We start from the raw sequence: 57,671 nt of genomic DNA on the forward strand, positions 1-57,671 counted from the left end.
AGACCTACGCGGTGGTGAGCCGGCAATGGAAGCCGCGCCACCTCGAAGGCGCGCGCCAGCAATTGCGCCAGCGCCGCGAGCAGCTGGCGCAATGGGTCGACCAGACGCTCGAGCGCACGCGCGAGGCCATCGAGGCGGACCTCGGCGAGATGAGCTGGAACCTGATCGCGCAGATCGAGGCGGGCGACCAGGTGTTCGACGCCCTGGACCGGCGCATGGCGAAGGAGGCGCCAAGGATCGCGCAGGCCCATCCACCGAGCCGCTTCGACCTGGGCGCCGGGCGCCTGGGCATGCGTTCGGCACCCGGCCAGCCCGTCGTGCCGGCACCCGGCATTGGCAGCACCACCCACATCGTGGTCGATCTGCGTGGCAAGCAAGTGTCGACCAACGCGACCGAGACGGACAAGCCTTACTCGCTGTTCACGCGGCTGACGGGCCTGCCGCTGGTGGAGGTTCAGCTGCCGGGATCGATTTCGACGTTCATGCTCGCGCGCACGCTCACCTACCAGGACGAGCCCTGGCGCTTCGACATGTTCGGCGGCAGCCGCGCCACGCGCGGCAACATGAGCCGCCCCGCCGATCTGCTGTCCGGCGCCTCTGCATCGCCATCGCTGCTGCCGGCGATCCGCTATGCCGACACCGTCCCGGGCAGCAGCCTGATGAAGCTCATCGCCAAGCTCGCCCCGCAGCGCGAGGACTGGTCGCGCATGCAGCGCTCGCTGCTGGAGATGGTACCGAGCGACCACGTCGTGGAGGGCACGCTGCGCCTGGGCTTTTTCGACGACGTCAGCGGCCCTGCGCACCCGTTCAAGCTCACAGCCCCCGACGGGCGCCCCCTGGCGCTGTGCCCCAACGACGGCTGCGGCTTTCTGAAGCTGGAGGTGGCCCTGCGCATCCCGGCCTTCCGTGAGCGCTTCTGTGCCTGGGAAGCGGTGCAGGCCGGCCGGGCCAGCCAAGCCCAGCGCGACCTTCTGGCCAAGGACAAGGGACCCACGCGACTGGCACCGCAGGCGCTGCAGCACTTCCCGCGCGACCAGGCGGCGCTGCAGGAGGCGCACGAGGCGATGCGGCGCCGGCTGCAGGCGCTGCCGCCCGAGCTGAGCCAACTGGCGCTGTACGAGCTGGCCACCAGCGGCGGCTACGCGGGCCAGAGAATCCGGGCGGTGCCCTCCGCCGACAACAAGGTGCACCTGCCGCGCGAGCGCAGCGGCGCCTTCGACGCCGCCGGCGGCGCCTTGCTGGTCGGCAAGCCGCCTTACGACAAGGAGAACCTGCTGCCGGTGCCGCAGGCGCATGTCGCTACCGCAGCGCAGGGCGATGCCACGGCCGAGTTCCTTGCGCAGTCCTTCGGCATCCAGTACAGCTACACCGGCTTCGACGACAGCTCGGGCGACGCTGTCGGCAGCGACCCGGCGATGCTGCACAGCAAGGGCATGCTCATCGTGGTGCCGGCGCGGAACTGGCCGGCGCAGTTCGCCGACGTGGACCTGGCCTGCTCCAAGGAGGACCTCAAGACCCTGTCGCGCTGGACGGCCGGACGCGACCGCGGTGCCGTGCCGCAGGACATGCTCAGCACCGGCAGCCTGCGGCTCAAGGACATCGTAGAACCCGGGCGCATGGGCGCCCTGCCGATCCCGGAGCTGCGCAAGCGCAACATGGACACCGACGGTGACGATGCGTTCGTGTACGCGGGCTACCCCAGGCTGGCGGAGCTGATCGCGCGCGAGATGGCCGATCGTGAGGTGCGGCGCGGCCAGCCACGCTCCTTCAAACCGCCGAAGACGGCCACGCCGGCCATCGACCCAGACACCGGCCACTACCAGCCCGGGCGGCTGTCCGAGATCATGTCGCTGCAGCGTGGCGGCCAGGTCATGGGCGCGGCCAGCACCCTGGCGGCGCGCTTCATGGCGCAGCCCGACCAGCTGCGCGAGGCAATGGCGCGCAAGATGATGTTCGGTACTTACGACGGCATCGAGCGCGACCTGCGCGACGGCTTGCGCCAGGTGCTCGACGGCGAGACCACAGATCCCCAGGTGTTGGGGCAACTGCGCGCCCAGGCGCACGAAGCGATCGGACGCGCCCACCTGCCCGAGGCGCGTGAAGCGGCCGAACTGCTGCACGCGCAGCTGCTTGAGCTCGAACCGGCGACGGCTCGCTCAGCCGAGGCGCCGCACCTGCCCGACGCGCTGGCTGAAGCGTTCCCAACGCTCGCCCGTGCCTACATGGCCGCGCCCGATGCCGACGCACGTCTGCGCGCCATCCTCGACAACTACCCGGTGTGCCGGTTATCGCACGCGCAGTTCCCGGAGGGGCAACCGGGGTTCATCCCCAACGAGCCGGAACTGAGCATGCGCAACCTGTTCACCATCGCCATCAAGGTGGGAACCGATGCGCTGAAATCCGACACCGGCACAGCGCTGTTCGCCAAGATCGTGGAGTCTTGCGAACGATCCGAGCGAGCGTTCGCCGAGCGGGTGCGCAGCGTGCCGTACGGCAAGGCGACTGCCCGGGCCATGCACGAGGGCCGCTTCGACGCCGAGCAGACCAAGGTGCTCCTGCAGAACATGCCGACGATGGCTGCAGGCGTCATGCAAGACGCGCTGCACGCGCTGCAGCAGGCAGGCCTGATCGACCCACCGCCACCGCCGGCCGAGCGCCTGCGCGCCGTGCAGCCCGAGGACATCGTGCGTGCGGCCCAGGCTCTGCGGACACGCGCCAGGGAGATGGAGCCCGTGGTCACCGACATGCTGATGCGCGCCGTCGAGCTCCACGGTGGGCGACTGGAGGGAATGCGCCATCAATTCAAATCGCCCGGCTCGCTGGTGGAAAAATTCGAGCGGCAAATGGCTTTGAAACAAAAGACCCTGGAAGAAGCGGCCGCTGGCATAAACGACGCCCTGCGCTATAGCGTGGTACTGGAGCCGCGGCACTTCACCGCCGGCCTGCGCGGCGTGCTGGCTTCGCTGGACGATCAAGGCCATGTGCGCGTCAAACTGGTCAACCTGTTCACGCGGCACCGGCAGGCATTCAAGGCAGTCAACGTCACGCTGCGCAGCCCCGAAGGCGCGCTCTGGGAGATCCAGTTCCACACGCCGGACACCTTCAAGCTCAAGGAGCAATTCCACGACCTGTACAAGCACAGCTTTGCGCTGCAGCTTAAGAGCGCCTCACAGGTCGATCAGCGCCAACTGCAGGCGCCGGCGCAGGCCGCCTTCAGCAGCGTGGAGGCGCCGCCAGGCTGCGAGGAGATCGACGATTGGGAATAAGCCCTGCCTTTGCGCGGCGCACGCCGCAGTAGGAGCGGTATGAGGCGCAGTTGAACAGAAAAACGAATAAGCCCGGGACCAACCAGGGTTGCTGACGTATTGCCGCATGCCGACGCTGGCACCCGGCGTGAGGTTCTGGGCACGCAGGTTATGAATGCACCGAACTGGGCAGTGCAGCACTGCACTGCGCTGCGCCTCGCAGGCGGCCATGGCATGTCACCCAGACGGCCCTGCATCTGCCGCGCGTGTCCACGAATACATTTCCGTGGCACACACTACAAGGCGTTTTCACTCAAGCGCTCAGGCGTCTTTCGCTATCATCGCGCAATGACTTCTGCCCCTTGTCTTGTCAGTATTTTCGTCGGCTTGCTGTGCCTTGGCAGCACTGCGCTGCATGCCCAAAGCCTCGACCCGCCGTTGATGGCCATGCGCGATGCCATCGCTGCCGTAGAGCGCGGCCAGTCCGATGCCGGTCAGCTCAGCGCGTTGAGCCGACATCCGCTGTATGGCTGGCTGGAACTGGCCACGCTCAAGCGCACTATCGACAACGTCTCAACCGCACAGGCGCAGGCATTTTTGCAGCGCTACGCAGGCCAGCCGGTGGCCGAGAGCTTTCGCAGTATCTGGCTGCCGGCGGTGGCGCGTCGTCAGGACTGGACCACGCTGCTGGCGAACTGGAAGCCCACCGACAACGCGGGCCTGCGCTGCGCACAGCTGACCGCGCGCCAAGCCACTGGCAAGGCCGATGCGCGGTGGAGCCGCGATGCGCTGACGCTGTGGCGCAACGGCAAGGCGCTGCCCGATGCGTGCGACCCGGTGGTCGCCGGGCTGGATGCACGCGGCGATCTGACGCCCGCATTGCGTTGGGAGCGCGTGGAAGCGGCTGCCGATGCGCAACTGCCTGCGGTGATGCGCACTGCCGCGCGCGGATTGCCGGCCACCGAATTGGCGCTTGCCAACGATTACGCCGCCTTTCTCGACAAGGTGCATCCGCGTGCCTTGATCTGGCCGAAGACCGAGCGCAGCCGCCGCATCGCCGTCGATGGCCTGGCCACATTGGCCAAGACCGACCCGGACGCCGCCGAGCAGCAGCTTCCCCAATTCGCCACAGCGCTCGGCTTCAGCGAGGCGCAACGTGGGCAGGTGCTGTACCAGATCGCGTTGTGGACGGTGGCCTCGTACTTGCAGGGTTCGGCACGCCGCCTCAACGCAGTGCCCGATGCGTCGTACGACGAACGCCTGCACGAATGGCGCGCGCGCGAGGCGATGTCGCGCGGCGATTGGCCTGCCGCGTTGGCCGCGATCCGCAAGATGCCCGCGACCCAGCGCAGCGATTCGCGCTGGCAGTATTTCGAAGCACGCCTTACAGAGAAAACCGGCACTGCTGCTGCCGCACAGCCGCTGTATCGCGCGGCCGCGCAGTCGCCGACCTTCCACGGCTTCCTGGCCGCCGACCGCCTGCAGCAGCCGTACCGCCTGTGTCCGTGGGAGCCCAATGACAGCCCGCAGGCCAAGGCCACTGTTGCGCGTGATCCGGCCTTGATCCGCGCGATCGCTTTGTTCCAGATCGACCGCCCCGGCTGGGCGGTGGCCGAGTGGAACGATGCTGCGACCCGCTTCGACGACACGCAGCGTCGCCTGGCCGTGGAAGTGGCCAGCGACAACGGATGGTTCGACCGTGCGGTGTTCGCGCTTGGCAAGCGGTCGGACGAACAGCGTCTATATTCGCTGCGTTTTCCGCTGTATCACGACAACAGCATTCGTCGCGAAGCAGCCAAGAACGCGATCGACCCGGCCTGGGTGGCGGCGGAGATTCGTGCCGAAAGCATCTTCAATCCACGCGCGCGCTCGCCTGCCAATGCGATGGGCCTGATGCAGGTGTTGCCTGGCACCGGCGCGACCGTGGCCCAGGGCATCGCCCTGCCCGGCTACATGGGCGCGACCAGCCTGTACGAGCCGGACACCAACATCGCCATCGGCACTGCCTATCTACGCCAGCTGCTCAACACCTATGGCCTGCCCTATCTCACCATCGCCGCCTACAATGCCGGCCCCGGTCCCACCGGCCGCTGGCAGTCGCAACGGCCGGGCTTGGAGCCGGATTTCTGGATCGAGACCATCAGCTACAAGGAAACCCGCGAGTACGTTGCGCGCGTGCTGGCCTTCAGCGTGATTTACGACTGGCGCCTCAATGGCGACATGTTGCCGCTGAGCGATCGCCTGATGGGCAAGCTGGCGGACAAGCGCTTGAAGCCGGTGTGCACGCCGGGTCAGGCGGACAATAACGTGGCCCAGAACTGAGAGCGACCGACAAACTACTGCGCTCACCGTCAGGCGGGCGCGGCCGGTGCCTGGAATCGGCATGTACCGCTCGTCCACCGTGGTTCTGAGCGCGCCGTCCGCACTCCACTAACGACTGCTCGCTACGTGTTGCTAGCCACTCCAGGAGCGCGCACGCCGCATCGGGCATCATGTGCGCATGAAAACCTATCTCGTTGGCGGCGCGGTCCGCGATGCTCTGCTTGGTCAGCCAGCCGGGGACCGCGACTGGGTCGTGGTCGGTGCCGATCAGGCACAGATGGACGCGCTGGGTTTCAGGCCGGTCGGCAAGGATTTCCCGGTATTTCTGCATCCGCGCAGCGGCGAGGAGTACGCGCTGGCACGCACCGAGCGTAAATCCGGGCGTGGCTATCGCGGCTTCGTGGTGGATGCCGATCCGTCGGTGACGCTGGAAGAGGATCTGCTGCGTCGCGACTTCACCATCAATGCGATCGCACGCGACGAAGACACTGGCGAGTTGTTCGATCCTTACAATGGCGCACGCGATTTGCAGGCGCGCGTGCTTCGCCATGTTGGGCCAGCGTTTGCCGAAGATCCCCTGCGCGTGTTGCGCGCGGCGCGCTTCATGGCGCGGCTGGCACCGCTTGGTTTCACTATCGCGCCGGAAACGGCTGCATTGATGCGCGAAATGTCAGCCAGCGGCGAATTGGACAGCCTGGTGCCGGAACGTGTGTGGCAGGAGCTGCGTCGCGTATTGGCCAGTGCACAGCCATCGGCATTCCTGCGGACCTTGCACGATACCGATGCACTGCGCAGCATCCTGCCCGAAATCGATGCATTGTATGGTGTGCCGCAGCGCGCCGATTTTCACCCGGAAGTGGACACCGGGATTCACCAGGAAATGGTCAGCGACATGGCCGCGCGATTGGCACCCGGCGATGCGCTGGTGGGCTTTGCTGCGCTCACCCACGATGTGGGCAAGGCACTCACGCCACCTCACGAATGGCCACGCCACGTGATGCACGAACAACGCGGCATCGCGCCATTGCAGGCACTGTGCGAACGCCTCAAGGTGCCGCAGGATTACCGGCAACTCGCCGTCACTGCCTGCCGCGAACACTTGAACGTGCATCGCCTGGCAGAACTCCGCGACCGCACCGTGCACGAGCTGCTGGTGCGCTGCGATGCCTTCCGCCGGCCGGAGCGCATCGCACAACTCGCACTGGTCTGCGAAGCGGACAAGCGTGGCCGACTAGGCAGCGAAGAGGCCGCCTACCCGCAGGGCGAAGAACTCAAACGTTTGCATGCCGTCGCGCTGGCGATCAATGCGCGCGACCTGGCAGCCGCGGGGTTGCAAGGCCCGCAGATCGGCGAGGCATTGGCCAAGGCACGGATCGCTGCGATTTCCGATGCGCGCACAAGGTAGATGTCGGCGGATGTCACAGCTGGATTCGTCGCGCATTTCAGCCACGGTGCACGCCGCAACCGGCAGCTCCTGAACTTGCCGTCTCAGAGGGTCATGCCGGGCTGTGATTGTGATTGCAGGCGGTCTTGGGCGATGCGCTGGGCGATCTGTGCATGCTGCAGATCGCCTTCCTGCGCCACCTGCATCGAGGCCTGGATCGACGGCGCCGGCGCGTGCATCGGCACGCATGCGCAACCGAGCGGGTGGTCGTTATTGGACGCATACACCGTATTGCGCGCCACATAGAATTCGCCCTTCCAGCCGGGCTTGAAGTAGGACTCGTTCAGCGCCGCGGTGATCTGGGTCAGGCGCTCCTCCGAAAACCGATGGCCTTGCGCCTGCATCCGCTCCTGTACGTCCGCATACAGCGCATGCCGGGGATGGGCGGGGTCGCTGTAGGGCAGCAACCCAGGCAACGGCTGCGTGCGTTCGCCCTGGGCCGCAGCAGCGGTGGCCGGCTGTTCCTTGTCGCGTTGCGCATCGCGGGTTTTTTCGTCTTCGGCGCGTCGCTCGTGCTCGCGCTGCTGCTCCTGTTTTTGCTGCTGTTGGTGTTGCTGCTGGTGTTGCTGCAATTGCAGCTGCTGGTCCTGCTGCAATTGCCACTGGCGTTGCTGTTCTAGCGCTTGCGCGTGCATGTCCTGCTGCTGCCCGGACTGCGCGCTGGCGCGCGGGCTCGGCGCTGCTTGCATCGCTGCGGTCTGGTGAGGTTGTGGAGGTTGCTGCGGTTGCACGGTCATCGTAGGCAGCGTTGTCGCAGCCTGCGCCTGATGGCGTGCCTGCACCTCGCTCATTGCCTGGCGGATGTCTTCGCTGCTGGTGGTTGCTGCGACGCGTACCACGGCATCGGCATCGCGACGCAGATGCTGGATCGGGCTATCTACCGAATAATGCCCCAAGGCATCGCGTTGCAAGGCCAGCGAGGTGGTTGCCGCATCGATCCCGTGCGCATCGCGGGTGCGTTGCACGGCAAGCTGGATCGCTGCTACGGTCGTAGCGTTGGGCGCAACGCCATAAGCGATATAAGTTGCCTGGGTGTTGGCTTGGTCCTGCTGTTGCAGCGTTGGCCTCTGCCGCGCGGGCATCTGCGCCATCGCCTGTGCATGCTGCTCCAACGCAGGTTGCAGCCGCGCGCGCGTGGTTTCCAGTTCCAATGCCACATTGCCTTGGGCAACCTCCCCTTGGTGGTGCCACCGGCCTTGCGCATCACGTTGATAGTGTGCGCCGTTCGATGCTTGCAGCGAGTCCGGGTTCAATGCGGTTTGCACAGCGGCAGGCATGGGCCCAATATCGTCCCAGCCGTTGCGCTGGTGTGCCGCTTGATAGGTCGCTGCAATCACCGCTGGCCCACGGGCGATGTTGGCTTCCACCACTTGAGCCGCTTGTCGGTCCAATGCGGCATTGCGCTCGGGGCTTGCAGGATCAACCGTCCATATCGGCCGATCGTTCTGGTCTACTTCGTCGGCCACCATCCGCGACCACTGGCCATTCGCAGGATCATGTCGCCAATCCCTTTGATAAAGGTGGGAGGTATCCGTCTCGCTGGATCGCTGCACATACGGATTGCTGGGCTGCACCTTGCCCAGCGCCTGTTCCGTCGCTGTGCGACTGGCGTGATAATTCAGCTCGCGTGCTTTTTCTGGCAGCGCGAACATGGCCTGCTTTTGCGATGTATCCACGCCATCATTTTGCAGATCGGTTTTTTGTTGCCGCAGCCACTGAGTGCCGTTGAATTCCCAGCTCACGCCCTCGTTGTCGGTCTGCGTATAGATCCGACGGTTATCCCAACGTGTCGCGGCCTTGTCGGCAGCTGCACTGAACAGATACCCATCGGCCAGCACCAGCGCGACTGGGCCGGCACCTGTTGTGCCCACCACGGCAGCGGCGGCGGTTCCGCCTGCCCAACCACCCGCGCCGCGGGCGCCGAAGTGCAATGCTTCCGAACGTGCAGCGGTGAGGTTGTCCTGCGACAGCAGCGTGCTCACGCGCTCGCCGGTTTGCACCGCATCGTAGGCGCTTGCCGCGACTCCCAAACCCGCCAGGCCTGCGGTCATTCCTGCGCGGTGCAGGCCGGGGATTTCAGGCTCGGGCACGGGAATACGCGCGGGCGGAGCGCCCGGGCGCACGAGTTCGTCGATGGTGGCGATGCCTTCCAGCCGACTGGCAACCCCGTCGCTGACGTTGAGCTCCGCGTGCTCGGCGAGCAATTTCGCGCTGATGGCAGGATCGGAATTGGGAATGTCTTGCGCATGTGCTGGCAGATCGCGATGCCAATCGGCTTGTTGCTGCCATTTCTCGCGCAGCTGCTGTGTGACGGCAGGATCCTTGAACCACGCATTGCGCGCTTGCTCCAATGCCTGTGCGGGGGCACGCGCGTCGGTGCGGCTGTCGTAGAGCTCTGCGCCCTGGCGATTGAAAATGCGGATTGGCGCGCTGGTCTGCGCGTGTACGGTGTCCAGGCTGATCGGCAGTTTGGTGTAGATGGCTTCGCGTGCGCCTGCGGGGACGTAGCGGCCGTGGCCTTCTCGATCCAGTTGCTGAGCAAATCTGGCGTCAACACCATGCTCGCTTTCCAGCTTGTGCGCGGCCATTACGCGCACTTCGACATCGTAACCGCGTGCTTGCAAATCCTTGATCAGATCCGAACTCCACTGGCCATTGCTGAGCGTGGTGTCGAAGATCAGGTTCTTCCTGCCGTCGATGGTGGCCTGCAATAGTTCGTCGGCCCAGCGGCTGGCATCGGGGTGGGTGTAGCCTGACCATGTGTAGGGGTGGGCGTTGCGGAGGGCTTCTACTTGAGGATGGAACTCTCGCAATTCGTCTGGATCGATCTTTACTACATCTTGGTTGAGTTCAAGTTCGGCTACTTCGGCAAGCCTTCCCTTACCCGCGCCCGGCTGGCCTGCAAGGATAATGGCTTTGGGGTTTTCCAATGATGACTTTTTCAATAAACCAGCTGCTTCAATAATCTCTTCACTGAATATTTTATTATTATAAAATTTGCTGAGCCTATAATCAGTCATGGTTTGTCATTCCTTCAAGGTAGGCGAGCAGGTCGGACATTGCACCCATGTTCAAACTAGCGTATCCAACTGCAGAGTACTTTTTATTGGCCTTCTCAATCGCCTCCGGATCACCACTGGATTTGGCAGCGTTGAGTTCCTTGCGGGCTTCGGAGAAGAAGGACCCTAGCCTCCCTTCAAGGGCCCAAATGGCACCCTCAAATGGCATCAATTCATACGGCTTTTGGACATAAGCATCGAGGACGTCCTGAAGACGTTGGATCAGCTCCGGATAGTCCTTCAGAATTTCCCGTAATTTCTGCGGCACGGGCGGCGGTGGAATCGGTTTTTCATTGAATGGATGATTGAGCTTGAACATGTCGGAGTCGCCGATATCGGACAGGGGAGCTTGCGGCACCATAGGCGCATCGGTATCGAGTGTAGGCGTCTCCAGCACCGGCTGCTCCCACGGCGCGCGCTTCGGCTTGCGCTTGACCTGCACCGGCAGCCCGCCATGTGGCAATGGACCAAGCTCACGCACCGTGCGCTCGTTGATGATTTGCAGGTCGCGCAGCAGCTGCGCTGCATGCGCCTCCACAACCCGGCGCGCCAATGCAGCGTAACGTGACTCCGGTTTATCGCTCATCTGCTTATCGCCCTCTTTCGCAATGGCCCTGATCGAATGCAGCGAAGCGCATTCTTCCATCTGCGCTGCGTTTTATGAATACGGTCGAGCTTAAGTGTGATCGGACGAGTACGCAACCGGGCGTTGTTGTGATTGGCCGCAGCAGCGGTGGCCGACTGTTCCTTGTCGCGTTGCGCATCGCGGGGTTTTTCGTCTTCCAATGCCACATTGCCTTGGGCAACCTCCCCTTGGTGCCGCCACTGGCGTTGCGCATCACGCTGATAGTGTCCGCCGTTCGATGCTTGCAGCGAGTCCGGGTTCAATGCGGTTTGCACAGCGGCAGGCATGGGCCCAATGTCGTCCCAGCCGTTGCGCTGGTGTGCCGCTTGATAGGTCGCTGCAATCACCGCTGGCCCACGGGCGATGTTGGCTTCCACCACTTGCGCCGCTTGTTGGTCCAATGCGGCATTGCGCTCGGGGCTTGCAGGATCAACCGTCCATATCGGCCGATCGTTCTGGTCTACTTCGTCGGCCACCATCCGCGACCACTGGCCACTCGCAGGATCATGTCGCCAATCCCTTTGATAAAGATGCGAGGTATCCGTCTGGCTGGATCGCTGCACATACGGATTGCTGGGCTGCACCTTGCCCAGCGCCTGTTCCGTCGCTTCGCGACTGGCGTGATAATTCAGCTCGCGTGCTTTTTCTGGCAGCGCGAACATGGCCTGCTTTTGCAATGTATCCACGCCATCATTTTGCAGATCGGCTTTTTGTTGCCGCAGCCACTGAGTGCCGTTGAATTCCCAGCTCACGCCCTCGTTGTCGGTCTGCGTATAGATCCGACGGTTATCCCAACGTGTCGCGGCCTTGTCGGCAGCTGCACTGAACAGGTACCCATCGGCCAGCACCAGCGCGACTGGGCCGGCACCTGTTGTGCCCACCACGGCAGCGGCGGCGGTTCCGCCTGCCCAACCACCCGCGCCGCGGGCGCCGAAGTGCAATGCTTCCGAACGTGCAGCGGTGAGGTTGTCCTGCGACAGCAGCGTGCTCACGCGCTCGCCGGTTTGCACCGCATCGTAGGCGCTTGCCGCGACTCCCAAACCCGCCAGGCCTGCGGTCATTCCTGCGCGGTGCAGGCCGGGGATTGCAGGCTCGGGCACGGGAATACGCGCGGGCGGAGCGCCCGGGCGCACGAGTTCGTCGATGGTGGCGATGCCTTCCAGCCGACTGGCAACCCCGTCGCCGACGTTGAGCTCCGCGTGCTCGGCGAGCAATTTCGCGCTGATGGCAGGATCGGAATTGGGAATGTCTTGCGCATGTGCTGGCAGATCGCGATGCCAATCGGCTTGTTGCTGCCATTTCTCGCGCAGCTGCTGTGTGACGGCAGGATCCTTGAACCACGCATTGCGCGCTTGCTCCAATGCCTGCCCGGGGGAACGCGCGTCGGTACGGCTGTCGTAGAGCTCTGCGCCCTGGCGATTGAAAATACGGATTGGCGCGCTGGTCTGCGCGTGTACGGTGTCCAGGCTGATCGGCAGTTTGGTGTAGATGGCTTCGCGTGCGCCTGCGGGGACGTAGCGGCCGTAGCCGCGTCGATCCAGCGATGCTGAAAAGCGCTCATCGACGCCATGTTCGCTTTCCAGCTTGTGCGCGGCCATTGCACGCACCTCGACATCATAACCTCGTGCTTGCAGATTCTTGATCAGATCCGAACTCCACTGGCCATTGCTGAGCGTAGTGTCGAAGATCAGGTTCTTCTTGCCTTCGATGGTGGCCTGCAATAGCTCGTCGGCCCAGCGGCTGGCATCGGGGTGGGTGTAGCCTGACCATGTGTAGGGGTGGGCGTTGCGGAGGGCTTCTACTTGGGGGTGTGCTTCACGCAATTCGTCGGGATCGATTAGAACGACATCCCCGCGCAGTTCATTATCTGCGACTCTTGCAAGGCTTCCTTTTCCTGAGCCGGGCTGACCCGCGAGGATGATTGCTCTTGGTTTTTCAAAAGATGACTTTGTCTCTAATGAGGCATCATCAAGAATTTTTTGCTCAAACACTTTGCGATGCTCGGCATCACTAAGGCGAGAATCCTGTTCAGTCATGTCAGAGACTCCTTATGCGCTTCGATGTAATCCCAAAGTTCGTTTAGGTCTGACATGCCACGATTTCTTGATCTGGCATGACGCGTGGCACGCTCTTTTTCTTCAGCTTTGATTATTGCACTGGGTGCACCGTCCGTCTGCGCTATGCGAAGCTCCTCACGGGCTTCGGAGACGAAGGAGCTAAGCTCATCCTCCAACATCCATATCGCCCACTCAAATATAGGGGGCACCTTTGAAGGGCGTTGCATGACATTATTTAATTCCTGCTGAAGCCGTTCAATAAGCTCTGGATAGTCCTTCAGAATTTCCCGCAATTTGTGCGGCACGGGCGGCGGTGGAATCTGTTTTTCCTTGAATGGATGATTGAGCTTGAACATGTCGGAGTCGCCGATATCGGAGAGGGGAGCTTGCGGCGGAGCAGGCGCATCGGCATCGAGTGTAGGCGTCTCCAGCACCGGCTGCTCCCACGGCGCGCGCTTCGGCTTGCGCTTGACCTGCACCGGCAGCCCGCCGTGTGGGAGTGGACCAAGCTCGCGCACCGTGCGCTCGTTGATGATTTGCAGGTCGCGCAGCAGCTGCGCTGCATGCGCCTCCACAACGCGGCGCGCCAATGCAGCGTAACGTGACTCCGGTTTATCGCTCATCTGCTTATCGCCCTCTTTCGCAATGGCCCTGATCGAATGCAGCGACGCGCATTCTTCCATCTGCGCTGCGTCTTATGAATACGGTCGAGCTTAGGTGTGATCGGACGAGTACGCAAACAGGCGTTGTTGTCATTGGCCGCAGCAGCGGTGGCCGACTGTTCCTTGTCGCGTTGCGCATCGCGGGTTTTTTCGTCTTCGGCGCGTCGCTGGTGCTCGCGCTGCTGCTCCTGTTCCGCTTTTTTTTGCGGCGTGGCAGTTTCCGTATGGGGACGCATGAGGTGATCGAGCATGCCATCTGCCACTTCCCGTTGCCATTGGCCGCTGCGTGCATTGCGCTCCCAGGGGCTGTCGCGCAGGCTTTGGGTATCGCTGGCGTCGGCAGGGATGCGGTAGGGGTCCGCTGGCACGTCTGGCGTGGCAAGGCGCAGTTGCACCGCGCGGCTGGCCGCTTTGTAGGTCAGTTGGTCGGCGACCTGCGGCGGTGCAGTTTCGCAGTGGCTGATCGACAGAGTGTGATCGCCGCCGGCATCCACAACCTGACGGGTCCAGCCGTTGTCCGGCGCATTGGGGTCCAAGTGCCAGGCGACGCCGCTGCGATCGGTCTGGTTGTAGATCTTGCGCTGCTCCAGCCACTGGATGGCCTCGCTGCCGGCGATCGCGCCGAGTGCCCCGCCAGCCAGACCGGTCAGCACAAGTCCTGGCCCGGTCTCCACACCTGCCGCTGCACCGATCTGCACGCCCACCACACCGCCGGCCCAACCACCGACATGACGCGCGCCAAACTGCAGCAGCTGCGCCTGCGCACCCACCGCATTGCCTTGTGCGCGCAGCTGATCGACTTGGTGTCCGGTATCGGATACGTCGTAAACGGTGGCTGCGGCACCGGCCACTCCCAGCCCGCGGATCGCCACTGGCTTGACCCGCACGTTGAAGTCCACGGTGTGGATGTTGGCGATGCGGTCTTGCGCGCCCTCGACCACGTGAAGGTCGGCGCGGTCGTGCAGCAATTGCCCGGCGACCTGCGGCGCCAGGTTCTGATTGTGAGGCAGGGTGTAAGGGAGCGCCTCATGCCACCTGCGCTGCGCCTGCCAACGGGCATTGAGGCTGCGGGTGACCGAGGGATCTTGCAAGCGCGCTGCGCGCAGTTCCTGCAATACCTGCCCGGCCGGGCGCGGGTGGGTACGGCTGTCGTAGAGCTCTGCGCCCTGGCGATTGAAAATACGGATTGGCGCAGTAGTTTGTTTGTGTACGGTGTCCAGGCTGGTCGGCAGTTTGGTGTAGATGGCTTCGCGTGCGCCTGCGGGGACGTAGCGACCGTGGCCTTCTTGATCCAGCGATGTTGAAAAGCGCTCATCGACGCCAAGCTCGCTTTCCAGCTTGTGCGCGGCCATTGCGCGTACCTCGACATCGTAACCGCGTGCTTGCAAATCCTTGATCAGATTTGCGCTCCATTCGCCATTGCTGAGCGTGGTGTCGAAGATCAGGTTCTTCTTGCCTTCGATGGTGGCCTGCAATAGCTCGTCGGCCCATTGGCTGGCATCCGGGTGGGTGTAGCCTGACCATGTGTAGGGGTGGGCGTTGCGGAAAGTTGCTAATTGGGGGTGGAATTCGCGCAGTGCATCCGGATCAATAAGTACAACGTCTTTTTTTAATTCGCTTCGTGCAGCGCGAGCAAGGCTGCCTTTTCCCGAGCCAGGCTGTCCTCCCAGAATAATCGCCTTGGGATGTTCCAATGATGACTTGACATCCAATGCTGCATCTACAATTATTTTTTTCTCGAAAACCTTCCGGTGAGTAGCTTCATCGAGTGATGAATGGTGAATATTCATTACAGAAGCCCCTTATTTTCTTCGATATATTCCCATAGCGCATCAAGGTCGGACATCCCCCCATTTTTTGAGTATGCATGAAGCATTAGAAATTCTTTTTTTTCGGCCTTCATAATAGCTATCGATTCACCGCTTGCCTCTGCGATCTGTAGCTCCTCACGGGCTTCAGAGACAAATGACCCTAACCTTCCTTCAAGGGCCCAAATAGCACCCTCAAATGGCATCAATTTATACGGCTTTTGGACATAAGCATCGAGGACGTCCTGAAGACGTTGGATCAGCTCCGGGTAGTCCTTGAGTATTTCCCGCAATTTCTGCGGCACGGGCGGCGGTGGAATCGGTTTTTCCTTGAATGGATGATTGAACTTGAACATGTCGGAGTCGCCGATATCGGAGAGGGGAGCTTGCGGCGGCGGAGCAGGCGCATCGGTATCGAGTGTAGACGTCTCCAGCACCGGCTGCTCCCACGGCGCGCGCTTCGGCTTGCGCTTGACCTGCACCGGCAGCCCGCCGTGTGGGAGTGGACCAAGCTCGCGCACCGTGCGCTCGTTGATGATTTGCAGGTCGCGCAGCAGCTGCGCTGCATGCGCCTCCACAACGCGGCGCGCCAATGCAGCGTAACGTGACTCCGGTTTATCGCTCATCTGCTTATCGCCCTCCTTCGCAATGGCCCTGATCGAATGCAGCGCAGCGCATTCTTCCATCTGCGCTGCGTCTGATGAATAGCGTTGAGGTTAAGAGCGGCTAACAAAACTACTGCGCCGCCGCCAGGCGGGTGCGGCCGGTGCTCGGATTCCTCCGCGCCGTCCGCACCCACCTGACGACTGCTCGCTACGTTTTGTTAGCCGCTCTTAGCGCCTCGAGTAAAAAACAAAGCGCAAGTGAAGCGATTGCAACAGATATAAAAACGGATATAGATAAGATGCCGAGCATGTTGTCACCATGGCCAATGATGATGTTCATGAGGGCTGACAGGCTTTAGCAATCGTCGGCGCGGAACGCGTCGCGGATCCAGTTCAAGATCGATGGCTCGCCGCTGCCGTCGACCACGTCGAATCGACACGGCAGCGCTGCCAGTTCGGGGTGGGAGGCAAGAAACAATTGCGCGGCCAGCACCAGCTTGCGGCGCTTGCGCCGGTCCACCGATGCCGCGCCGCCGCCGAAGCGGTCGTCGCGGCGATAACGTACTTCCACGAACACCAGCGATTGCCCGTCGCGCATCACCAGATCGAGTTCGCCGCCGCGGTAGTTGGCATTGCCGACCACCAGCCGCAAGCCGGCCTGTTCCAGCAGCGCGCGTGCGGCCGCTTCGACTGCCGCACCGCGCTGTCGACGGGCCGCCGACATGGCGTCAACGGCCGTCGGCGATCGGCACCGGGCGGCCACCGTTGAAGGTGGACCAGGCCGGAGTACGCAGTACGTTGCCGAAGCCATCCAGATGCAAGGTGCCGGTGGCGCCGCGCAGGCCGCCATCGCTGCCAGTGACGAGTTTTTCCAGATACGCGCTGATCTTCCAGGCGTCGTAGCCGAACGCAAACAAGCGTGCGCCTGGGCCACGTGCGCTGGGCAGGGTGGTGGCGACCTGGCTGGCCGCCGGCAGCCCGGACACGCCGAGTGCGGTCCAGGTTTCGCTTGGGTAGATAATGCCGTCCAGCGCCAGATCGTCTTCGACCTTGCCGGTGCCAGCCACCAACTGCGAGGTGCCCACGCGCGATTTGCCGGCGAATCCGACCGACGCCAGCTGCGGTGCCAGCGCACGTGCCGTGTTACCGCGCACCGCCAGGAACACCGCATCGGCGGTGCCGTAATTGCGCAGCTGCGCGCTGATATCGCCCGGCGCATCGGCCACGCTGATGCTGCCGACAACGGTGCCGCCGCGCTCGCTGAAACGGTCGCCGAACGCCTTGATGGTGCGTTTGCCGTTGTCGTCGCTGGTGCCGACGATCAGCACGTTGCGGCGCGCGCGCGCGAGCAGATATTCGGCGGCCATGATGCCGTCGTCTTCCGGCGCCAGCGAGAACCCGGCGCTGCCGCTGGGCGGGGCCTTGTTGTCGGTGGGGCGGTTGAGCGCCAGCACCGGCACCGCCAACTGCCCGCGTGCGAACAGCGCACTGACCTCGTCGCGTCCGAGCGGGCCGACCACGTAGTCGACCCCGGCGCTCACTGCTTTGTCATAGGCGGCATTGGCACCGACCGCAGTTGCGGCGGTGTCGAAAAACTGCACTTCCGGGCGGCGGCGGGTTTCGGCGTAATAGCCTGCGAGCAGACCGTCGCGGACCGGCGCGGCGACAGTAGCCAGATTGCCGGTGAGCGGCAGCAGCACCCCCAGCTTGATGGGCGGGCGATAACCGTCGCGCTCGGCGGGCGGACGCTTGCTGGTGTCAAAGCCCCATTGCGCATCGCTTTCGAACGCGCGCGGCAATGCCAGTCCGCGGCTGATCAAGGCGCGCCCGGCGAAGTTGTAGAGCGGATCGCCGGTCGGCAGCGCGGCGGTGCGACCCTTGAGCGTGGCGTCGTCGAGCGCCGCGAGCAGGCGTACGATCGCGCGCTGGTTCTCGCTGCGTAGCGTGCCGGTCAGGCTGGCATCGGCGCGCGCACGGTCGGCAGCGGCGCCGAACAGATCGCCGGTGGCTTCTAGTGCGGCGGCGTGTGCCGCCAGCCAGCGCGTCTGCAGCGGCTGGCTCAGGCTCTGCGGGCCGTCGCCCAGAGCCTGCAGCGCCTGCGCGGCCTGTTTGTCGATCACCGCCAACTCGCCGGTCAGCAGCCCGAAACGGGCGCCCTCTTCGCCGCTCAGATGGCGCGGATTGACCTGCGCCATCAGCGAGCGTGCACGTGCCTCATCGCCGGCGTCGTGCCAGCCGAACGCGGCCGTGGCCAGTAAACGGCTGCGCTGCGCACCACTGACACCGGCGGCCTCGGCTTCTAATTGCTGTGCGGCTTCGCGCGGCTTGCCCTGGTCCAGCAACGCCAGCGCGGCGCTCTGCGTGGGCGAGGCGGTCTGGGTGACGCTGCTGGTGGCGCAACCGGCGGCCAGCATCACCATCAGCGAGAGGGCGGAGATCCTTGTAATGTGCTTGTTCATTTCAGATCCATTGGACGGGGCCCGCCGGGGCGGACCGTTAAAAACGCTACGATTCTACCCTTTGCCCTACGGAATACCGTTGATGACGTCCCCCGGAACCCTGCACGTGGTCGCTACGCCGATCGGCAACCTGGCCGACCTGTCGCCGCGTGCGCAGGAGGTGCTGCGTGGCGTGGCCGCGATCTGTGCCGAAGACACCCGCCACACCCGTCAGCTGCTCGGCCATTTCGGCATCGACCGCCCGCTGCTGGCCCTGCACGACCATAACGAAGACGCGATGTCCGAGCGCATCGTGGCGCGTCTGCGCGAAGGCGAATCGCTGGCCATCGTCAGCGACGCCGGGACCCCGCTGGTCAGCGACCCCGGCTTCAAGCTGGTGCGCGCCGCGCGCGCGGCCGGGATCCGGGTCAGCCCGGTGCCGGGGGCCTGCGCCGCCATCGCTGCGCTCAGCGTGGCCGGCCTGCCGAGCGACCGCTTCGGTTTCGAGGGTTTCCTGCCGGCCAAGAGCGCTGCTCGCCGCGAGCGTCTTGCGCACCTGGCCGGCGAGACCCGCACCCTGGTGTTCTACGAATCGTCGCACCGCATCGTCGACTCGCTGGCGGATCTGCGCGGCGCCTTCGGCGACGACCGCCCCGCGGTGATCGCACGTGAGCTGACCAAACTGTTCGAAACCGTGCTCGATGGCACCTTGGCCGAGTTGCAGGCCAAGGTCGATGCCGACGACAACCAGCGCAAGGGCGAGTTCGTTGTGATGGTGCGGGGCGCCGCCGACGCTGCCGAAGGCCAACTGGCCGAAGGTCGCCGCGTCTACGCCAAACTCGCCGAACATCTGTCCCCATCCACCGCAGCCAAGCTGGCTGCCGAACTGACCGGTGCGCCTCGTAGGGCGTTGTATGGCGGCAATGGCTGAGGCGGGGACTGCTGAAATCGAGAAGAAGGCGCTGGAGCGACGTCAGTTCCAGCGTGTCTTGATGACTTGGCCGGACGCATTTCCGCCCCCAATCGGCGATATCGAACAACCCAAGGAGCCTGCGGCAGACATCCGCTTTCGTCTTGCTGATGGGTCGCGGTACGCCGTCGAGATGACCCAACTCTTACGTTCTAATGGCAAAGCGCTTGCTCGGGCGCGTGAGAAACTGCTGGACGCACTGAAACCTAAGATTGGCGCGGCTTTTGCCAGGCGTACAGATCAATCTGGGTTTTGCGGATCAACCGCTTCCGAAGCTTCCCGAAGCGATTGAACGGGTGGAGCATCTGCTGCGCAAACGGTTGGGATTGATCGAAGACAGCACCGTCATCAGAAACCAACTTCCTGAGTTCCTAAGTCATGTGCAACTTACGCCGGCTGCTCAAGAAAACGTATTGGGAGGCGGCGTGTTTCATGTGCCCGCGCTCACTCAACTGCAGGTGTCGACCTGCATCCAGCAAAAGCAAACCAGGATTGCTGGATATCGCGCGCATGCCGAAGCGGTCGCGCTGCTGATTTATTGCCCGATGGTACCCTCGCACGCGCAGTTGGCTATTCCCGCGGATATCGCGGAGTGGTCGTTTGAACATGATTTCGAGCGCGTCGTGCTGTACGCCGAAGACAGCGACGGGCGTGGCACGGTCTGGCGATAGCGTATAGTGCGTCCCGGCGGAGTCGGCCAGACAGTCGCGTCACTCGCAAGAGTGCCGAGGAAAGTCCGGGCTCCATAGGGCAAGGTGCCAGGTAACGCCTGGGCGGCGCAAGCCGACGGAAAGTGCAACAGAAAGATACCGCCTACGTTCCTTTCGAGGGGCCGGTAAGGGTGAAATGGTGCGGTAAGAGCGCACCGCGAGTCCGGTAACGGACCGGCACGGCAAACCCCACCTGGAGCAAGACCAAATAGGGATCCATTGGCGTGGCCCGCGCTGGATCCGGGTAGGTTGCTTGAGCGCCGCGGTGACGTGGCGCCTAGACGAATGACTGTCCACGACAGAACCCGGCTTATCGGCCGGCTCCGCCGCCTTTTTGGGCGTAGGCCCAAAAAGGCGCCCACGCTTCGTACCGCCTGTGGCGGTACAAAACGCGGGTCCCGCTCCGGGCATGCCAGAACCCCCGCGGGGGTTGCCGCGCCCCCTTAACTCAAGGGGGCTTGCACTTGGGTGCTTTGCTGGGGCGCTTTGTCTTGGCTGCGATCAATGCGGTCTGGTTGCTGCGATCATTTTTACGTGGCTTGGGCTTTGCCCTCGCGGCGGGTTCGCTTGTGCGTTGCTGCGGCGTGTTGGCGCTTAGCCGAAAGAGCGGGTGAATAGCTCCTCTAGGGCGTCGATGATGCGTTGGCCTTGGTCTTTCAGGGTGCCGGCGGGTTTGCTGAGTACTGCCAGTGGAACTGAGGTCATTTCCAGGGGTTGCAGGATGCCGCTGCTGCCGGCCACGGTAAGTTCGGGAGTGAAGCGGGACGGGGTTGGAGACCGGTCATCGCCCGGGCCTGGGCGGCCAAGTCCGAGTTGATGGTCAGATTGAGCGGCTTCTTTTGCGCGGAGCTATCGTAATGGCGGGTCATCGCGAACTACCGGATTCGTGCGCATGAATCAGGGTTGTCAATGTGCGCCTGAGATCTCCAGTCGGGTTTCGCCCTGGAACACCCCATTCGGGCCGAAGCGGCGCTCGTGGATGAGACCGTGACCTTGATGGTCCACCGCGATGAGGGTGCTGGCGCGGGTGCCGTAGCTGGTGCCGTTGATGAAAGCGGCGGAAAGCAGGCGTTCGGAGGACAGGTCTACGCCGGTGTGTGGCAGCTGTACATCGGGTGCGGTGGCGGGGTTGCCCAGGGCAGTCCACAGCGGTTGCAGGTCGCCGCTGTCCGCAGCGCACCAGTCGCGTAGAACCATGGTCAGTGCAGCGGTCTTGGGCCATTGCGCATCCAGCGGACCGTTGGACATGCCGTGGATGCCCGGCGCCAGCATGCGTGCCAATGGCGGGTGGTTACTGAGGTGTTCGCAACGTTGGTCGTCGCATAGCAGCAGATTGAAGGGTGGGAACTCATCTGCTGCGGTCGCCAGGTCATGTGCGTAAGCCCTCGCATCCAGACTGCCAGCCAGGTAGTCGGCAATCAGATGTCCGCGCGAGCGGCCGGAGGCGGTGGCGAGCGGGTCGCGCACGTTGGTCACCACCGCGGCGCGGCCGTCGCTGCCCAGGCCCACCCAGCTCCCGCCCGAGCGCAGGTCGCGGCCGGCCAGAACGCTGTCGGCCGGTGCTGCCCAGCGCGCAAGCGGCGCGGTCGGGCGCTCGTGAAGTTCGTCGCGGTTGCCCGCCAGCAGCAAACGCCAGCGCGGGTGGGCTTTCCAGGCAAGAGCGACTAGGCACATGACATCGATTGTCGCCGGTTTGCGCAATTGGATGCATGCAACTGGCGCAATAGACAAGTGAGACAACGGTCGAGCTTACATGGCCTTCACACACCTGAATTTCTGTTCAATCTCAAAATCTGAGACGAAACAGCAACTTGTGGATAACCTTTGAACAAATCTCTAAAGAGTGCTGCAACTCATTGATACAGCTGGCGATTTGCGATCTTGAAAACTGTTGACAACCTTTGATGCACTGCTAGGGTGGGCAGTAGAGGGGAAATCAGGTGTTTTGTGGTTTTTCGTGGTTCAATGGTTCTCCCAGGCGAGTATTCGAGGTCGCATTCGGTGTTTCAGGGCGAGACTGCCATCACAGTGGACGACAAGGGGCGGATGGCGGTGCCAACTGCGTACCGCGACCTCGTCACGCGTGTCAGCGGCAATCGTCTGGTCCTCACTTACAACCCGTTCGAAGCCGGATGCCTGTGGCTGTATGCGGAAAAAGAGTGGCAACGGGTGCGCGACGATGTGATGTCCAAGCCCAACACCCAGCGCGTGGTCCGCGCGCTGCAGCAAAAATTGGTAGGTTCTTCGACCGTACTCGAGCTGGACGCCAATGGCCGTCTTAGCATCCCGGCCAGCCACCGCAATGCGGTCGGCATCGAGAAAAAAGCCGTGCTGCTTGGCATGGGCGACAAATTCGAACTGTGGAGCGAGCAGGCACATCGCGCACTGATCCAGCAGACATTGTCTGACGGTGATCTGGGCGATGAATTGCTCGATCTCAGGTTGTGAGCCGGGGTGCCCGGATGCGCGGTGAAGCGCAGCCCGGTCACCCGGTGTCGCAGCCGCCGGCGGCCCATGTGCCGGTGCTGTACACGCAGGTTCTGGATGGCCTGCAAGTGACCGAAAATGGAACCTATCTCGATGGCACGTTCGGGCGTGGCGGACACGCTCGTGGCGTGCTGCAACACCTTGGCCCGGGAGGTCGACTGCTGGTGATGGACAAGGACCCTGAAGCGATCGCGGTGGCCGAACAGTTGTTCGGTGGCGATGCGCGCGTGTCTATCCATCGCGGCAGTTTTGCCGGCCTCGGCCAGGTGGTCGCCGCCGCAACCGTCGATGGCGTCCTGCTGGATCTGGGCGTGTCCTCGCCGCAGTTGGATGTGGCCGGTCGCGGTTTCAGTTTCGGCAAGGACGGCCCACTGGATATGCGCATGGACCCGGATGCCGGGCAGAACGCGGCCGAGTGGTTGGCGCATGCCACCGACCGCGAGATCGCCGATGTGCTGTGGACCTATGGCGAAGAACGCCAGAGCCGCCGCATTGCGCGCGCCATCGTGGCGCGGCGCGCCGAACAGCCGCTGCTGCGCACCGCGCAGCTGGCCGACCTGATTGCCTCGGTGATGCCGCGCGGCGACAGCAAGACCCACCCGGCCACGCGCAGCTTCCAGGCGATCCGCATCTACATCAACCGCGAGCTGGCCGATCTGCAAGCCGGTCTGGACGCCGCCCTGGGCGCGCTCAAGCCGGGCGGTCGTCTGGCGGTGATCAGCTTCCACTCGTTGGAAGACCGCATCGTCAAACGATTCATGGCCCGCTACGCCAAGGCGCCGCCCAGCAACCGCCGCCTGCCCGAAGCGCGCCCTTTCGTGCCGACGCTGCAACTGATCAGCGGCGCCATCAAGGCCGACTTCGACGAACTGAGCCTCAACCCACGCGCCCGCAGCGCGGTGCTGAGGGTGGCCGAGAAGCTGGGATTCGGGACTTGGGATTCGGTATTGGAAGAGCGCTCTAAGCCAATCCCCAATCCCAACTCTGTAATTCCGGTGTCTCAAGGAGACGCACGATGAGCCGCATGCTGCTCATCGTGCTACTCGCCTGCAGCATCGCCTCGGCGATCGGTGTCGTGTACATGCGTCACATGCATCGCAAGCTGTTCGTGCAGTTGTCCAAACTCGAGCACACGCGTGACGAGTTGAATATCGAATTCGGCCGGCTGCAGCTGGAGCAGGCCACCTGGGCGGAAAGCAATCGGGTCGATCAGGTCGCACGTGTGCGCATCGGGATGAAGTTCCCCGAGACCAACGATATTGTGGTGGTGCGCCCATGACAAAACGGCACGACAGCCGTTTTGCACGGCGAAGCCGCCCGCAGGGTGGCGCACACGGAGGTGCGCCCATGACAAAACGGCACGACAGCCGTTTTGCACGGCGAAGCCGCCCGCAGGGTGGCGCACACGGAAGTGCGCCCATGACAAAACGGCACGACAGCCGTTTTGCACGGCGAAGCCGCCCGCAGGGTGGCGCACACGGAAGTGCGCCATGAAAGCCGGCCGCAACCGCCCCCGCAGCAACTTCAACCTGCGCGGTCGCCTGACCCTGGTCGGCATCGCGCTGGGCCTGTGCTCGGTGACGTTGATCGGCCGCGCGGCGTTCGTGCAGCTGGTCAATCGCGATTTCTATCAGCGCCAGGGCGAAGCGCGCTACCTGCGCGAGCTGCCGATCGCCACCTCGCGCGGCATGATCACCGACCGCAACGGCGAGCCGCTGGCAGTGTCCACGCCGGTGGAATCGATCTGGGTCAATCCGCAGGAACTGCTACGCAACCCGGACCGGATTGCCGAGCTGGCCAAGGCGCTCGGCCAACCGCTGGACGAGTTGAACGCCAAGCTGGCGCAGAAGGCCGGCAAGGAATTCATGTACCTGCAGCGCCGGATCAACCCGGACAAGGCGCATGTAATTGTCGATTTAAAGATTCCTGGCGTGTTCTCGCAACGCGAGTTCCGTCGTTTCTATCCGCAAGGCGAGGCGATGGCCCATGTGCTGGGCTTCACCAACATCGACGACCGCGGCCAGGAAGGCCTGGAGCTGGCCTTCGACGAATGGCTGCGTGGCAAGCCGGGTTCCAAGAAGGTGGTGCGCGATGCGCGCGGCGCGATCGTGGAGAGCGTGGATCTGGTGCGTCCGGCGCAACCGGGCAAGGACCTGACGCTGAGCATCGACCGCCGCATCCAGTTCCTGGCCTATAAGGAACTGCGTAACGCGCTGGTCGAGAACAACGCCGCTGGCGGTTCGATGGTGGTGATGGATGTGGCCACCGGCGAAGTGCTGGCGATGGTCAATCTGCCGACCTACAACTCCAACGCGGTTACCGGTATCAACCCGTCGGCGCGCCGCAATCGCGCGGTCACCGATCTGGTCGAGCCGGGTTCGACGATGAAGCCGCTCACGGTGGCCACCGCATTGACTGCGGGCGTTGTGACCAAAGACACCATCATCGACACCAACCCCGGCTACATGGCCGTGGGGCGTTTCACCATTCGCGATGTGCCGCGCAACAACGGCGTGCTCAACGTCACCGGCGTGATTACTCGCAGCTCGAACATCGGCGCGGCCAAGATCGCGGCCAAGGTGCCGGATCAGACCTTTTATCAGTCGATCCGCAATTTCGGTTACGGCACCGCACCGCACAGCGGGTTTCCTGGCGAATCGAGCGGTGTGGTGCTGCAGCCGGCACGTTGGAGCGGCCCGTCCAAGACCACGATGTCGTACGGCTATGGCCTGTCGGTGACGCCACTGCAGATTGCGCAGGCGTACGCCACGCTGGGCAACGGCGGCAAGCTGACCCCGCCGACCTTCGTGCGCGGCCAGCACAACGAAACCCGCCAGGTTGTCACGCCGGAAGTGGCACGCCAAGTCATCGACATGATGGAAACCGTGGTCACCCAGGGCGGCGCCAAGGGCGCGGCGATTTTGGGCTATCACGTGGCCGGCAAGACCGGTACCGCGCGCAAGAATGGCGCCAACGGCTATGAGCGCGGGCATTACAACGCGCTGTTCGCCGGCCTGGTGCCGGCAACGCGTCCGCGTTTTGCCACCGTCATCGTGATCAACGATCCGCAGGGCAAGGTGTATTACGGCGGCTTGGTGTCGGCGCCGGTGTTCCATCGGGTGATGGAAGGCGCCTTGCGGCTGATGGACGTACCGCCGGACGACATCCAGTCGTGGCTGGCCGCGCAGGCCGCCGGCAAGACCGGGCAGCCGGTCGTCAAGCCGCAGCCGGTCGATCTGGACCCGGCGCTGGTACCGGACCCGGTGGACGAAGTGTCTGCCGGTATTCCGACCGCCGCCGCACCGCCTGCCACGTCGGCGCCGGTTGAGCCGGCACCGCCGCGGGAGAACCGCCAGTGAGTCGCTCCATGCCACTGTCGCAGCTGCTGCCCGAGGTGACGCTTGCGCATGACGTGCAGGTGTCCGGCCTGGTGATGGACAGCCGTGCGGTACGTCCTGGCGATGCCTTCGTGGCGATCGCCGGCTTCGGTGCGCACGGTTTGGACTTCGTCGAGCAGGCGCGCGTCAACGGTGCAGCTGTGGTGTTGTTCGAACCGTCAGCGCCCGATGATCTGCCGGCATCGGCCGATGCGATCGCAGTGCCTGGCTTGCGCGCCCGTCTTGGCGTGATGGCCAATCAGTTCCACGGTCAGCCTTCGCAAGCAATGCGCATGGTTGGCGTGACCGGTACCAACGGCAAGACCTCCATCGTGCAGTTACTGGCGCAGGCGTTGACGCTGCTTGGCATTCCCACCGGCACTCTTGGCACCTTGGGCGTCGGTCTGTATGGCACCGCCGTGCCGACCGGTTTCACCACGCCGCTGGTGCTGCAGACGCATGCGCTATTGGCGCAGTTGCGCGATGAAGGCGCGCAGGCCGTGGCGATGGAAGTGAGCTCGCACGCGCTCGACCAGGGCCGCGTCGATGCGGTGCAGTTCGATGTGGCGGTATTCACCAATCTCACCCGCGATCACCTCGATTACCACGGCGACATGGCGCAGTACGGCGCGGCCAAGGCCAAGCTGTTCACGCGCGCTGGATTGAAGGCCGCGGTGGTGAATGTGGACGATGCGTTCGGTCGCAGCCTGTTCGCTTCGCTCGATCCCGCGCTGCGTGCGATCGGTGTGAGTTCACGCGCGCACGCCGATGCTGCGGTGCGCGCGCAGGCGCTGCAACTGGACCACAACGGCATCAATTTCGCGCTGCACATCGACGGTCACGTGCACCCGGTGCACTCGCCGTTGCTGGGTCGCTTCAACGTGGACAACGTGCTGGCCGTAGCCGGAGTGTTGTATACGCTGGACGTTGCGCCGCCGCAGATTGCCGAGGTGCTGGGCCAACTACAGCCGATCCACGGCCGCATGAATCGGCTCGGTGGCGCGCATGGCGCACCGCTGGTAGTGGTCGATTACGCACACACGCCCGACGCGCTGGAGCAAGCGCTGACCAGCTTGCGTTCGCATGCACAGGGCAAGGTGATCTGCGTGTTCGGTTGCGGCGGCGAACGCGATACCGGCAAGCGTCCGCAGATGGCGGTGATCGCCGAGATCTATGCCGATGCGGTGATCGTCACCGACGACAACCCACGTTGCGAAGATGGCGAGGTGATCGTGGCCGACATCCTGCGTGGCTTTGCTCGCCCGGATGCAGCTATCGTGCAGCGCGATCGCGCTGCCGCGATCCATCAGGCCATCGGCATGGCCGGCGCGTCCGACACCGTGTTGATTGCCGGTAAAGGCCATGAGCCGTATCAGGAAGTCGCCGGTGTGCGGCATGCCTTCGACGACGCCTTGGTGGCAGCGCAGGCGTTGTTGCCACGCAGCGTGCTGGGGGTGCGCGCATGAAGCTCACTCCGCTGTCGTTGATTGCCCACTGGGCAGGTGGCGAACTGCACGGCGACGACGCCATGATCGACGCGGTCGGCAACGACACGCGTACGCTCGCCAACGGCAGCCTGTACGTTGCGCTGCGCGGCGAGCGCTTCGATGGGCACGATTTCACCGCAGACGCGGTTGCGCACGGTGCCAGCGGTTTGCTGGTGGAGCGCCTGCTGCCGGCGTTGAGCGTGCCGCAGGTGCTGGTGGAAAATTCCGAGCTTGCCCTGGCGCGCATCGCCGCCGGCATGCAGCGCGATCGCGCCACGCGGGTGATCGCGCTGACCGGCTCCAACGGCAAGACCAGCGTCAAGGCATTGCTGTTGTCGATCCTGCAGGAAGCCGGGCGTATCGACGGCACCACCGTGTACGCCACGCCGGGCAACCGCAATAACGAGATCGGTCTGCCGCTGGCGGTGATCGCTGCGCCGGACGATGCGGATCTTGCGATCTATGAAATGGGTGCCGGCAAGCCGGGCGATATCGTCTATCTCACCGAGATCGCGCAGCCGCACGTCGCGCTGGTCAACAATATCGCCCCCGCACACCTGGAGCGCCTGGGCAGCCTGCTCGGCGTTGCCCGCACCAAGGGCGCCATTTACACCGCTCTGCCGGCCGATGGCGTGGCGGTGATCAACGCCGACGATGCCTTCGGTGCCTGGTTCGAACAGCAATTGCATGCGCAGTCGGTGCAGGGCCGCCGCGTGTTGCGCTACGGCTTGCAGGCCAGTGCCGACATCACCGCACGTCAGCTGCGGCTGCATGCAGGCGGTGCACAGTTCACGCTGGTGACCCCGCAAGGTGACGCTTATATCGCGCTGCCGTTGCCGGGTCGCCACAACGTGCTCAATGCGTTGGCTGCGGCCGGGTTGGCGTTGGGCGCGGGCATCGCATTGCAGGCGATTGCTGCCGGCCTGGCGCAGGCGCGCCCGGTGGCCGGTCGGCAGATCGCTCGCACCTTACCGAGCGGAGCGGTGTTGATCGACGACAGCTATAACGCCAATCCCGGTTCGCTGGATGCCGCCATCGACACCCTGGCTGCTGCGCCGGGCGAAGGTTGGCTTGTGCTCGGCGACATGCGCGAACTCGGCCCGGAGGGCACGGCGTTGCATGCCGCCGCCGGGCGTCGCGCACGCGCGGCCAAGCTGCAGCGCCTGTACGCGTTGGGCGAGCTCAGTGCCGCCGCCGCGCAGGCGTTCGGCGATGGCGGCCGCGTGTTCGCCACCCATGCCGCGCTGGTCGCCGCGTTGCAGGCGGATCTGGCTGATGTCGGAACCGGAGACCAGGGACCAGGGACCAGGGAAGAGCAAACACGAATATTGGAAAACACACAGGAACACGCATTGATTCACGATCAGCAGCAATCCTCGGAAGCCATCACCGGTCCAGGCTCCCCGACGATTCTCGTGAAAGGCTCTCGTGGCAGTGCCATGGACCGCATCGTCGCCGCGTTGCTCGCACCGGCAGAGGACGCATCCCATGCTGCTTGAGTTGGCACGTTGGCTACAGCAACTGGAAAGCCTGTTCAGGCTGTTCAACTATCTGACCTTCCGCGGCATCCTCGCAGCGCTGACGTCGCTGTTTCTGTCGTTGTGGATGGGCCCAGCGATGATCCGCAAGCTTGGTCAGTTCAAGGGCGGCCAGCCGATCCGCCAAGACGGCCCGCAGACGCATTTTTCCAAGGCCGGCACGCCGACCATGGGCGGCTCGCTGATCCTGCTGACGGTGACCTTGTCGGTGCTGCTTTGGGGCGACCTGCGTAACCGTTATGTGTGGTTGGTGCTGGCGGTGATGATCTGCTTCGGTGCGATCGGCTGGTACGACGACTGGATCAAGATTGTGCGGCGCGATCCAAGCGGGCTGAAGTCGCGCTGGAAATATCTGCTGCAGTCGATCTTCGGTCTGGCCGCCGGTCTGTTTCTTTATTACACCGCTGACGTGCCGGCGGCGATCACCTTCTACATTCCGATGTTCAAGTCGATCGCGTTGCCGTTGGCCGGCGTGAGCTTTGTGGTGATCGCCTATTTCTGGATTGTCGGCTTTTCCAACGCGGTGAACCTGACCGATGGCCTGGATGGTCTGGCGATCATGCCGACCGTGCTGGTGGCCTGCGCGCTGGGCGTGTTCGCTTACGCATCGGGCAACGTGGTGTTTGCCGACTACTTGAAAATTCCGCTGATTCCAGGGGCCGGCGAGCTGATCATCATCTGCTCTGCAATCGCCGGGGCAGGGCTGGGTTTTCTGTGGTTCAACACCTATCCGGCAATGGTGTTCATGGGCGACATCGGCGCGCTGTCGTTGGGTGCGGTGCTTGGCACCATTGCAGTGATCGTGCGCCAGGAAATGGTGCTGGTGATCATGGGTGGCGTGTTCGTGATCGAAACGCTGTCGGTGATGATCCAGGTCGCCAGCTTCAAGCTGACCGGCAAGCGCGTGTTCCGGATGGCGCCGATCCATCACCACTTCGAACTCAAGGGTTGGCCGGAGCCGCGCGTGATCGTGCGCTTCTGGATCATTTCAGTGGTGCTGGTGCTGATCGGCCTCGCCACGTTGAAGGTGCGCTGATGAACGACATGTCCTGCCAAGCTACGCGACTGGACGCCATCGGCGGCCGCTACGACCCGTGGCTGCTCGGGGCAGCGGCCACGCTCGCCTCGCTGGGCGTGGTGATGGTGGCGTCCAGCTCGATCGAGCTGTCCGAGAACCCATTCTATTACCTGACCCGTCATTTGCTGTTCCTGGGCATCGGCATTGGCCTGGCGTTCTGGGCAATGCGCACCGAGCTCAAGACCATCGAGCAATACAACCAGGTGTTGTTGCTGGCGTGCTTCGGCTTGCTGATGGTGGTGTTCGTGCCAGGCCTGGGCAGCAGCGTCAACGGCGCCAAGCGCTGGATTAATCTGGGGGTGTCGAAATTCCAGACGGTGGAAGCGGTCAAGGTGCTCTACATCGTGTGGCTGTCCAGCTATCTGGTGCGCTTTCGCGATGAGGTCAACGCAACCTGGCCGGCGATGCTCAAGCCGCTGGGTGTGGCGATCGCGCTGGTCGGTTTGTTGCTGATGCAGCCGGACTTCGGCTCGTCGACGCTGTTGCTGGCGATCACCGCAGGCATGTTGGTGCTGGGTGGGGTGAACCTGCCGCGTATGTCGATGCCGATCGTGTTCGGCCTGCCGGTGTTCGCCTTCATCGCAATCCTGGAGCCGTACCGCCTGCGCCGCATCACCTCGTTCCTGGATCCGTGGGCCGATCAGCTGGGTTCCGGTTATCAGTTGTCGAATGCCTTGATGGCGGTGGGGCGTGGCCAGTGGACCGGCGCGGGCTTGGGCGCGTCGGTGCAGAAGCTCAACTACCTGCCCGAAGCGCATACCGACTTCATCTTTTCGGTGATTGCCGAAGAGCTGGGGTTTGTCGGCGTGTGCGGGGTGGTTTCGCTGTATGCCTTGCTGGTCGGCCGCGCGTTCTGGCTGGGCATGCGCTGCGTGGAAATGAAGCGTCACTTCTCCGGCTACATCGCTTTTGGTATCGGTCTGTGGATCAGCCTGCAGAGCTTCGTTTCAGTGGGCGTGAATCTGGGCATCTTGCCGACCAAGGGCCTGACTCTGCCGCTGATTTCCTCCGGCGGTTCGTCGGTGCTGATGACGTGCGTAGCGATGGGCCTGTTGCTGCGTGTGTCCTACGAAATGGATCGTGCCGAGCGCTTGCGCAGCAAGTTGTCGCCGCAAGGTGCAGGCGCACCGTCGGCTGAGCTGGCCAAGCCGATGGTCGATTCTGTGCCGCCGACCTCTGCGCCAGCGCACAAGCCGCAGCGCGACACCGTTGCCGCCGCCGCACCGGTCGCACCGATGTCGGTTGCGCCGGCATCGGCCATCTTGCGTGGTAGCAGTCGGATGCAGCCGCGCGTGGAACCGACGTTCGGGAGGATTGCATGAGCGTTGGTGGGTATGCGAATGCCTCACAAGCGTGCGCGCAGTCTGCCGTGGTTCGGCCAGTGATGATTCTTGCTGGCGGAACCGGTGGGCATATCTTCCCGGGTCTTGCGGTGGCCAAGGTGCTGCGTGCGCGTGGCGTGCCGGTGACCTGGTTGGGTGCCGACGGTGCAATGGAAACCCGTCTGGTGCCGCAGCACGACGTTCAACTCGACACGCTGGCCATCAACGGCTTGCGTGGCAAGGGCATCGTGAAGTTGCTCGGCGCGCCGGTGGGGGTGATGCGCGCAGTGCGCGCCGCCGGCTTCGTGTTGCGCAAGCGTCAGCCGCGTGCGGTGATCAGCTTCGGTGGCTTTGCGGCCGGCCCGGGTGGGCTGGCTGCACGTCTGCTCGGCGTCCCGTTGCTGGTGCACGAACAAAATCGCGCACCCGGCATGACCAATAAGGTGTTGTCGCGTTTCGCACGCCGCGTGTTGACCGGTTTTCCTGGCAGCTTTGCTGGCGAAGAGGCGGTGGGCAATCCTGTGCGTGCAGAAATCGCCGCGCTTCCCGCACCGGCCGCGCGTCTGGTCGGTCGCAGTGGCCCGGTGCGTATGCTGGTGCTCGGTGGCAGCCAGGGCGCACGCGCATTGAATCAAGCCGTGCCGGCGGCGTTGGCCGCACTCGGCCGCCCTGACGTTGAAGTGCGTCACCAGTGCGGCGAAAAGCTGCGTGCCGAAGCCGAAGCTTCGTATGCGCAGGCTGGAGTCAATGCCAGCGTCGAACCCTTCATCGCCGACATGGCGGCCGCCTACGCATGGGCCGATCTGGTCGTTTGCCGCGCTGGCGCATCCACCCTGGCCGAGCTGTGCGCCGCCGGTATCGGCAGCGTGCTGGTGCCCTTCGCCGCCGCTGTCGACGACCACCAGACCCGCAATGCCGAGTACTTGGTCGGTGCCGATGCCGCCGTCCTGCTCAAACAGGACGACACCCTGGCCGAGCGTCTGCAGCAGGTTCTGCAAATCCTGCTTAGCGGCCCCGCCCGCCGCCTGTCGATGGCAAACGCCGCACGCACCCTGGCCAAACCGGATGCCGCCGAACACATCGCCGATATCATTCTTGAAGAGGCCGGAAGTGGAGATTCGGGATTGGGGATTGGTAAATCGCAACAGCACAAGCAGGGCAGCATGCAGAAATCCGTAAATGGCGAATTTTCGGTGCGATCAATCGCCGCCGTTGCCAACAATCCTCAATCCCAAATTTCCAATCTTGGCGCCTTCACCGGAGATGGCCTGTGATGCGCCGTCTGCAAGACAGTGGCGATCTGGTACGTGCGTTTCCGCGCGTGCATTTCGTTGGCATCGGCGGCACCGGCATGAGTGGCATCGCCGAGGTGATGCTGACGCTGGGCTATGAAGTCTCCGGTTCCGACAACGCCGACAACGTGGCGACACGGCGCTTGGCCAAGCTGGGTGCACGGGTGATGCGCGGGCATTCGGCGGCCAATGTGCTTGGTACCGATTGCGTGGTGGTGTCCAGTGCGATCCGTGAAGACAACCCCGAGCTGATGGAGGCGCGCAGCCAGCGCATTCCGATCATGCCGCGCGCGGCGATGCTGGCTGAGTTGATGCGCTTCCGTCGCGGTATCGCAGTGGCCGGCACGCATGGCAAGACCACTACCACCAGTCTGGCTGCGGCCGTACTTAGCGAAGGCGGTCTGGATCCGACCTTCGTCATCGGTGGGCAGTTGCTGGCAGCCGGTGCCAACGCCAAGCTCGGTGGTGGCCAGTGGTTGGTTGCCGAAGCCGACGAGAGCGATGGCAGCTTTCTGCGCCTCAATCCGCTGATGGCGGTGATCACCAACATCGATTCGGATCACCTGGAAAACTACGGTAACGACTTTGCCCGTGTGCAGGCCGCATTCGCCGAATTCCTGCAGCGTCTGCCGTTCTACGGCCTTGCGCTGCTGTGCATCGATGATCCGGAAGTGGCCGCATTGGCCGTCAAGACGCCGCGTCATGTGATGAGCTACGGCATGAGCGAAAACGCCGATGTGCGCGCCGAAGATGTGGTGCAGGACGGCCCGCGGATGCGTTTCACCCTACGTTTGCCCGAAGGCACCACCACACCGGTGACGTTGGCACTGCCGGGCCGTCACAACGTGCTCAACGCACTGGCTGCTGCCGCGATCGGCTGGCAGCTGGGCGTAGCACCGGAAACCATTGCGCGTGCGTTGGAGAACTTCGCCGGCATCGGCCGCCGCTTCAACGATCTGGGCGAAGTCACCACCAGCACCGGTGCACGTGTGCGTGTAGTCGACGATTACGGCCACCATCCGCGCGAGCTCGAAGCCGTGTTCGCTGCCGCTCGCGGTGGCTGGCCCGACAAACGTCTGGTAGTGGCGTTCCAGCCGCATCGCTATAGCCGTACCCGCGATCAGTTCGATGCCTTCGCCGCAGTGCTGAGCACCGTCGATGCGTTGGTGCTGAGCGAGGTATATCCGGCCGGCGAAGCGCCGATTCCCGGCGCCGATTCGCGCGCACTGGCGCGCGCCATCCGTGCGCGCGGTCGCAGCGAACCGGTGGTCGTGAGCCAAATTGCAGGTCTAGCCGAAGTGTTGCCCGACGTCCTGCAAGACGGCGATCTGTTGCTGATGATGGGTGCAGGCGATATCGGTTACGTGGCTCAGCACATCATCAATAATGGCTTTACCGGAGAGTCGGCATGAGCGTGAGCTCTGGCGGGACCGGGGACCGGGGACCGGGGACCAACAAGGCGCCAGCCGAGTCGGCACCGCGGTCGGCTGTTCCCGATCCCGCGTCTTTTCTGGCATCCATACCGGCCGCATTCGGTCGCGTGGCCGTGCTGCTCGGTGGCACTTCGTCCGAGCGCGAGGTGTCGCTGAATTCCGGCAGGAATGTGCTGGAGGCACTGCGCGCGCGCGGTATCGATGCACAGCCGGTCGACGGCATTCCGGCCTTGGCGCAGGCTCTGGTGGAGCAGCGTTTCGATCGCGTTTTCAATGTGCTGCACGGGCATAACGGCGGCGGCGAAGACGGCATCGTGCAAGGCCTGATGGAAGCCTTCAAGGTGCCGTATACCGGTTCCAACGTGCTCGGTTCTGCCTTGAGCATGGACAAGATCCGCACCAAGCAGGTGTGGTTGTCGCTGGGCCTGTCCACGCCGCGTTATGCGCGTCTGGCAGCTGGCGCAAGTGCCAATGAAATTCATGCAGCCGCACAACAGATCGGCTTGCCGGTGATCGTCAAGCCGGCCAACGAAGGCTCCAGCGTCGGCATCAGCCGCGTGTTCGACCAAGCCCAGCTCGAAGAAGCCGTGGGGCTGGCTGCGCGCTACGACGGCGCGTTGCTGATGGAGCAGCTGATCGAAGGCGACGAACTCACCGTGGCCGTGCTCGGCGACACCGCGTTGCCGTCGATCCGCATCGTGCCTAAGGGCCAGTGGTACGACTACAACGCCAAGTACGTGGCCGACGACACCCAGTATCTGTGCCCGGGCCTGGAAGGCGATGCCGAAGTGCAGATCCGCCAACTTGCACTGGATGCCTTCCGCGCAGCCGGCGCCCGCGGCTGGGGCCGTGTCGATGTGATGCGCGACCGTAGTAGCGGCCAGCTGTATCTGCTTGAAGTGAACACCGCCCCCGGCATGACCAGCCACTCGCTGGTGCCCAAGGCCGCCCGCCAGCTCGGCATCGATTTCGAAGAACTGGTCTGGCGTGTACTGGAGCAGACGCTGTGATACCGGGATTGGTGATTTGCAATTGGGGATTAGTCAACGGCGCCGCCGCACGCGTCGCTGCGCTTGCTGCTGCCGTTGCGAATCCCCGATCTCAAATCGCTCATCCGGAGCGCGGAGTACGCCCATGAACGCCACCTTGCGCATTCTTGCCTGGTTGATCGCGGTGACGTTGGTCGCGTTGCCGGTGGTGGCTGTGCTCAATGGCTGGGTCGGTTCCGAGCGCTGGCCGTTGGCGAGGTTGCGGGTGTCCGGCGATTTCAAGCGGGTGCCGGCCGAAGAGTTGCGAGCGGTGGTGCTGCCGTATGCGCGTTCGGGCTTTTTTGCGGTGAAGTTGCAGGAGGCGCAGGACGCCATCGGGCGCTTGCCGTGGGTGGAAAGTGCGCAGGTGCGCAAGCGCTGGCCGGACGTGCTGGAGGTGCATGTCACCGAGCACGAGCCGTTCGCGCGCTGGGGCACCGATCGCATGTTGTCCGAGCAAGGGCGGCTGTTCCGTACTCCGCCGTTGTTGAAAGATTTCAAGTTGCCGCAACTCGGTGGCCCGGACAGCAAGACCAAGGAAGTGGTGGCGCTATACAACGAATCGCGCGCTTTGTTCGCACCAACTGGCTTGGATGTGGAACGTCTGGAAATGGACGCGCGCGGAAGCTGGTCGCTGGGTTTGAGTAACGGCGTACAGATCGTGATCGGTCGCGACGATGCGCGCGCACGCTTGCAGCGGTTCGCACGCGTGCTGCCGCAGCTAGCCGACCCGCAGCGCCCGATTGCGCGTGCCGACCTGCGCTACACGAACGGTTTCACGATCGAACGCAGAATGGAGAATGGGGAATCGGGAATGGATAAAAAGCCTAAACCGGTGTCGCCTGCCGCGCACCACAGACTAGTGCTGAATTCTCCGCGTAACCGTGCACTGTTTCTGACCATTCCCCATTCGCTATTTCCTATTCCCGGCTTTAAGACATGAACCGCAAAGGCGACAAATCCCTCATCGTTGGACTGGACATCGGCACCTCCAAGGTCGTCGCGCTGGTCGGCGAGTACTCGCCAGGCAATCCGATCGAAGTGATCGGCATCGGTTCGCATGAATCGCGCGGCCTCAAGCGCGGCGTGGTGGTGGACATCGAATCCACCGTGCAGTCGATCCAGCGCGCGGTGGAAGAAGCCGAGCTGATGGCCGGCTGCGAAATCCGCTCGGTGTACGCATCGATTTCCGGCAACCATGTGCAATGCAAGAACTCGCCCGGCATCGTGCCGATCCGCGACGGCGAAGTGACCTGGAGCGATCTGGAGCGCGTGCTGGATGCGGCCAAGGCCGTGGCCATTCCTGCCGACCAGCGTATCCTGCATGCGATCCCGCGCGAGTACGTGCTGGACGATTCGCAGGAAGGCATCCGCAATCCGGTCGGCATGACCGGCGTGCGCCTGGAGGTGCACGCCCATCTGGTGGTGTGCGCGCAATCGGCTGCGGCCAACATCACCAAGTGCGTGCAGAAGTGCGGCCTGCAGGTCGACGATCTGGTGCTGTCGTCGCTGGCATCGTCAGTAGCGGTATTGACTGCCGACGAGCGCGAGCTAGGCGTGGTGCTGGTGGACATCGGCGCTGGCACCACCGACCTGGCGGTCTACGTGCAGGGCGCGATCTGCCACACCGCATCCTTGCCGATCGCTGGCGACCATGTCACCAACGACATCGCGCACATGCTGCGCACGCCAACCCCGGAAGCCGAGCAGATCAAGGTGCGTTACGCCTGCGCGCTGGCGCAGCTGGCCACCGCTGAAGAAAGCATCCAGGTGCCGTCGGTCGGCGATCGCCCGCCGCGTCGCATGCCACGGCATGCGCTCGCGCAGGCCGTGCAGGGTCGCTACGAAGAAATTTTCGAAATGGTGCAGGCCGAACTGCGCCGCTCCGGTTTCGAAGAAATGGTGCGCGCCGGCATGGTGCTCACCGGCGGCGCCTCGAAGATGGAAGGCGTGGTGGAGCTTGCCGAAGAAATGTTGCAGATGCCGGTGCGCGTGGGCATTCCGCAGCATGTCACCGGTCTGGGCGAAGTCGTCGGCAACCCGGTACACGCCTCCGGCGTGGGCCTGTTGTTGATGGGCAGTCAGATCGAACACCCACGCCGCCCATCGATCCCGACCGGACGTGCAGGGAGTTTGTTCAAGAAATTGAAGAATTGGTATCGCGGTGAATTCTGAGGTGCCGGGAGTTGGAATTCGGGATTTGGGATTGGTAAGAGCGAAAGAAAAAGCACAGTGGCAGCAAAGATTTAAGTGGAGAGCGGCAAGCGGGCAGGCGGTAAAATTTTTTTGCAGGCATTGCGTCGAGGAGCAGGTGCGGTGAGTCGTAGAGCGCAACAGCGCATCTACGGTCCCGACAACCGAGACCCGACTTTCAAACAACAACACTCGCCGTGATGCGGAGTGGGCAGGGACCAGCACTTGCGAATCCCCAATCCCACCTCCCCAATCCCGGCTCAAGAGGACACTGACATGGCACATTTTGAACTGATCGAAAAGATGGCTCCCAACGCGGTAATCAAGGTCGTTGGTGTGGGCGGCGGCGGCGGCAATGCCGTCGCGCACATGGTCAACACCAACGTCGATGGCGTGGAATTCATCACCGCCAATACCGACTCGCAGGCGATCAAGAACTGCGGCGCCAAGTTGCAGCTGCAGCTCGGTACCAACGTGACCAAGGGCCTGGGCGCAGGCGCGAATCCGGAAGTCGGCCGTCAGGCCGCGCTGGAAGATCGCGAACGCATCATGGACGCGCTGCAGGGTGCGGACATGGTGTTCATTACCGCCGGCATGGGCGGCGGCACCGGCACTGGTGCGGCACCGGTCGTTGCGCAGCTGGCCAAGGAGATGGGCATCCTGACCGTTGCCGTCGTCACCAAGCCGTTCCCGTTCGAAGGCCGTCGCCGCATGCAGGTCGCGCTGAAGGGCATCGAGGAACTGAGCCAGCATTGCGACTCGCTGATCACCATCCCGAACGAAAAGCTGATCACCGTGCTTGGCCGCAACGCCACCATGATCCAGGCCTTCCGTGCCGCCAACGACGTGCTGCAGGGCGCCGTGCAGGGCATCGCCGATCTGATCGTGCGTCCGGGCCTGATCAACGTCGACTTCGCCGACGTGCGCACCGTGATGTCGGAGATGGGCCTGGCCATGATGGGCACCGGCTCGGCACGCGGCGACGATCGCGCGCAGGCCGCTGCCGAAGCCGCCATCCAGAACCCGCTGCTGGACGACGTCAACCTGGCCGGTGCCAACGGCATCCTGGTCAACATCACCGCCGGCCCGGACTTCACCATGTCCGAGTTCGACGAAATCGGCCGCACCATCGAAGCGTTTGCCTCGGAAGATGCGACCGTGGTCGTCGGTACCGTGCTTGACCCGGACATGCAGGACGAAGTGCGCGTCACCGTCGTGGCCACTGGCTTGAACCGTGCGGTTGCACGTCAGACCCAGCGTTCGGACCAACGCGCGCCGATCAAGTTGGTGCGCAACGCCACCACCGGCCAGCCAGAGTTCGGCGATTTCGAGACCAGCGGCGGCGATGCAGTGTCCAAGGCGGTCGGCGGCAGCATGGGTCTGGGCCTGCGTCGTCCCAGCAGCGATTCGGTCGGCAGCAGCAACAGCGGCGGCGGTTCGACTGCGCCGGCGGCAGACCTGCCCAACGATTACCTGGATATCCCGGCGTTCCTGCGCCGCCAGGCAGACTGACGCTGCAACGCGATGCCACTTCGGTGGCGCCGTCCGCAATGCCCCGAGGTTCGCTTCGGGGTTGCAATGCCATGTCCTCTTTCTGCCGGACCGATCATTTGATCCGGCAGCTTTTGCAGTGGCGTGACCGGTCGATTACAGTTGCCGTCAGGCGCGACTTGTTAAAATTCGGATAAGCTCAAACAATTGGACAGCCGCTTCGGCGCCTGTCTGCATTGTTCATCCAGACTTCGCATATGACCCAGCAACGCACTCTCAAAAACACCATTCGCGCCACCGGCGTCGGCCTGCACAGCGGCGACAAGGTGTATATGACGCTACGACCGGCTCAGGTCGATCATGGCGTGGTGTTCCGGCGTGTGGATCTGGAACCGGTCGTGGAAGTCCCCGCCGATGCCAAGCTGGTCACCGAAACCACGCTGTGTACCGGCTTGACCTGCAACGGCGCCAAGATCCAGACCGTCGAACATCTGATGTCCGCGCTGGCCGGTCTGGGTGTCGACAATGTCATCGTCGAACTGTCCTCGGCCGAGTTGCCGATCATGGATGGTTCGTCCGGCCCGTTCGTGTTCCTGCTCCAGTCGGCAGGCATCGTCGAGCAGCACAAGGCCAAGCGCTTCATCCGCATTAAGCAGACGGTGGAAGTGCGCGAAGGCGACAAGGTCGCGCGCTTCGAACCGTACGAGGGCTATAAGCTCGGTTTCACCATCGAATTCAATCACCCGATGATCCCGGCCAAGCAGTCGCGCCAGGAAATCGAGTTCTCCACCTCGGCCTACGTCAAGGAAATCTCGCGCGCCCGCACCTTCGGCTTCATGCGCGACCTTGAATACATGCGCGAGCGCAATCTGGGCCTGGGTGGCTCGATGGACAACGCCATCGTGCTGGACGAGTTCCGCGTGCTCAATGAGGACGGCCTGCGTTACACCAACGAATTCGTGCGCCACAAGATACTGGACGCCATCGGCGACCTGTATCTGGCCGGCGGCGCCATACTTGGCGCCTACGAAGGCTTCAAATCCGGCCACGCACTCAACAACAAGCTGGTGCGTGCGCTGCTCGCCGATCAGGCCGCCTGGGAATGGGTCAGCTTCCCGGAAGGCACCGAGCAACCGCCGGTCACCTACGCCAGTCCTGTCTACGCCTGATGTCGGGGAATGCCGCAGTCTGCGCCAAAAGTGTGAAATCCATCGAATTTACACTCCATTCTTAACGTTTATTTAATGCTTCCCTAACTCCTGCTGGCCGTACGCTCGCTAGGATGCTTTAGCCCGCCTGCGGTGTTCGCAATTCTTTCACGCACTGGCGGCCGCTTCGAGCAGGCGGTAAGGGCATCACCGTTTGGTCGGTGCAACGTCCTGCAGAGAGGCCAATGCGTCGCGCAACCCCTTGTGCGTCGCTTCGGAAACAGGGCGCGGACGCTCATGGTCTTGCGGCATTGGGGAATGCAGTGGGGTCGTGATGGTCTTGATGGTCACTGCGGTGGCCTTCATTCCGATGGATCGGGCGGCATCCAATAATTGGGTCTCGGCAAGCCGCAACCTGGCATGCCAGACCGGTGAATCAACTAAAAAAACGAGTTGTTCGCCTCTGACATTGGCCAACCGGCAACGGGTGGCCAAATGGGGCGGTAACAGGGGGCGCAACTGCCGGTCCAGCGCATCGAGCCACAAGGCACGGCGCAAGGGGTCGCCAGTCTTCTCCCCCAACGCGGCCTCGATGGCCTGCTTTGGAGTGGAAGGGGTGCGTGCGTTGGACTTGGGCTTGGACATGACACTCATATGGCGTTGAAGAAAGTCGTAATCAAATCTCGCGAGACTCGGGTGCAGCGTGTGGCCCGGAATTTCCAGGGCTTCGCTGCGGATCGACCGATGATATTGCTCGGCGCAGTGTTGGGTCTGGGCATGTTGATCGGCGTCGGTGCGAGCACCGCCATCGGCATGGTGACCAATTCCACGCTCAAGGCCAAGGTCGTCCAGCAGCAGGCCGAGCTTGCACAGGCGCAGCGCGCCTCGCAGGCACAGGTCAATGCACTGGCCGCCCGCCTGGGCGAGCTGCAGGCGCAGGCCACCCGCCTCAATGCATTGGGCGAGCGGCTGACCGAAATGGGCAAGTTGAAGGACGGCGAGTTCGACTTCGACGAGCCGGTCGGCGTCGGTGGCGGCAATGAGCCGGTCAGCGACATGCCGGTCGAATCACTCAAGGAGACGCTAGGGCAAGTCGAACAACAGTTTTCCGCCTCCGGCCAGCAATTGAACGTGCTTGCCTCGCTGATGTTCGATCATCAGCTCGAACAGAATTCGGTGCCCTCGCGGATGCCGATTCGCAATACTTACATCACCTCGGGCTTCGGCGGCCGCGCCGATCCGTTCGATGGTGGCTCGGGCTTTCATAAAGGCGTGGACTTCCACGCTAACGTGGGCGACCCGGTGATGTCGGTCGCCGATGGTGTGGTCAGCTACGCTGGCGTGCGCGGCGGCTACGGCAACGTTGTCGAAGTGGACCACGGCAACGGTTACGTGACCCGCTACGCGCACAACTCGCGGTTGGTGGTGAAGGTGGGCGATCTGGTGCGCGCAGGCCAGCAAGTAGCCAAGGCTGGCTCCAGTGGCCGTTCCACCGGTGCGCACGTGCATTTCGAGGTATGGGCGGACGGGCGTGTGGTCAATCCGCGCAAGTTCCTGGGTGATACCAACACGCCGGTAGGGCGTCGAGGGCGCGGTTGACGCAGGCGTGGGCGGTGCTTGATTCGTGAAGGCCCGCCCCAAGCTACAATGGGGCGTTGCCATCGACAGGGCGCAGTGCGCCCTGTTTTGTTTACGGAGGTCGGGCCTGTGGGGACCGGCGTCGGTCAAACCGTTCCTTTTCAACCGGTTTCTTCAATGATCAACAGTCTGCTTACCCGTGTCTTTGGCAGTCGTAACGAACGCCAGCTGCGCCAGCTCGACCGCCTCGTCATCCAGATCAATGCACTTGAGCCGGCGACCGAGAAGCTTTCCGACGCCGAGCTGCAAGCCAAGACCTCGGAATTCAAGCAGCGGCTTGCCGCCGGCGAGCCACTGGACAAGATGCTTCCCGAGGCGTTTGCAGTGTGCCGCGAGGCTAGCCGGCGCGTGCTCGGCATGCGCCACTACGATGTGCAGCTGATCGGCGGCATGGTGCTGCATCTGGGCAAGATCGCCGAGATGCGCACCGGTGAAGGCAAGACCCTGGTGGCCACGCTGCCGGTGTACCTAAACGCGCTGCAGGGCGAGGGCGTGCACGTGGTCACGGTGAACGATTATCTGGCGCGCCGCGATGCCGCGCAGATGGGCAAGCTGTACAACTGGCTTGGCTTGAGCGTAGGCGTGGTGTATCCAGGCATGCCGCATAGCGACAAGCGCGAAGCCTACGGCAGCGATATCACCTACGGTACCAACAACGAGTTCGGCTTCGATTACCTGCGCGACAACATGGCGCTGTCGCGGGCCGACCGTTATCAACGCAATCTGCATTACGCGATCGTCGACGAAGTCGACTCGATCCTGATCGATGAAGCACGCACCCCGCTGATCATTTCCGGCCCGGCCGACGAATCGCCTGAGTTGTACATCCGCGTCAACCGCATCGTGCCGCAGCTGACCAAGCAGGAAAGCGAAGAAGGCGAGGGCGATTACTGGATCGACGAAAAGGGCAAGCAGGTGCATCTTTCCGAGGCAGGCATGGGCCACGCCGAAGAACTGTTGATGCAGGCCGGCATTCTGGAAAATGCCGAAGACGGCCTGTACGCCGCGCAGAATCTGAGCGTGGTGCATCACCTCAATGCTGCGCTGCGTGCGCATGCGATCTATCAGCGCGATGTGGACTACATCGTGCGCGATGGTGAAGTGGTGATCGTCGACGAATTCACCGGCCGTACGCTGTCCGGGCGCCGCTGGTCCGACGGCCTGCATCAGGCGGTCGAGGCCAAGGAAGGCGTGCCGGTGCAGCGCGAGAATCAGACGCTGGCCAGCATTACCTTCCAGAACCTGTTCCGCATGTACAAGAAGCTGTCCGGCATGACCGGTACGGCCGACACCGAAGCCTACGAATTCCAGAGCATCTATGGCCTGGAAGTAGTGGTGATTCCGACCAACCGCCCGACCGTGCGCAAGGACCATCCGGATCAGGTGTTCCTCAACCGCAAGGGCAAGTTCAACGCGGTGCTGGCCGACATCGAAGACTGCGCCAAGCGCGGCCAGCCGGTGCTGGTGGGTACCACCTCGATCGAGACCTCGGAGATGCTGTCCGAGCATCTGCGCAAGGCCGGCGTGAAGCACGAAGTGCTCAACGCCAAGCAGCACGAGCGCGAAGCCACCATCGTGGCCAACGCCGGCCAGCCGGGCGCAGTCACCATCGCCACCAACATGGCCGGTCGCGGTACCGACATCGTGCTGGGCGGTTCGCTGGAAACCGAGCTGCATGGCATAGGCGAGGACATCAGCGACGCGCAGCGCTCTGCTGCCAAGACCGAATGGCAGCGTCGTCACGATGCTGTCAAGGCGGCTGGTGGCCTGCACATCATCGGCACCGAGCGGCACGAGTCGCGCCGTATCGACAACCAGCTGCGCGGCCGTGCCGGCCGTCAGGGTGACCCGGGTTCGTCGCGCTTCTATCTGTCGCTGGAAGACAATCTGATGCGCATCTTCGCCTCGGACTGGGTGCAAAAGGCGATGCGCATGATGGGCATGAAGGAGGACGACGTCATCGAAGATCGGCTGGTCAGCCGGCAGATCGAAAAAGCGCAGCGCAAGGTTGAAGCGCACAACTTCGACATCCGCAAGAACCTGCTGGACTTCGACGACGTCAACAACGATCAGCGCAAGGTGATCTACGCCCAGCGCGACGAATTGCTGGATGCCGAATCGATCAAGGACAACGTTGATGGCATCCGTGGCGATGTGATTTACGACCTGGTTGCGCGTTTCGTGCCGCCCAATTCGGTGGACGAGCAGTGGGACCTCAAGGGCCTGGAAGCCACGCTGGAATCCGAGTTGGGCATGTCGCTTGCGCTGAGCGAGATGGCACACACGCAGGAAGAACTGGATGCCGAGCAGATGACGGCCAAGGTGCAGGCGGCGGTGGATGCTCACTTTGCCGAGAAGGAAGCGGCGGTGGGCAACGACACCATGCGCGCGCTCGAAAAGCACGTGATGCTGACAATGCTCGATCAGGGCTGGAAAGAGCATCTGGCCAAAATGGATTACCTGCGTCAGGGTATTTATCTGCGCGGGTATGCGCAGAAGCAGCCCAAGCAGGAATACAAGAAGGAGGCGTTCGAGCTGTTCTCCGAGATGCTGGAGAACGTCAAGCGCGAAGTGATCAACTTGCTGGCGCGCGTGCGCATCCGCAGCGAAGAAGAAGTGGCCGAGCTGGAAGAGCAGGAGCGTGTCCAGGCGCAAGCGCGCTTGATGGCCTCGCAGTTCCAGCACCAGGATGTCGGCGGCTACGGTGCCGAGGAGGAAGTAGAGCAGATGCAGGGCGGCAAAGCGCCGGTGCCGGTGTCGCAGGTCATCCGCGACGAGCCCAAGGTCGGCCGCAACGATCCTTGCCCCTGCGGCAGCGGTAAGAAGTACAAGCACTGCCACGGTCAACTCAGCTGAGCTGAGTTGACCGTGTTGCAGCCCGCTTTGCGGGCTGCAACACCCAGTGTCCGCATCGCGGACACTGGGTGCACGGTACTCCTCCGATCCCCGCGCCTTTGCCGCGCCCCCTTACCAAGGGGGCTCTACTTACGAAGGGGGGGCGTGGGGGCGTATGCTCAAGTACACGTCTTGCGTGGAGTGCGGTCATGTCGCTGTCCAGCCAGCAACTGAAGGTGTTCGTGCCTGCACGCGACTACGCGTTGTCGCAGCGCTTCTATCGCGCGCTGGGCTTCGTGCAGGAAGACGAGGTGGGCAACGTGACATGCTTCCGGCATGGCACGCATTGCGCGTTCTTGCTGCAGGATTTCTATCTGCGCGAGCTGGCCGAAAATCTCATGCTGCACCTGTGGGTGGACGATGCCGATGGCTGGTGGCAGCACGTGCACGACACCGGGCTGGACGAGCAGTTCGGGGTGACCTGTAGCGCGCCGGAAGATCGGCCGTGGGGCGCACGCGATTTCATCTTGCATGATCCCAGTGGGGTGCTCTGGCGGATCGGGCATCCGTTGTAGGGCCGGGATTTGGGATTTGGGATTCGCAAAGGCACGCGTGCTCAGCGCTTTGACCAATCGCCAATCCCAACTCTCCAATCCCGGCACTCAAGCGATTGCGCTGAACCGCTCACTCGCGGCACTCTTGCAGCATGCCTGATTCTCTCAGATCCATTCACGTCGTTGCTGGCGTGATCGCCGACCCCCGCGGCCGCATCCTGCTGACCCGCCGCACCGAAACCCGCGACATGCCTGGCCTGTGGGAATTCCCGGGCGGCAAGCGCGAGCTTGGCGAGACATCCGAACAAGCACTTGTGCGCGAGCTCAACGAGGAGCTTGGCATCGATGCCCAGGTGGGCGAGTGGCTGATGGACGTGCCGCAGCTGTATCCCGACAAGCGCCTGCGCCTGGAAGTGCGCCATATCACCGCCTGGAAAGGCAGCCCGCGCGGTCGCGAAGGCCAGGCGATGACCTGGGTGGCCGCAGACAAGTTGACCCGCTATTCGATGCCGCCAGCCGATGTGCCGGTAGTCGGCGTGCTGCGCCAGCCCGACCGCTATCTGATCACCCCCGAACCCGACGACGATGTGCTGTGGCTGGAAGGTCTGGAACGCGCACTGCAGGGCGGGATCACGCGCATCCAGTTGCGCGCGCGGCAGGCCGAGGCCGCGCGCTGGAAGGCCTTGCTGCAACAGGTGATGAGTCTACGAGGTCGGGCACGTGCTCAGTTGCTGCTCAACCGCGATATCGCACTGGCCAGTGAACTCGGCATCGGTGTGCATCTGGGCTCGGAGCAATTGGCAGGATTGCAGGAACGTCCGGTGCCGGCAGAACAGGTGGTCGCCGCCTCCTGTCATGGGTTGGAGGATCTGCGCAACGCGCAGCGGATCGGCTGCGATTTCGCGGTACTGGGTCCGGTGAAGGCCACCGCGTCGCATCCGGGTGCGGCACCGCTGGGATGGGACGGTTTTGAGACCTTGCGCGAGCAGGTCTCGCTGCCGATCTACGCGCTCGGCGGCATGCAGGTCGATGACCTGCGCGAGGCGCGTTCGCATGGCGCGCAGGGCATCGCGGCGATTCGCTCGCTTTGGTCGCAATGACAGCACCTTGTTGGGTGGTGTCCGCGTCGCTGGGTAATCGCGTGCGGCGATGCTTGCTGTTGTTGGCGTTGCCAACGGGGCGTAGCGAGTGCCGTCAGGTCGGTGCGGACACGTGCGCATAACAAGGTTGCGCGAATGTTGAAGCACCGGCTGCACCCGCTTGGCGATTGCGCAGTCGTTTTGCCGGCCTAAAACGTCACCCAGAAGCAGTTGTATTGCCGGCGTAGTCGCAACACGCTGCGCGCGGGCATGCCGCTGGATTGGTTCTGTTCCAGTCGTAGGCCCCACGGTCGTGGGCGGCTGGGATGTTCGGGAAGTGGCGCATCGATCGCACTGCCATCCAGCGATGGCGTAGGTGCGGTGCTATCGGCGTCCAAGGTCGGCGTGTCGCTTTGCGGGTACATCGGCGCGATGTCCAGCAATGGGCGTTGCACGATCGCCTCTAGGCGGCTCAACACCTGATCGGCGTCTGCGTCGGACTGGCCGCTCCACAGATACAGGCTGGACAGGCGGTTGACGTCGCGGCTGTCCACCGCAGTCTGCAGCAACGACACCAGCTCGCTCAGTCGCCGCGGGCAGCCGTAGCGATACAAGCCGGTGTCGCCCTGCGCGCGCGTGGACGGCGGCGCGCGAGGCGCGGCGTCGACATCTTCACAGCGCCGGTCGGTGAACGTGGCTTGCCCGTCCGGCGAGACGCAGCGATGAATTTCCTGCGCCTGCACGCGCGCGGCGGGATAGAAGCAGAGCAACAACAACAGGGGCAGGAGGCGAGGCATCGGCGCAGCGTAGCGGTGCGCGTGTGAGCCGGCGAGCAACGCGCCGGGACCATACACGCTTGCCCGGCGCTCGCTACTCACGCGCGTGCTTGCAAGGGATGTGCTTGCGACAGACATGCCAGCGAAGAACGCGTCTTCAACGGTGCCGCTCAGCGCCCCAGCAACTGCAGCACCTGCGTGGTCGGTTTGGCTAGATTGAGCGTGTAGAAGTGCAGCGCCGGTGCGCCGCCTGCGATCAGGCGCTCGCACAAGGTGGCTACCACTTCCGCACCGAAGGCGCGCACCGCATCGGCGTCGTCGCCGTAGGACTGCATCTTCTTGCCGATCCAGCGCGGAATCTCCGCGCCGCACTGCTCGGAAAAACGCCGCAGCTGCGAGAAATTGGAGATCGGCATGATGCCCGGAATGATCGGAACCTCCACGCCTATGCGCCGCACCGCATCGCGGAAATGAAAGTACGCATCGGCGTTGTAGAAATACTGGGTGATCGCTGCATCCGCGCCCGCGTCCACCTTGGCCTTGAAATAGCGCAGATCGCTCAGCGCATCGACCGCCTGCGGATGGGTTTCCGGATAGGCACCCACTTCGATACGAAAGGCGTCGCCGTGCTCGGCGCGGATGAAGGCAATCAGGTCCGATGCGTAACGCAGATCGCCCGGATGGCCCATGCCGGAGGGCAGATCCCCTCGCAGCGCGACGATGCGCTTACAGCCGAGCGCTCGGTAGAGCTTGAGCAGCTCGCGAATTTCCTGGCGGCTGCCACCCACGCAAGACAGATGGGGTGCGGCTTCGAAACCGTGCTTCTGCTTGAGGTGGCGCACTGTCTCAGAAGTGTAGCTGAGCGTGGAGCCGCCAGCGCCGAAGGTGCACGACACGTACTCCGGCGCGTAGCCCTTCAACTTGGCTGAGGTGCGGTCCAACTGCGCGCACTGGTCGTCGTTTTTGGGCGGGTAGAACTCGAAACTGAGATGCGTCATCGCGGCAGGTCCGGCGGATCGTGCGGGCATAATATCGCTTCATCGCGATGAATGCATATTTGGTTGCGAGCGTCTCGATTGCGCGAGGGTCCCTGCCATCGAGCCGCTACGGGACACGCACCTGGAAAGGCAGGTTGGCGTAGCTGGCGTGGCCCTTGGTAGCGTGCACTTCCACCAACGGACGTTACTGGCCGGGCGCTGGTGCGGTGAGTCGTGCACGGCCGTCCTCTTCCACAGCGGTACCCATAGCGTAAGCAATGCTCCAGAGAATAGGCCAGCAAACGGGCATGCACGCACGAGCGCACCCTGTTCATGGTCGGGGCTGCTTGCGCTTGCGCGCTTCAACGCGCGGCGCACGCGGTAAGCTTCAGTCACCCCCACGCCACTTGATCGGAGCGCGACATGCAAGAAGAGGAACTGGAAGTAATCGCCGAATCGTTGGGCCGCATCTGGGTCGCGTTGGCGCGTAGCGTCGGCGACCTGGCGCTTGCCCTGGCCGAGCAGCCCGGCGTGGATGGCGACAAGCTGCTGAGCGATTTTGCGGCACGCTTGCCCTTGGGCCAGGATGACGGCACCTCGAAAGTCTTCGAGGCGATTCGTCAGTACATCGATCGGGACCTCGCTCCCAGCGAAGAGTGAGGTCCTGCCCCGCGCGTCTGTCGAGTGCAGACGCGCGGAGGTGATGTGCAGTACCAGGCGTCGTGTCTTGTGCGCGGCCTGCCGGCCCAGCGTGCGTCCCACGCGTCGGTGTGTTGATCACCATCAAGCGCGTCGTGGGCTGGCTGTTGTGTGTGCGATCCCTTGATTCAACAGCGGTGACGCGTCGCGCATACGCGGTAGATTCCACACGGTTCGAGCGGGTTGATATCCGCGTCGTTTTCCGTTGGCGGAGCATCAACACTGCGTATGCGCCAAGCGTTGACAGACGCATGCCTACACTGGGCGCACTTTCCACGGAGTGCCTCCATGAGCGACACCACCATGACCGTCATCGCCATCCGCGATGGCAAGGGCGATGCCGATGCGCTGTATGCCAGCGAGCAAGCGCGGCCGCGTGCTGCGCCGGGGCAGGTGCTGATCCGCGTACATGCAGCCGGCATCAATCGGCCTGATCTGCTGCAGCGTGCTGGCCACTATCCGCCACCGCCCGATGCGCCGGAAACGCTGGGACTGGAAATCGCCGGCGAGATCGTGGAGCCGGCCGGTCGCTGGAAGATCGGCGATCGTGTGTGCGCACTGCTAGGCGGTGGCGGTTACGCACAGTACGCCGCAGTCGATGCGCGGCACGTGCTGCCGATTCCCGCCGGCATGGATCTGGCGCACGCCGCGGCGCTGCCGGAAACCATCTTCACCGTCTACACCAATCTGTTCGAGCATGGCCGGTTGGCGGCCGGCGAGTGGCTGTTGTTGCACGGCGCCACTTCCGGAATCGGCGTCACCGCGATCCAGATGGCCAAAGCGGCTGGCGCGCACGTGCTGGCCACCGCACGTTCGGCCGGCAAGGCGGCGCAGGCGCGCGAGCTGGGTGCCGATGTGGCGATCGATTCCACCACCGACTCGTTTGTCGATGTGGCCAAGGCACACGGCGGTGTAGATGTGGCGCTTGACATGGTTGGCGCTGCGGTCTTCGCCGACACCTTGGAAGCACTCAATCCACGCGGACGCATCGTCTATATCGCGTCGCAAGCTGGTTCGAAAATCCAGGTGCCGATTCCGCTGCTGATGCGCAAGCAGGCGATCCTCACCGGCTCGACGCTGCGCCCGCGCAGTGCCGATGAAAAAGCGCGGCTGGCAGCGGAAGTGGAGCGCGTGGTGTGGCCGTGGATCGCGCAAGGCAAGATCCGCGTACTGCTCGATAAGCGCTTTGCGTTGAGCGAAGCCGCTGCGGCACATCGCTATCTGGAACAAGGCAGTCATCTGGGCAAGGTCGTGCTGGAAATGTGACTGCGATCGATCACCGGTCTGGCGGCGCGATTGCATGCCAGGGCCGCATCCGGGGTCCATCATCTTCAGCGTATGGCAGTTGTAGAAAGCGATACATTCCATCGCGTTACAGTGATGCCGTCAAGACGGGCCTGGCATCTGTAGGTTGACGCAAAGGTATAGCAAAACAAGCAAGTGCGATGTCTCGCGGCGGGCTTGGCCCTGACCCTACACTGCGCCGTCGCGTGCGTTCCTGCATCGCGCACTGCTGCGTCGGCCTGGCGCGCGCCCCATCGGGCGACCGTGCCGGGCAGTTACTCCCTCATCAGCACGAAGGTTTCGATGAAGCATCCAGACGCATTGCGTATTGCCCTTGTCGGTATCGGCAAGATCGCCCGCGACCAGCACGTGCCCACCATCGCCGCGCGCGATGACGTGCAGCTGGTGGCTACCGTGAGCCGACATGGCACGGTCGAAGGTGTGGCGGCCTATCAGACCTTGGAAGAGGCATTTGCTGCGCAGCCGCAGATCCAGGCGGTGGCATTGTGCACGCCGCCGGTCGGGCGGCATGCACTGGCGCAGACTGCGCTGAGTGTCGGTCGCCACGTGTTTCTAGAAAAGCCACCGACGGCGACGCTCGCTGAAATCCACGATCTGCGCGATGTGGCGCAACGTGCGCAACGTAGCCTGTTTACCAGTTGGCATTCGCGTTGCGCAGCCGGTGTGCAGCCGGCACGGCAATGGCTGGCCCACAAGCAGATCTTGCGTGCGCACATCACCTGGAAAGAAGACATTCGCCATTGGCATCCGGGGCAGGACTGGATTCTCGAACCCGGTGGCATGGGCGTGTTCGATCCCGGCATCAATGCGCTCTCCATCGTCACTCATCTGCTGCCGCGTGCGTTTGCACTGCGCGAAGCGGAACTGCACACGCCGGAAAATCGTCAGGCTCCGCTGTATGCCAAGCTCGCTTTTGTCGACACCGCCGGCGTGCTGGTGACCGCCGAATTCGACTTCCTGCAGACCGGCGATCAGCGCTGGGAGATCGAAGTGGAAACGACCAGCGGCCTGCTCACGCTCAGCGAAGGCGGTGCCAAGCTGCGTATCGATGGGCAACCGCAAACGCTACCTGCCTCTAGCGAATACGATGGCCTGTATCGGCGCTTTGTGCAGCTGGTGCGCGCTGGCGAGTCGGAGGTGGATGTTGCGCCGTTCGTGCATGTGGCCGATGCATTTCTGCTCGGTGCACGCACGGTCACGGCACCGTTTGCCTGGTAGGGTGTTGATCTGTCCAGGTCACTTGGCATTGAAAATACTGGCGTTTAGAGCGGCTAACAAAACGACTGCGCTCACCGCCAGGCGAGCGCGGCCGGTGCTCCGAATCGGCATGTACCACGCGCGTATACTCCGTTCCTCCGCGCCGTCCGCACCCACCTGACGACTGCTCGCTACGTTTTGTTAGCCGCTCTAAGGTGTCGGCGCATGCGCAAAGGTGCCGGGCACGACAGCGCAAAGCCGCCTATCGCGGCGATCACCTCGACGATGTACTTGCGCGCCACCACCAAACCTGCTTGCCTTGCCGATCCAGCGGTGCCAGCACGCTGTCGTAATAGCGCGCGTACATGCCCATCCAGTGTTCGTCATCGGGCGGCGCGCCATTGGCATCATGGGAGCAGAGGTCGTACAGGCGGTGGCCGATCGATTTCTTGATCAAATTTTTTTCTTGCAGGCGAATTCTTGCAGGCGAAGATGCCGATATCGCGCTCCACCAGCGTGTCGCTGGAGATCACCTGTTGCCTGCGTTCGGCTCTTTCCAGGAGGATCGTTGCGGTCGCCTGTGCGCGCTCGCGTGTCGACACGTGCACCTCTTCGAAACACAGTGCGCGCTATCTCACAAAACGTGCCGCCTGCTGTGCCTGACGAAGGCCGAGCGGGATCAAAGGCGAGCTCTGCACGCCAGCAAAATAGTTCTGTTCGTCGTTGGAGAGGGATTGGCCATGACGTACAAAGTAGAGAGGCATTGCGTTTTTCCGGTGTGCTCTACTGTTCAATGAAACTGAGCGCACTGCCAGACGGATGGCAGCGTGCTCTGCTCGCGGTCAAATGTTCTACATGATTGCCCGGCAACGCTTGCCCTATCAGAGCCGGATCCACCAACTGTTGCATGCTGGCGTGTGCCGAATGCGTTGCAAACCGGGTTGAACAGCTGGAAGTCGTAGGCCGCGTGCGGCGCGGACTGCAGATACGGCGCAAGGAACTGATCGTCATCGCCTTTATCGGTGTCGTCGCCGGTGATCACTTGGCCGAACACATACATCCCGGAGCGGATGTCTGCATCGAAGATGCGATTGAGATGATCTATAAGGCCATGTGCTTGGGTCCGGACATCGCATAAACGTGTGTGTGGTTGCATGTTGAAGCGGTACGTCGTTGCAGATGCATGTGCGATGCCAGTGTTGCCGAGCGGCATCCAGGCCGCAAGCACAGGACAGCCGATGCAGTCGCTTGGCGGAGAGCGGTGAACCGACTGTGCATCTGTCGTTGTCTCTGCTGCTCTGCGTACTGGACGATGCGCGAGCTCATCCCGCACGCCAGGATCGCGTGCGGGCCGCTAAACTGTGCGCACACCCACCGGTCACCGATGCTCATGCGCAATCCACTGCAAGAACAGCTGCTAAAGGCTGGGCTGGTCAAAAAAGCCCAGGTGGACAAGGTCGCGCGCGAGCAGTTCAAGCAGCGTCATGCCAAGGGTGTGGCGGTGGCGCCTGCGGACGCGGACAAGGTCGATGCGGCGCGTCTGCAGGCCGAACGCGCCGAACGCGATCGTGCGCTGGCCGAAGAGCGCAATGTCCAGTTGCGCCGTCAGGAAGCGTTGGCCCAGGTTCGGCAGATCGTGAAGACCAGCAAGGTCAAGCGCGAAGGCGAGATCGCCTACCGTTTTAACGATGGCAGCGTCATCCGCAGCGTATTGGTCAACCCAACGCTGCGCAACCAGTTGGCCGGTGGCGCATTGGTGATCGTGCGCTACGGCGATGGCTTCGAGCTGATCCCGCGCGCGGCCGCAGACAAGGTCTATAGCCGCGATGCAGAGACTGTGGTGCTGGATCATGGCCGCAACAGCGCGCCGACATCGGCGGACAGCGACGACGACGATTACAGCCAGTTCAAGGTGCCGGACGATCTGATCTGGTAAGTGGCCGCGTGTCAAGCTGCGCGCTACCCTGGCTTTCTTTGTCACTACTCATCTGGTCATGTCGATCGTTCTTACGCCGTTCGCCCGTACCCGTTTGTTTCCGCGCGATGGCCGTCGCACTGCCATCCAGGGCTGCACGCCCGAGCAATTCGTCCAGCGGCTCAATGACGAAATGCCGCTGCGCGTGATTGAAGGCTATGCACCGTTTTGCCAGTTGCATGTGCACCGTAACTGGACCCCGACCCGCTGCCTCACTGCGCCCATCACCGACGACAATCGGCACCTGTTGCGTTCCGGCTATGAAGCGCGCAGCAGGCAGGAATTGCCGGTGCTGGTGCGTTGGTTCGAAGGTGTCGAGCCGCCGGTGGCCGGATACCTGCTGCCCATCCTCTACAGTGGCGATCAGTTGGCCAAGGAAGGCTCGCCCATCGCTGCGGAGTGGGGCGTGGTCGGCTGTCTCTACACCGCCGAGCCGGACGAAATCCCGATGGCGCCGATCACCATGTTGCGTAATGCATTGGGGGTGGAAGAAGGCGGCTCCGGCGTTCCACTGGATCGTGACGCGTATCGGCGCAGCGTGGCGTTTTGGGAGCGCAACGCGAATTGGCGCCCGTAGCCGGTATGCGTCTGGCTCCCTGCGCAGTTTTCTCGCGCAGTGAGCGAGGTGCTTGCCGGACGCTCACCTGCACAGCGATGCAGTGCGGTGCCGTGTTGTTGCAGCGAGAGTGCAGGTCGTAATTCGGCAGGCTTTCTAGAACCGATATTCGGCATTCACCGACGCCATATCGCTGCTCAGGTCTACATCGAATTTCTTGGCGTTGTAATGGTCGTAGTTCACGCCGAGGCTGAAATGCTCGCCCAGGTTGTAACCGACGCCTGCGCCCGCATACCATGACAGCTTGTCCAGATCGGAGCGATCGGACACTGTGTCCTCGCTCAGGCCATGGCCCTTCCAGCCGTAGAGTCCGCCGCGTATTCCGGCGTACCACTTGTCCCCCAGTGCGAATCGCTGGTTCAGGCCAACGGTCCAGCCATGAAGCTCGCTTTCATCCTCGATCACCGAGCCGCCGTTGAAAAGATTGCTTGCCTGAATATTGCCCAGATCGTTGTAACCCACCTCAAGGCCGATCGACAGCCAAGGAAATAAGACGTTCCGGCGATAACCGACGGAAACGCTGTAGCCGGTATCGCCTCCATCGTAGGCTCCGCTCTTGAGCGACGTACGGCCGGCGCCACCGTTGACGAACCAACCTGTACCGTCGGCATAGGTCTGTGCAAACACATCGGGTGCTGCCGTCATTGCCAGCGCCGAAAGGGCCAAAGCGACCATGGTGTTCTTCATGAGCATTTCTCTCGAGTGTGCGAGTACGGGGAGTGATGCACGCAGGTATCCGGTGACAGAGGATGAGCGTGGCGACGCGACGTTATCCAGCTGAGTTTGGAAAGTTGTTAGGCGCAGTCACGGGCGCTGGGCAGCCGGTGTCCTCACAAATGTCTTTGGGTGGGAGCGCCCTGGTCGGTTGCTTCGCCGCTACGCATACAGCTGCGCTCTGCGTCGTAGGGAGTGGAATTTCATTTGGGATGGTGGTAGATATAAAGCAGTTGCACATGGCTTTAGAGCGGCTAACAAAATGACTGCGCCGCCGCCAGGCGAGCGCGGCCGGTGCTCGAAATCGGCATGTACCACGCGTACACTCCGGTTGCTCCGCGCCGTCCGCACCCACCTGATGACTGCTCGCTGCGTTTTGTTAGCTGCTCTTAGTCCTACTGTGTCATAAATAGGTTATCCTGCAAGCAGTCTCTCCCACGGCGGGATCGTGATGGCCGCAGTCAGCAACAAAGCGCGTTTCTCCGCTTATCTCGATGAACTCTCCGCTGCGCTCGGTCATGCTGACCGCACTGCGGGCCTGCGAGGCTATTGCAGTGCGTTGATGCTGCCTTTGGAGCGCAAGAGTGTTGAGCCCCTGGCTGCTCATCTGGATCCGCTTCGAACCAGGGCTCGCCATCAAGCCTTGCACCACTTCGTGGCCAAATCAGAGTGGTCCGATGCGGCCATGTTGGAGCGGGTTCGTCAGTACGTTTCGTCGCTGCTGGATTTGAAAGACGAGGTGTACTGGATCGTGGGCGACACGGGTTTTCGCAAGAAGGGCAGGTATTCGGTCGGTGTGGCCCGACAGGACTGCGGCGAGATCGGCAAGCAGGACAATTGCCAGGTGGCCGTGAGCGTATCGTTGGCGACGCCGGCAGCGAGCATTCCGATCGCTTTCAGGCTGTATCTGCCTGAAGACTGGGCCAGCGATGCAGCACGCCGGGGAAAAGCGGGAATTCCCCACGAGATTGAGTTCGCGACCAAACCGCAGATCGCACTGGCGCAGATGAAAGCAGCCCATGCCACGGGAGTGGCGCGCGGCACGGTGTTGGCCGATGCAGCCTATGGCAGCAATACGGCCTGGCGTGACGCGCTGGCTTGCCTGGAACTGAACTATGCGGTGGGAATCGTGTCGAGCGTGAAAGTCTGGCCGCCCGGACAAAGGCCCGAATCGCCGGCGGCGTGGAAAGGCCAAGGCCGACCTCCGGTTCGCCATCGTCGTACAGCCGACCATCAGCCACAGTCGGTGCAAGCGCTGGCGCTGTCGTTACCCTCCCGCGCCTTCAGGACAGTCGCGTGGCGGGAAGGCGGCAACGCACCGTTGTCGGGACGTTTCGCCGCCGTACGCGTACGTGCAGCACAAGGTGATCGCTTGCGTCAGGAGGAATGGCTGTTGATCGAATGGCCCAAAGGCCAAGACAGGCCGACCCGATACTTTCTGTCCAACCTGCCGGCAAACACGCCGCGCAAGGATCTGGTAAGGACGGTCAAGGCGCGCTGGCGGATTGAACGCGATTATCAGGATCTGAAACAGGAATTTGGCCTGGATCACTACGAAGGCCGTGGCTGGCGGGGCTTCCATCATCACGCGACGTTATGCATCGCTGCCTATGGGTACCTGGTTGCTGAACGCTTGCGCGGGGCGCATCAAAAAAAACCCTCGGAATGCGCGGAATCTCCCTTACCCGAGAAGTACCGACCGCGCGGCAAGGCAATCGCGCGCCCAGCGCCACGCGAGCGACTCGATCGCGACGCTGCGCTGGACAATCGCCATGGACATCGCAGCGGCACTACTTGACGGGATGCCTCCGCATCTGCGGATTTAATGACACAGTAGGATTAGGGAAGCGCTGAACAACTCACGACGTGGCGAATGAAATCAGAATGTTGCTCAAACGCGACAACCGTCCATACTGAAACTCAAGCGCTTATGCATAGTGGCGATTGTTTGAGTTGTTGATCTAAAGCGCATGCAAGCGTTGTTCAGAGCTTCCCTGGAGAGGAGCGCTGTTATAGGCCGCATTGTGAGCGAGCGTTGGAACAGGAGAATCACATGACCTTGCAGGTCATCGGCGCCGGCCTTGGTCGAACCGGCACTTTGTCGTTGAAGTTCGCGCTCGAACATCTGGGGTTCGGGCCCTGCTACCACGCGACCGAGGTTGCCGCGACCATGCGGAGGTCGGTGCCGCTGTGGAACGCAGTCGAACGCGGAGCGCCTGACTGGAAGGCGATTTTCGCTGGCTATCGATCGACCACCGATCATCCAGGCTGCTATTACTGGCAACAGCTGATGGATGTTTACGACCAAGCCAAGGTGATCCTAACGGTGCGTGATCCCGATAGCTGGTTCGATTCAGTAACTCATACGATCCTGGCACCCAATCGCAAAAGCACGTTTCTTGGCCCGGAGGGTGAAACGTTCAGTAGGTTCCTGAAGCATCATTTCGTCGATCATATGGACGATAGCGCCTTCATGGCCGAGTGAACCGCCCCGGGATTTCGGGAGGCTCCAACTCTTGAGAAGATGGAGCGATGAGCAAGACGAAGTATTCACCGGAAGTACGAGCGCGCGCGGTTCGGCTGGTGCGGGAGCATCAGGGGGAGTACGGCTCGCAGTGGGCGGCGATCGAGTCGATTGCCGGGAAGATTGGCTGTTCGTCGCAGACGCTGTGCAACTGGGTGCGGCAGGCCGAGCGTGATGCTGGCGAGCGTTCGGGATTGAGCACGGACGAGCGTGCGCAGTTGAAGACACTGCTGCGGGAGAATCGTGAGCTGCGGCAGGCCAACGAGATCCTGCGCAAGGCCAGCGCGTATTTTGCCTAGGCCGAGCTCGACCGCCGCTTCAAGCCCTGACCACGTTCGTGACCGAACATTGCGATGTTCACGGGGTCGAGCCAATCTGCAAGGTGCTGCAGGTTGCCCCGTCGACGTATTACCGCCACGCGCAGCGGGAAGTGGACGCGAACTTGCGCCCGAAGCGCTGGTGGAAGGACCAGGCGCTGCGCCCGCAGATCCGGCGGGTATGGGAGCAGAACCGACAGGTGTACGGGGTGCGCAAGGTCTGGCGGCAGCTCAAGCGCGAGGGCTATGCGGTGGCCCGCTGCACGGTGGAGCGACTGATGGGCGCACTTGGCCTGCGCGGCGTGGTGCGGGGGAAGGTGGTCAAGACCACGATCAGCGACAAGCGGCCGTGCCCGCTGGACAAGGTGAACCGACAGTTCCATGCGCCGTCGCCGAACCGACTGTGGGTCAGCGACTTCACCTATGTCTCGACCTGGGCCGGGTTCGTGTACGTGGCCTTCGTGATCGACGTGTACGCACGGCGGATCGTGGGCTGGAAGGTGTCGCAGACGGCGCACACGGACTTCGTGCTGGACGCGCTGGAGCAAGCGTTGCATGCGCGGCGGCCCACCGAAGGCGGCCTGATCCACCACTGCGACCGCGGCGTGCAGTATGTGTCGATCCGCTACACCGAGCGGCTGGCCGA

44 protein-coding genes, 5 other RNA genes, 6 pseudogenes and 1 other annotated feature (2 of these 56 running past the window's edge) are annotated in these 57,671 nt (G+C 63.1%); of the genes and pseudogenes, 37 read left to right on the plus strand and 18 right to left on the minus strand.

All coding sequences use genetic code 11. The features are described 5' to 3' along the window. The 4 genes from xopAD to J5I97_RS03505 all read left to right on the plus strand — a co-directional run. Positions 1-3,266 carry the 3' portion of a XopAD/skwp family type III secretion system effector gene (gene xopAD / locus J5I97_RS03490; protein WP_208589098.1) on the plus strand. It extends 2,683 nt beyond the left edge of the window, so 3,266 of the gene's 5,949 nt are visible here — the last part of the coding sequence; its start codon lies beyond the left edge, outside the window; its stop codon occupies positions 3,264-3,266. A 327-nt stretch (positions 3,267-3,593) separates the two neighbouring features. Continuing rightward, positions 3,594-5,567 (plus strand): transglycosylase SLT domain-containing protein, encoded by a 1,974-nt coding sequence (locus J5I97_RS03495; protein WP_208589105.1) that lies wholly within the window; start codon positions 3,594-3,596, stop codon positions 5,565-5,567. A 61-nt stretch (positions 5,568-5,628) separates the two neighbouring features. Then, positions 5,629-5,705, plus strand: a non-coding RNA gene (locus J5I97_RS03500) — sX9 sRNA. 40 nt (positions 5,706-5,745) lie between these two features. Continuing rightward, on the plus strand, positions 5,746-6,972 hold the full coding sequence (locus J5I97_RS03505) for a multifunctional CCA addition/repair protein (RefSeq protein ID WP_208589109.1): 1,227 nt from the start codon (positions 5,746-5,748) through the stop codon (positions 6,970-6,972). An 83-nt stretch (positions 6,973-7,055) separates the two neighbouring features. Here the strand turns inward: J5I97_RS03505 and J5I97_RS03510 are convergent, their stop codons facing one another. The 6 genes from J5I97_RS03510 to J5I97_RS03535 form a co-directional block, all read right to left on the minus strand. Then, a complete protein-coding gene (locus J5I97_RS03510) occupies positions 7,056-9,941 on the minus strand; it encodes a zeta toxin family protein (RefSeq protein WP_430541817.1) in 2,886 nt (961 codons plus the stop codon). 82 nt (positions 9,942-10,023) lie between these two features. Next, the gene (locus tag J5I97_RS03515) at positions 10,024-10,656 is read right to left on the minus strand and encodes a hypothetical protein (RefSeq protein ID WP_208589111.1); all 633 of its coding nucleotides are present in this window, start codon (positions 10,654-10,656) and stop codon (positions 10,024-10,026) included. Next, positions 10,653-12,731 carry a zeta toxin family protein gene (locus tag J5I97_RS03520; protein ID WP_345776690.1) on the minus strand — a complete coding sequence of 693 codons (2,079 nt, stop codon included), beginning with the start codon at positions 12,729-12,731 and terminating at the stop codon, positions 10,653-10,655. The genes J5I97_RS03515 and J5I97_RS03520 overlap by 4 nt, the downstream gene beginning before the upstream one ends. After that, positions 12,728-13,375, minus strand: a complete 648-nt coding sequence (locus J5I97_RS03525) for a hypothetical protein (RefSeq protein WP_208589113.1) — start codon at positions 13,373-13,375, stop codon at positions 12,728-12,730. Before J5I97_RS03525 ends, J5I97_RS03520 begins: the two co-directional genes overlap by 4 nt. Further along, positions 13,372-15,126, minus strand: coding sequence for a zeta toxin family protein (locus tag J5I97_RS03530; RefSeq protein WP_208589118.1), 1,755 nt, complete (start codon positions 15,124-15,126; stop codon positions 13,372-13,374). The genes J5I97_RS03525 and J5I97_RS03530 overlap by 4 nt, the downstream gene beginning before the upstream one ends. A 77-nt stretch (positions 15,127-15,203) precedes the next feature. Further along, complete coding sequence (locus J5I97_RS03535) at positions 15,204-15,848, minus strand: hypothetical protein (protein WP_208589119.1); 645 nt, start codon at positions 15,846-15,848, stop codon at positions 15,204-15,206. 125 nt (positions 15,849-15,973) lie between these two features. Here J5I97_RS03535 and J5I97_RS03540 point away from each other — a divergent pair. Further along, positions 15,974-16,051: non-coding RNA, sX9 sRNA (locus tag J5I97_RS03540), on the plus strand. A gap of 131 nt (positions 16,052-16,182) precedes the next feature. On the opposite strand, the gene J5I97_RS03545 is transcribed toward J5I97_RS03540, so the two are convergent. Together J5I97_RS03545 and J5I97_RS03550 are read right to left on the minus strand one after the other, a co-directional pair. Further along, the gene (locus tag J5I97_RS03545) at positions 16,183-16,551 is read right to left on the minus strand and encodes a YraN family protein (protein WP_208589125.1); all 369 of its coding nucleotides are present in this window, start codon (positions 16,549-16,551) and stop codon (positions 16,183-16,185) included. Between the two features lie 4 nt (positions 16,552-16,555). After that, entirely contained in the window at positions 16,556-18,286 is a 1,731-nt protein-coding gene (locus J5I97_RS03550) for a penicillin-binding protein activator (protein WP_208589127.1), read from the minus strand. Positions 18,287-18,368: 82 nt separating this feature from the next. On the opposite strand from J5I97_RS03550, the gene rsmI reads away from it, so the two are divergent. The 3 genes from rsmI to rnpB all read left to right on the plus strand — a co-directional run bounded on the left by rsmI (position 18,369) and on the right by rnpB (position 20,274). Continuing rightward, positions 18,369-19,196 (plus strand): 16S rRNA (cytidine(1402)-2'-O)-methyltransferase, encoded by an 828-nt coding sequence (rsmI, locus tag J5I97_RS03555; protein ID WP_208589128.1) that lies wholly within the window; start codon positions 18,369-18,371, stop codon positions 19,194-19,196. 491 nt (positions 19,197-19,687) lie between these two features. Beyond that, positions 19,688-19,906, plus strand: coding sequence for a hypothetical protein (locus tag J5I97_RS03560; protein WP_208591537.1), 219 nt, complete (start codon positions 19,688-19,690; stop codon positions 19,904-19,906). An 18-nt stretch (positions 19,907-19,924) separates the two neighbouring features. Beyond that, positions 19,925-20,274: RNase P RNA component class A (gene rnpB / locus J5I97_RS03565), an RNA gene on the plus strand. Positions 20,275-20,539: 265 nt separating this feature from the next. Here the strand turns inward: rnpB and J5I97_RS03570 are convergent. From J5I97_RS03570 to J5I97_RS03575, 3 genes and pseudogenes are all read right to left on the minus strand, one after another. Next, positions 20,540-20,722 (minus strand): annotated as a pseudogene (locus J5I97_RS03570) (CcdB family protein); the annotation flags it as partial. Beyond that, positions 20,722-20,814 (minus strand): annotated as a pseudogene (locus tag J5I97_RS19715) (type II toxin-antitoxin system CcdA family antitoxin); the annotation flags it as partial. The pseudogenes J5I97_RS19715 and J5I97_RS03570, both read right to left, overlap by 1 nt. A gap of 37 nt (positions 20,815-20,851) precedes the next feature. Next, positions 20,852-21,619, minus strand: coding sequence for an NRDE family protein (locus tag J5I97_RS03575; RefSeq protein ID WP_208589129.1), 768 nt, complete (start codon positions 21,617-21,619; stop codon positions 20,852-20,854). A 291-nt stretch (positions 21,620-21,910) separates the two neighbouring features. On the opposite strand from J5I97_RS03575, the gene mraZ reads away from it, so the two are divergent. The 15 genes from mraZ (at position 21,911) to lpxC (ending at position 39,840) form a co-directional block, all read left to right on the plus strand. After that, positions 21,911-22,393, plus strand: a complete 483-nt coding sequence (gene mraZ / locus J5I97_RS03580; RefSeq protein WP_208589130.1) for a division/cell wall cluster transcriptional repressor MraZ — start codon at positions 21,911-21,913, stop codon at positions 22,391-22,393. 14 nt (positions 22,394-22,407) lie between these two features. Beyond that, the gene (gene rsmH / locus J5I97_RS03585; protein WP_208591539.1) at positions 22,408-23,451 is read left to right on the plus strand and encodes a 16S rRNA (cytosine(1402)-N(4))-methyltransferase RsmH; all 1,044 of its coding nucleotides are present in this window, start codon (positions 22,408-22,410) and stop codon (positions 23,449-23,451) included. Further along, positions 23,448-23,711: a cell division protein FtsL gene (ftsL, locus tag J5I97_RS03590; RefSeq protein ID WP_208589133.1), complete on the plus strand. Its 264-nt coding sequence runs from the start codon at positions 23,448-23,450 to the stop codon at positions 23,709-23,711. The genes rsmH and ftsL overlap by 4 nt, the downstream gene beginning before the upstream one ends. Before the next feature lie 211 nt (positions 23,712-23,922). Further along, positions 23,923-25,791 carry a peptidoglycan D,D-transpeptidase FtsI family protein gene (locus J5I97_RS03595; protein WP_208589134.1) on the plus strand — a complete coding sequence of 623 codons (1,869 nt, stop codon included), beginning with the start codon at positions 23,923-23,925 and terminating at the stop codon, positions 25,789-25,791. Between the two features lie 8 nt (positions 25,792-25,799). Further along, on the plus strand, positions 25,800-27,275 hold the full coding sequence (locus J5I97_RS03600) for a UDP-N-acetylmuramoyl-L-alanyl-D-glutamate--2,6-diaminopimelate ligase (protein ID WP_208589136.1): 1,476 nt from the start codon (positions 25,800-25,802) through the stop codon (positions 27,273-27,275). Continuing rightward, positions 27,272-28,795, plus strand: a complete 1,524-nt coding sequence (locus J5I97_RS03605) for a UDP-N-acetylmuramoyl-tripeptide--D-alanyl-D-alanine ligase (RefSeq protein ID WP_208589137.1) — start codon at positions 27,272-27,274, stop codon at positions 28,793-28,795. The genes J5I97_RS03600 and J5I97_RS03605 overlap by 4 nt, the downstream gene beginning before the upstream one ends. Next, positions 28,785-29,870 carry a phospho-N-acetylmuramoyl-pentapeptide-transferase gene (gene mraY / locus J5I97_RS03610; RefSeq protein ID WP_208589138.1) on the plus strand — a complete coding sequence of 362 codons (1,086 nt, stop codon included), beginning with the start codon at positions 28,785-28,787 and terminating at the stop codon, positions 29,868-29,870. Before J5I97_RS03605 ends, mraY begins: the two co-directional genes overlap by 11 nt. Then, positions 29,870-31,234, plus strand: a complete 1,365-nt coding sequence (ftsW, locus tag J5I97_RS03615; protein WP_208589139.1) for a putative lipid II flippase FtsW — start codon at positions 29,870-29,872, stop codon at positions 31,232-31,234. The genes mraY and ftsW overlap by 1 nt, the downstream gene beginning before the upstream one ends. Further along, on the plus strand, positions 31,231-32,508 hold the full coding sequence (gene murG, locus J5I97_RS03620) for an undecaprenyldiphospho-muramoylpentapeptide beta-N-acetylglucosaminyltransferase (RefSeq protein WP_208589140.1): 1,278 nt from the start codon (positions 31,231-31,233) through the stop codon (positions 32,506-32,508). Before ftsW ends, murG begins: the two co-directional genes overlap by 4 nt. Then, a complete protein-coding gene (gene murC, locus J5I97_RS03625; RefSeq protein WP_208589141.1) occupies positions 32,505-33,938 on the plus strand; it encodes a UDP-N-acetylmuramate--L-alanine ligase in 1,434 nt (477 codons plus the stop codon). The genes murG and murC overlap by 4 nt, the downstream gene beginning before the upstream one ends. A 128-nt stretch (positions 33,939-34,066) precedes the next feature. After that, positions 34,067-34,969: a D-alanine--D-alanine ligase gene (locus J5I97_RS03630; RefSeq protein ID WP_238135719.1), complete on the plus strand. Its 903-nt coding sequence runs from the start codon at positions 34,067-34,069 to the stop codon at positions 34,967-34,969. Between the two features lie 124 nt (positions 34,970-35,093). Then, positions 35,094-35,930 carry a cell division protein FtsQ/DivIB gene (locus J5I97_RS03635; protein WP_208589142.1) on the plus strand — a complete coding sequence of 279 codons (837 nt, stop codon included), beginning with the start codon at positions 35,094-35,096 and terminating at the stop codon, positions 35,928-35,930. Next, entirely contained in the window at positions 35,927-37,162 is a 1,236-nt protein-coding gene (ftsA, locus tag J5I97_RS03640) for a cell division protein FtsA (RefSeq protein ID WP_003485272.1), read from the plus strand. The genes J5I97_RS03635 and ftsA overlap by 4 nt, the downstream gene beginning before the upstream one ends. 294 nt (positions 37,163-37,456) lie before the next feature. Further along, positions 37,457-38,692, plus strand: coding sequence for a cell division protein FtsZ (gene ftsZ, locus J5I97_RS03645; RefSeq protein ID WP_208589143.1), 1,236 nt, complete (start codon positions 37,457-37,459; stop codon positions 38,690-38,692). Positions 38,693-38,928: 236 nt separating this feature from the next. Further along, positions 38,929-39,840 (plus strand): UDP-3-O-acyl-N-acetylglucosamine deacetylase, encoded by a 912-nt coding sequence (gene lpxC, locus J5I97_RS03650; RefSeq protein WP_208589145.1) that lies wholly within the window; start codon positions 38,929-38,931, stop codon positions 39,838-39,840. Positions 39,841-40,026: 186 nt separating this feature from the next. Here the strand turns inward: lpxC and J5I97_RS03655 are convergent, their stop codons facing one another. Beyond that, positions 40,027-40,473: a DUF721 domain-containing protein gene (locus tag J5I97_RS03655; protein ID WP_208589146.1), complete on the minus strand. Its 447-nt coding sequence runs from the start codon at positions 40,471-40,473 to the stop codon at positions 40,027-40,029. Between J5I97_RS03655 and J5I97_RS03660 the strand changes: the two genes are divergently transcribed. The 4 genes from J5I97_RS03660 (at position 40,474) to J5I97_RS03675 (ending at position 45,946) form a co-directional block, all read left to right on the plus strand. Further along, positions 40,474-41,418 (plus strand): M23 family metallopeptidase, encoded by a 945-nt coding sequence (locus J5I97_RS03660; RefSeq protein WP_208589147.1) that lies wholly within the window; start codon positions 40,474-40,476, stop codon positions 41,416-41,418. It begins immediately after the preceding gene. Positions 41,419-41,574: 156 nt separating this feature from the next. Then, on the plus strand, positions 41,575-44,313 hold the full coding sequence (gene secA, locus J5I97_RS03665) for a preprotein translocase subunit SecA (RefSeq protein ID WP_208589150.1): 2,739 nt from the start codon (positions 41,575-41,577) through the stop codon (positions 44,311-44,313). Positions 44,314-44,501: 188 nt separating this feature from the next. After that, positions 44,502-44,867 (plus strand): VOC family protein, encoded by a 366-nt coding sequence (locus J5I97_RS03670; RefSeq protein WP_208589153.1) that lies wholly within the window; start codon positions 44,502-44,504, stop codon positions 44,865-44,867. A 131-nt stretch (positions 44,868-44,998) separates the two neighbouring features. Beyond that, positions 44,999-45,946, plus strand: a complete 948-nt coding sequence (locus tag J5I97_RS03675; RefSeq protein ID WP_208589155.1) for a Nudix family hydrolase — start codon at positions 44,999-45,001, stop codon at positions 45,944-45,946. A 188-nt stretch (positions 45,947-46,134) separates the two neighbouring features. On the opposite strand, the gene J5I97_RS03680 is transcribed toward J5I97_RS03675, so the two are convergent. Then, the gene (locus J5I97_RS03680) at positions 46,135-46,722 is read right to left on the minus strand and encodes a hypothetical protein (protein WP_208589157.1); all 588 of its coding nucleotides are present in this window, start codon (positions 46,720-46,722) and stop codon (positions 46,135-46,137) included. A 149-nt stretch (positions 46,723-46,871) separates the two neighbouring features. Continuing rightward, positions 46,872-47,699 carry a methylenetetrahydrofolate reductase [NAD(P)H] gene (gene metF / locus J5I97_RS03685; protein ID WP_208589160.1) on the minus strand — a complete coding sequence of 276 codons (828 nt, stop codon included), beginning with the start codon at positions 47,697-47,699 and terminating at the stop codon, positions 46,872-46,874. A 402-nt stretch (positions 47,700-48,101) separates the two neighbouring features. Here metF and J5I97_RS03690 point away from each other — a divergent pair, with 402 nt between their 5' ends. The 4 genes from J5I97_RS03690 to J5I97_RS03705 all read left to right on the plus strand — a co-directional run bounded on the left by J5I97_RS03690 (position 48,102) and on the right by J5I97_RS03705 (position 51,086). Beyond that, positions 48,102-48,338, plus strand: coding sequence for a hypothetical protein (locus tag J5I97_RS03690; RefSeq protein ID WP_208589161.1), 237 nt, complete (start codon positions 48,102-48,104; stop codon positions 48,336-48,338). A 327-nt stretch (positions 48,339-48,665) separates the two neighbouring features. Beyond that, positions 48,666-49,643 carry an NAD(P)H-quinone oxidoreductase gene (locus J5I97_RS03695; RefSeq protein ID WP_208589162.1) on the plus strand — a complete coding sequence of 326 codons (978 nt, stop codon included), beginning with the start codon at positions 48,666-48,668 and terminating at the stop codon, positions 49,641-49,643. A gap of 321 nt (positions 49,644-49,964) precedes the next feature. Next, entirely contained in the window at positions 49,965-50,900 is a 936-nt protein-coding gene (locus J5I97_RS03700; RefSeq protein ID WP_208589163.1) for a Gfo/Idh/MocA family protein, read from the plus strand. Between the two features lie 109 nt (positions 50,901-51,009). Continuing rightward, positions 51,010-51,086: non-coding RNA, sX9 sRNA (locus J5I97_RS03705), on the plus strand. A 67-nt stretch (positions 51,087-51,153) separates the two neighbouring features. Here J5I97_RS03705 and J5I97_RS03710 read toward each other — a convergent pair. The 3 genes and pseudogenes from J5I97_RS03710 to J5I97_RS03725 all read right to left on the minus strand — a co-directional run. After that, positions 51,154-51,336, minus strand: a complete 183-nt coding sequence (locus tag J5I97_RS03710; RefSeq protein ID WP_208591860.1) for a hypothetical protein — start codon at positions 51,334-51,336, stop codon at positions 51,154-51,156. Continuing rightward, a pseudogene (locus J5I97_RS19720) lies at positions 51,287-51,643 on the minus strand (histidine phosphatase family protein). The gene J5I97_RS03710 and the pseudogene J5I97_RS19720 overlap by 50 nt, the downstream one beginning before the upstream one ends. A gap of 94 nt (positions 51,644-51,737) precedes the next feature. Continuing rightward, a pseudogene (locus J5I97_RS03725) lies at positions 51,738-51,993 on the minus strand (alpha-amylase); the annotation flags it as partial. A 276-nt stretch (positions 51,994-52,269) separates the two neighbouring features. On the opposite strand from J5I97_RS03725, the gene J5I97_RS03730 reads away from it, so the two are divergent. Then, positions 52,270-52,815 carry a DUF2058 domain-containing protein gene (locus J5I97_RS03730; RefSeq protein ID WP_208589166.1) on the plus strand — a complete coding sequence of 182 codons (546 nt, stop codon included), beginning with the start codon at positions 52,270-52,272 and terminating at the stop codon, positions 52,813-52,815. A gap of 58 nt (positions 52,816-52,873) precedes the next feature. Continuing rightward, positions 52,874-53,431, plus strand: a complete 558-nt coding sequence (locus tag J5I97_RS03735; protein WP_208589167.1) for a DUF3228 family protein — start codon at positions 52,874-52,876, stop codon at positions 53,429-53,431. A gap of 135 nt (positions 53,432-53,566) precedes the next feature. On the opposite strand, the gene J5I97_RS03740 is transcribed toward J5I97_RS03735, so the two are convergent. Beyond that, on the minus strand, positions 53,567-54,157 hold the full coding sequence (locus tag J5I97_RS03740) for a porin family protein (RefSeq protein ID WP_208589169.1): 591 nt from the start codon (positions 54,155-54,157) through the stop codon (positions 53,567-53,569). 336 nt (positions 54,158-54,493) lie between these two features. On the opposite strand from J5I97_RS03740, the gene J5I97_RS03745 reads away from it, so the two are divergent. The 4 genes and pseudogenes from J5I97_RS03745 to J5I97_RS03760 form a co-directional block, all read left to right on the plus strand. Further along, a non-coding RNA gene (locus J5I97_RS03745) (sX9 sRNA) lies at positions 54,494-54,569 on the plus strand. A gap of 66 nt (positions 54,570-54,635) precedes the next feature. After that, complete coding sequence (locus J5I97_RS03750) at positions 54,636-55,982, plus strand: IS701 family transposase (protein WP_208589170.1); 1,347 nt, start codon at positions 54,636-54,638, stop codon at positions 55,980-55,982. Between the two features lie 255 nt (positions 55,983-56,237). Next, a pseudogene (locus J5I97_RS03755) lies at positions 56,238-56,666 on the plus strand (sulfotransferase family protein); the annotation flags it as partial. Between the two features lie 50 nt (positions 56,667-56,716). After that, positions 56,717-57,671: pseudogene (locus tag J5I97_RS03760) on the plus strand (IS3 family transposase) (it continues 259 nt past the right edge of the window). Further along, positions 56,992-57,108: a sequence feature (AL1L pseudoknot), on the plus strand. (Overlaps the previous pseudogene by 117 nt.)

The organism is Xanthomonas fragariae (assembly GCF_017603965.1).
GTDB lineage: Bacteria > Pseudomonadota > Gammaproteobacteria > Xanthomonadales > Xanthomonadaceae > Xanthomonas > Xanthomonas fragariae_A.

Excerpts from the sequence above, each read along its gene's own strand:
- J5I97_RS03495 (WP_208589105.1), top strand. The coding sequence starts at position 3,594 with ATGACTTCTGCCCCTTGTCTTGTCAGTATTTTCGTCGGCTTGCTGTGC.
- J5I97_RS03505 (WP_208589109.1), top strand. The coding sequence starts at position 5,746 with ATGAAAACCTATCTCGTTGGCGGCGCGGTCCGCGATGCTCTGCTTGGT.
- J5I97_RS03515 (WP_208589111.1), bottom strand. The coding sequence starts at position 10,656 with ATGAGCGATAAACCGGAGTCACGTTACGCTGCATTGGCGCGCCGGGTT.
- J5I97_RS03520 (WP_345776690.1), bottom strand. The coding sequence starts at position 12,731 with ATGACTGAACAGGATTCTCGCCTTAGTGATGCCGAGCATCGCAAAGTG.
- J5I97_RS03525 (WP_208589113.1), bottom strand. The coding sequence starts at position 13,375 with ATGAGCGATAAACCGGAGTCACGTTACGCTGCATTGGCGCGCCGCGTT.
- J5I97_RS03535 (WP_208589119.1), bottom strand. The coding sequence starts at position 15,848 with ATGAGCGATAAACCGGAGTCACGTTACGCTGCATTGGCGCGCCGCGTT.
- J5I97_RS03545 (WP_208589125.1), bottom strand. The coding sequence starts at position 16,551 with ATGTCGGCGGCCCGTCGACAGCGCGGTGCGGCAGTCGAAGCGGCCGCA.
- J5I97_RS03550 (WP_208589127.1), bottom strand. The coding sequence starts at position 18,286 with ATGAACAAGCACATTACAAGGATCTCCGCCCTCTCGCTGATGGTGATG.
- rsmI (WP_208589128.1), top strand. The coding sequence starts at position 18,369 with ATGACGTCCCCCGGAACCCTGCACGTGGTCGCTACGCCGATCGGCAAC.
- J5I97_RS03575 (WP_208589129.1), bottom strand. The coding sequence starts at position 21,619 with ATGTGCCTAGTCGCTCTTGCCTGGAAAGCCCACCCGCGCTGGCGTTTG.
- mraZ (WP_208589130.1), top strand. The coding sequence starts at position 21,911 with ATGGTTCTCCCAGGCGAGTATTCGAGGTCGCATTCGGTGTTTCAGGGC.
- rsmH (WP_208591539.1), top strand. The coding sequence starts at position 22,408 with ATGCGCGGTGAAGCGCAGCCCGGTCACCCGGTGTCGCAGCCGCCGGCG.
- ftsL (WP_208589133.1), top strand. The coding sequence starts at position 23,448 with ATGAGCCGCATGCTGCTCATCGTGCTACTCGCCTGCAGCATCGCCTCG.
- J5I97_RS03595 (WP_208589134.1), top strand. The coding sequence starts at position 23,923 with ATGAAAGCCGGCCGCAACCGCCCCCGCAGCAACTTCAACCTGCGCGGT.
- J5I97_RS03600 (WP_208589136.1), top strand. The coding sequence starts at position 25,800 with ATGCCACTGTCGCAGCTGCTGCCCGAGGTGACGCTTGCGCATGACGTG.
- J5I97_RS03605 (WP_208589137.1), top strand. The coding sequence starts at position 27,272 with ATGAAGCTCACTCCGCTGTCGTTGATTGCCCACTGGGCAGGTGGCGAA.
- mraY (WP_208589138.1), top strand. The coding sequence starts at position 28,785 with ATGCTGCTTGAGTTGGCACGTTGGCTACAGCAACTGGAAAGCCTGTTC.
- ftsW (WP_208589139.1), top strand. The coding sequence starts at position 29,870 with ATGAACGACATGTCCTGCCAAGCTACGCGACTGGACGCCATCGGCGGC.
- murG (WP_208589140.1), top strand. The coding sequence starts at position 31,231 with ATGAGCGTTGGTGGGTATGCGAATGCCTCACAAGCGTGCGCGCAGTCT.
- J5I97_RS03635 (WP_208589142.1), top strand. The coding sequence starts at position 35,094 with ATGAACGCCACCTTGCGCATTCTTGCCTGGTTGATCGCGGTGACGTTG.
- ftsA (WP_003485272.1), top strand. The coding sequence starts at position 35,927 with ATGAACCGCAAAGGCGACAAATCCCTCATCGTTGGACTGGACATCGGC.
- ftsZ (WP_208589143.1), top strand. The coding sequence starts at position 37,457 with ATGGCACATTTTGAACTGATCGAAAAGATGGCTCCCAACGCGGTAATC.
- lpxC (WP_208589145.1), top strand. The coding sequence starts at position 38,929 with ATGACCCAGCAACGCACTCTCAAAAACACCATTCGCGCCACCGGCGTC.
- J5I97_RS03655 (WP_208589146.1), bottom strand. The coding sequence starts at position 40,473 with ATGAGTGTCATGTCCAAGCCCAAGTCCAACGCACGCACCCCTTCCACT.
- J5I97_RS03660 (WP_208589147.1), top strand. The coding sequence starts at position 40,474 with ATGGCGTTGAAGAAAGTCGTAATCAAATCTCGCGAGACTCGGGTGCAG.
- secA (WP_208589150.1), top strand. The coding sequence starts at position 41,575 with ATGATCAACAGTCTGCTTACCCGTGTCTTTGGCAGTCGTAACGAACGC.
- J5I97_RS03670 (WP_208589153.1), top strand. The coding sequence starts at position 44,502 with ATGTCGCTGTCCAGCCAGCAACTGAAGGTGTTCGTGCCTGCACGCGAC.
- J5I97_RS03675 (WP_208589155.1), top strand. The coding sequence starts at position 44,999 with ATGCCTGATTCTCTCAGATCCATTCACGTCGTTGCTGGCGTGATCGCC.
- J5I97_RS03680 (WP_208589157.1), bottom strand. The coding sequence starts at position 46,722 with ATGCCTCGCCTCCTGCCCCTGTTGTTGTTGCTCTGCTTCTATCCCGCC.
- metF (WP_208589160.1), bottom strand. The coding sequence starts at position 47,699 with ATGACGCATCTCAGTTTCGAGTTCTACCCGCCCAAAAACGACGACCAG.
- J5I97_RS03690 (WP_208589161.1), top strand. The coding sequence starts at position 48,102 with ATGCAAGAAGAGGAACTGGAAGTAATCGCCGAATCGTTGGGCCGCATC.
- J5I97_RS03695 (WP_208589162.1), top strand. The coding sequence starts at position 48,666 with ATGAGCGACACCACCATGACCGTCATCGCCATCCGCGATGGCAAGGGC.
- J5I97_RS03700 (WP_208589163.1), top strand. The coding sequence starts at position 49,965 with ATGAAGCATCCAGACGCATTGCGTATTGCCCTTGTCGGTATCGGCAAG.
- J5I97_RS03730 (WP_208589166.1), top strand. The coding sequence starts at position 52,270 with ATGCGCAATCCACTGCAAGAACAGCTGCTAAAGGCTGGGCTGGTCAAA.
- J5I97_RS03735 (WP_208589167.1), top strand. The coding sequence starts at position 52,874 with ATGTCGATCGTTCTTACGCCGTTCGCCCGTACCCGTTTGTTTCCGCGC.
- J5I97_RS03740 (WP_208589169.1), bottom strand. The coding sequence starts at position 54,157 with ATGAAGAACACCATGGTCGCTTTGGCCCTTTCGGCGCTGGCAATGACG.
- J5I97_RS03750 (WP_208589170.1), top strand. The coding sequence starts at position 54,636 with ATGGCCGCAGTCAGCAACAAAGCGCGTTTCTCCGCTTATCTCGATGAA.